The sequence below is a fragment of the Streptomyces humidus genome (assembly GCF_014649655.1).
GTDB classification, from domain to species: domain Bacteria; phylum Actinomycetota; class Actinomycetes; order Streptomycetales; family Streptomycetaceae; genus Streptomyces; species Streptomyces humidus.
Genome location: NZ_BMTL01000008.1, coordinates 56,661 through 114,331 on the forward strand (window position 1 = coordinate 56,661; position 57,671 = coordinate 114,331).

A 57,671-nucleotide genomic window follows, 5' to 3' on the forward strand; every position below is an offset into this window, starting at 1 on the left:
CATTACCGTCACGCCGTCGCGCCGCCGCCGGCCGAGTCGGTGCGCCGGTCATGCGGGCAGCGCGAAGTCGACGACGTGGAGCGCCGAGGGGGTCGTCCCGCTCGACTTCTCCTGGTACATGAACGAGAGCACGTTGTCCGCCCCGACCCTCGTCTCGTCGACGACGACCTCGCCGAACGCGTTGAGGCCGCCGCCGTCGAAGAGCACCGTCCAGTCGGTGTGGCCGGAGGCCTTGGAGGCGCCGGCGATGCGGCCGAACGGAAAGATCGCGTAGGCGTTGTCGTACTTGTCGAGCACGAGCTTGGTGCGCTGGCTGGAGCCGAGGGCGACGGGGATCTCGGTCTTCTGCCAGCTGCCCGAGGCGTTCTTGCGCAGGTGGAAGGCGCGGCCGCTTGCGGTGCGGTCGGCGACGTAGTTCGTGGTGCACTGGCCGAAGCGGCCGGGGACGTAGCTGATGATCGCGTGCGGCCGGCCGGCGGAGTCGGTGGCCTGGCTCTCCTGGTTCATCAGGGAGTGGTCCGGATCGAGCGCGTCCACGACGAGCCCGCCGTCGGTGACGGCGACCTTGTCGGAGCCTCCCGTGGCGCCGACGGCGGCGCCCGCGTCGTTGCGCCAGGTCCGGCCGCGGTCGTCGGAGTAGACGTAGCCGGTGTCGTGGTTGCTGATGCCGCCGCCGGAGCACATCACCGCGCCGTTCTGCTCGCGCCAGGTGAAGAGGGAGTGCAGCCGGCCGGCGCCGTCGTAGTCGATGCCGTGCAGGTACATGTTGCGGGCGGTGGAGGAGCCGTGCCGGCTGGTGTAGGTCCCGGTGGAGGACGACCACTCGCCGAGGTTCGTCCACGTCGAACCGTCGTACTCGGCCAGGGCGTTGCGCCCGTTGCCGGAGACGCCGGCGCGGTAGCTGAGCTGGAGCCTGCCCTCGGGCGTGGACACGAACTGCGGGTAGGTGAACTGGGGGGTGAGCGCGAGGCCGTCGAGGGTGGTCTGGACGGCGCCGAAGACGGAGGAGGTCCAGGCGGTGGCCGCCGGGTCGTCCAGGAGCCCGGCGACCGACTTCACGTAGAAGAAGCCGTCGCTGTGGGAGTCCATGTTCAGGTGGAGGCGGCCGTCGCTGCGGGAGACGCCCATGGAGATGACGTTGTGGGAGTCGCTGGACTTGAGCCGGTGCGGGAGGGTGACCGTGGGCCAGGTGGTGTCGCCGAGGACGCGGCGGGCGACGACCGCGTTCCCGGTGGAGGTGTACCAGGTGGCGTACTGGTGGCCGTTGTAGGTCAACAGCCCGTTCTTCTGGAACGAGTTGTTGTTGACCAGCCCGTCGTAGGACACGAAGAACACGGCCTGCGCGTCGAGTCGGCTGGTGCCCTTCCGGGTGACGGAGGGGCCGGGTGTCGCGGCTCGTGCGACGCCCGGCGCCGCCATGGCGGCCAGCGCGGCGGACGCGAGCACGGTACGTCTTCTCATCGTTTGCGGCTCCTGCGGTGGTCAGGCGAGGTGGAAGACCTCGGTGAGGGGTTTCATCGCTTCATCGGGCCGGGCGCCGTCCGTCGACTCGAAGAACGGCGCCATCTCCGCCTGCCAGCGGGCGTTGACGTCGGTGGCCTCCATGCCCGCCCGGGCGGCCGCGAAGTCCTCGGTCTCCAGGTAGCCGACGAGCAGTCCGTCCTCGCGCAGGAAGAGCGAGTAGTTGTGCCAGCCGGTGGCCGAGAGAGCTTCGAGCATTTCCGGCCACACGGCGGCATGCCGCTCGCGGTACTCGTCGAGGCGGTCCGCCCGGACCTTGAGCAGAAAGCAGACACGCTGCATCAACAGCCCCCTGGGGGATCAGAAGTTGAACTGGTCGATGTTCTTGGCGTCGAACACGGTCGGCTTGCCGAGGCTGATCACGCCGTCCTTGCCGATGGTGTACGTGGTGCCGCCGGCCTTGAAGGTCTCGCCCTCCTTGCCGCTGATCTGGCCCGAGACGAGCGCCACCGCGGTCTGCGCGGCGAGCGCGCCGAGCTTCGCCGGGTCCCACAGCTCGAAGGCGTCGACGGTGCCGTTCTTGACGTAGGTGCGCATGTCGTTGGGGGTGCCCAGGCCGGTCAGCTTGACCTTGCCCTTGTACTTGGAGCCCGACAGGTACTGGGCGGCCGCCTTGATGCCGACGGTGGTCGGGGAGATGATCCCCTTCAGGTTCGGGTACTGCTGGAGCAGGCCCTGCGTCTGCTGGAAGGACTGCTGGGCGTCGTCGTTGCCGTAGGCGACCTTGACGAGCTTGACGTCCTTGTACTTCGGGTCGGCCAGCTCCTTCTTCATGAAGTCGATCCAGACGTTCTGGTTCGTCGCGGTCTGCGCGGCCGACAGGATCGCGATCTCGCCCTTGTAGCCGATCTGTTCGGCGAGCAGCTGGACCTCGGTGCGGCCGAGGTCCTCGGCGGAGGCCTGGGAGACGAAGGCGTTGCGGCAGCCGGGGTTGGTGTCGGAGTCGTAGGTGACGACCTTGATCTTGTTGCTCATGGCCTGCTTCAGCGCGGTGCACAGCGCCCCCGGGTCCTGCGCGGACACGGCGATCCCGTCGACCCGCTGCTGGGTGAGGGTGTTGACGTACGACACCTGCCCGGAGGTGTCCGTCGCGCTGGACGGGCCGACCTCCTTGTAGCTGGATCCCAGCTCCTTCAGGGCCGTCTCGCCGCCCTTGTCGGCGGAGGTGAAGTAGGGGTTGTTGACCTGCTTGGGCAGGAAGCCGACGGTCAGGCCCTTCTTGGTGGCCGCGTTCGGGTCGGCCTTGCCGGCGGAGGCGGCCGCGCCGGTGCTCTCGTTCTTCACGTCCTCCTTGGTGGTGCCGCCGCAGGCGGTGGCGGCGAGGGCGAGCGAGGAGACGGCGACGAGGGCCGTGCAGGCACGGCGGAGCGATGACTTGCGCATGATGGTGTGGGTCCTTTACGAGGCTGGGCGGAGCGGGTTACGACGTCGGTGTCGAGGCGGCTGCATTGCGGCCCGCCCTCGCGACGGAGATCTGCCGTGCGACCCGGGGGCCGAGCACGGAGACGACGAGCAGGACGCCGGTGACGACGATCTGCGACTGGGCGGAGACGTCCTGGAGGCTCATCACGTTCTGCGCGGCGCCGAGCAGGAAGACTCCCGCGACCGCGCCGCCGAGCGTGCCCTTGCCCCCGTCGAAGTCGATGCCGCCGAGAAGGACGGCCGCGATGACGGAGAGTTCGAGGCCGGTGGCGTTGTCGTAGCGGGCGCTGGCGTAGTGCAGCGCCCAGAAGACGCCGGTGAGGGAGGCCATCAGGCCGGTCACCGTGAACAGGATCAGCTTGTGCCGCTTGACCCGGATGCCGGCGAACCGGGCGGCCTCCTCGCCGGCGCCGATCGCGAACAGCGAGCGTCCGAACGGCGTGGCGTGCAGGACCACCACCGCGATCGCGAGCAGCACGACGAAGGGCAGGAAGGCCTGCGGGAGGAAGGTGTCCCCGAGCCGGCCGGCCGCGAAGTCCAGGTACTGGGTGGGGAAGTCGGTGACGGCGTCGGAGCCGAGGACGATCTGTGCGATGCCCCGGTAGGCGGCCAGGGTGCCGATGGTGACGGCGAGGGAGGGCAGCCCGAGGCGGGTCACCAGCTGGCCGTTGACGAGCCCGCAGACCACGCCGAGCAGCAGGCAGACCGGGATGATCGCCTCGATCGTCATGCCCTGGTTCCACAGGGCGCCCATCACCGCGCCGGACAGTCCGGCCGTGGAGGCGACCGACAGGTCGATCTCGCCGGAGACGACCAGGAGGGTCATCGGCAGCGCGACCAGGGCGATCGGCAGGGTGTTGCCGATCAGGAAGGACAGGTTCAGCGCGTTGCCGAAGCCGTCCACGAAGGTGAAGGAGAACAGCAGCAGGACGATCAGGAGGGCGCCGACGACCCCGTCCCACCTGAGGGCGGGCCGGCGGCTCTCGCGGGTGAGCGGCTCAGGCATCGTGAGCGTCTCCCTTCCTGACGGTGGTCCGCGCGGAGCTCTGCGCGGCCTGGACGGGGGTCTGCGCGGCGGCGGTCCTGGCCGCGGCCGACTTCCTCTTCAGCGCGGACGCCACGCGCACGGCCACGATCCGGTCGACCGCGATGGCCAGCAGGAGCAGGACGCCGTTGATGGCGAGCCCCCAGACGGAGCTGACGCCGAGGGCGGGCAGGACGCTGTTGATGGAGGTGAGCAGCAGCGCGCCGAGGGCCGCGCCGTAGACGCTGCCGGAGCCGCCGGTGAACACCACGCCGCCGACCACGACCGCGCTGACGACGGTCAGTTCGTAGCCGTTGCCCGTGCTGGAGTCGACGTTGCCGAACCGGGCGAGGTACATGGCTCCCGCGAGGCCGGCGAGGCCGCCGCAGAAGGTGTAGGCGGCGAGGATCCGCTTGCGGACCGGGATGCCGGCCAGACGGGCGGCCTCGGGGTTGGAGCCGAGTGCGTACAGCTCGCGCCCGCTGCCGTAGTGCTTGAGGTAGTAGGCGGTGGCGACGAGGACGACGAGCGCGATCAGCGCGAGCCAGGGGACGGCCGAGACTCCGCCGGAGCCGAAGTCCACGAACGAGCCGGGCAGGTCGGCCGCGGTGATCTGCCGGGAGCCGACCCAGATGGAGTCGACGCCGCGGATGATGTACAGGGTGCCGAGGGTGACGACGAGGGCGGGCACCTGGCCGAGGCTGACCAGCAGGCCGTTGAGGAGCCCGAAACCGACGCCCAGCAGGACGGCCAGCACGATCGCGATCACCGGGTCGCCGCCGCCGTGCAGGTACGTGCCGGCGGCGAAGGCACTGATGCCGAGGGTGGAGCCGACCGACAGGTCGACGTTGCGGGTGATGACGACCAGCGACTGGCCGGTGGCGACCAGCACCAGGATGGTCCCGTTGAGCAGGAGGTCCTTGACGCCCTGCTCGGACAGGAACTCGCTGTTGCCGGCCTGCGTGACGGCGATCATCACCAGGAAGACGGCCAGGATGGCGAGTTCGCGCATCTTGAACACGCGGTCGACGAGCCGGGCGCCGCCGCCCCGGGGCGCCTCGGCGACGGGGGCCTGTTCGGGAGTGGTCACCGTCATGCGGCGGCCCTCCCCGTGGCTGCGGCCATCACGCTCTCCTCGGTGGCTTCGGTGCGGGCGATCTCGGCGGTGAGCCGGCCCTCGTGCATCACCAGCACGCGGTCGGCCATGCCGAGGATCTCGGGCAGGTCGGAGGAGATCATCAGGACGGCGACCCCGTCGGCGGCCAGCTCGGACAGCAGCCGGTGCACCTCGGCCTTGGTGCCGACGTCGATGCCGCGGGTCGGCTCGTCGACGATCAGCACCTTGGGGCCGGTGGCCAGCCACTTGGCGAGGACGACTTTCTGCTGGTTGCCGCCCGAGAGCGTGTTGACGGTGTCGGCGATCCGGGCGTACTTCACCTGGAGCCTGACCGCCCAGTCGAGGGCGCGGCTGCGCTCGGCGCCGCGGTCCATCAGACCGGCCTTCACGGTGGTGCGCAGGCCGGTGAGGCCGATGTTGCGTTCGATGGACATGTCCATCACCAGACCCTGGGCGCGCCGGTCCTCGGGCACCAGGGCGAGGCCGGCGGTCATCGCGGTGGAGGGCGCGCCGTTGGTGAGCGGGCGGCCGTCCACGACGACCTCGCCGGCGTCCCAGCGGTCGATGCCGAAGACCGCGCGGGCGACCTCGGTGCGGCCGGCGCCCACGAGTCCGGCGAGGCCCACGATCTCACCGCGGCGGACCTCGAAGGAGACGTCGGTGAAGACGCCCTCGCGGGTCAGCCGGCGGACGCTGAGGGCGACCTCGCCGGGCGTGACGTCCTGCTTGGGGTAGAGCTCGTCGAGGTCGCGGCCGACCATCCGGCGGACCAGGTCGTCCTCGGTCATGCCGTCGACCGGCTCGCTGGCGATCCACGCGCCGTCGCGCAGGGTGGTCACCCGACCGCAGATCTCGAAGATCTCCTCCAGCCGGTGGGAGATGAACAGGACCGCCGCTCCCTGTTCGCGCAGGGTGCGCACCACGCCGAAGAGGCGGGCGACCTCGCTGCCGGTGAGGGCCGCGGTCGGCTCGTCCATGATCAGGACACGGGCGTCGAAGGAGAGCGCCTTGGCGATCTCGACGATCTGCTGGTCGGCGATGGACAGTCCGCGCGCCGGCCGGTCGGGGTCGAGGTCGACGCCGAGGCGCTTCATCAGGGCGACGGTGGCCGCGCGGGTGGCCTTGTGGTCGATGCGGCCGAGGGCGCGTCGGGGCCGGCGGCCCATGAAGATGTTCTCGGCGATCGACAGGTCGGGGAAGAGCGTGGGCTCCTGGTAGATCACGGCGATGCCGGCGTCGCGGGCGTCGCCGGGGCCGTGGAAGACGACGGGCTCGCCGTCGAGCAGCACCCGGCCGGCGTCCGGTCGGTGCACCCCCGCGAGGGTTTTGATCAGGGTCGACTTGCCCGCGCCGTTCTCGCCGGCGAGGGCGTGGACCTCGCCGGGGAACAGCTCCAGGGAGACGCCCCGCAGGGCGCGTACGGCGCCGAAGGACTTGGCTACGTCCTTCAGCGCCAGCACCGGGGCAGGTCCCGTGTCGGACGGGTGGGTCATGGGTGGCTCCTCGACGACGTCCGCGGACCGACGCCCCGGGGGGGCCGTCACGACGACGTGAAAGGTTTCAACTGGATTGCCGGGACGTTAGGCATCGCGGGCTTGTCACGTCAATGGGTCCGTGTCGAAAATCTTTCGATAGTCGTAGGTCACGCGGCGGTCACGGAAGGCGAGCCAGGCCCGGGGGCTTGACACTCCCCCGACGGGCTCATAGCTTCCCGTTCTGAATCGTTTCATCAGCAGCAGGTCCGGAAGCGTCCTCGGAAGGCTCTGGCAGCCGCTGCGGATGTACTTCCGGACCGATGTCACAGGAGCCCGAAGTGACCGACCTCGCAGCGGTGAAGGCCGCGCTGAAGACCCAGGCCGTCGAGACACCGTCGTGGGCGTACGGGAACTCGGGGACCCGGTTCAAGGTGTTCGCCCAGCAGGGCGTCCCCCGTACCCCGCAGGAGAAGCTGGAGGACGCCGCACAGGTGCACGCGTTCACCGGCGTGGCGCCGACCGTCGCGCTGCACATCCCGTGGGACGAAGTGGAGGACTACTCCGCACTTGCGAAACATGCCGAGGACCGGGGCGTGAAGCTGGGGGCCATCAACTCCAACACGTTCCAGGACGACGCCTACCGACTCGGCAGCATCTGCCACCCGGAGGCGGCGGTACGGCGCAAGGCCGTCGATCACCTGCTTGCCTGCGTCGACATCATGGACGCGACGGGCTCGGCCGATCTGAAGCTGTGGTTCGCGGACGGGACCAACTATCCCGGCCAGGACGACCTGCGCGCACGGCAGGACCGGCTGGCCGAGGGGCTGGCCGAGGTGTACGCGCGGCTCGGCGACGGGCAGCGGATGCTGCTGGAGTACAAGTTCTTCGAGCCGGCCTTCTACTCGACGGACGTGCCGGACTGGGGGACGGCGTACGCGCACTGTCTGAAGCTGGGCCCGAAGGCGCAGGTCGTGGTCGACACGGGGCACCACGCGCCCGGGACCAACATCGAGTTCATCGTCGCCACGCTGCTGCGCGAGAACAGGCTCGGCGGGTTCGACTTCAACTCGCGCTTCTACGCCGACGACGACCTCATGGTCGGCGCCGCCGACCCCTTCCAGCTGTTCCGCATCATGTACGAGGTCGTGCGCGGGGGCGGGCTCACCTCCGACGTGGCGTTCATGCTCGACCAGTGCCACAACATCGAGGCGAAGATCCCGGCCATCATCCGGTCCGTGATGAACGTGCAGGAGGCGACGGCCAAGGCACTGCTCGTCGACCGGTCGGCGCTGGCCGCCGCGCAGGCGTCCGGGGATGTGCTGGAGGCCAACGCCGTGCTGATGGACGCGTACAACACGGACGTGCGGCCGCTGCTGCGGGAGGTGCGGGAGGAGATGGGGATCGCCCCGGACCCGATCGCCGCGTACAAGGCGTCCGGATGGGCCGAGAAGATCGTCGCCTCGCGGGTCGGAGGGGAGCAGGCCGGGTGGGGGGCGTGAGCGTCCGCCCTCGCCCGCGCGTCCCGGACTGCGGGCCCGCCGTGGCCGGTCGCGCCCACGCGGCGGAGCCGCATGCAGACACCACCCCGCGTCCCTGACGGGCGCGCTCCGTCACCCGTGTTCCAGAAGTGAGGAATCCGCATGTCCACGCACCCCGAAGCCGCCGCTCTCCTGGCCCGCTCGCACCGGCTCGGCGCCGATCCCCGCAACACCAACTACGCCGGCGGGAACGCGTCGGCCAAGGGCTCCGACACCGATCCCGTGACCGGCGGCGACGTCGAGCTGATGTGGGTGAAGGGCTCGGGCGGCGATCTCGGCACGCTCACCGAGGCCGGGCTCGCCGTGCTCAGGCTGGACCGGCTGCGCGGGCTCGTCGACGTCTACCCCGGCGTCGAGCGCGAGGACGAGATGGTCGCCGCGTTCGACTACTGCCTGCACGGCAAGGGCGGGGCGGCTCCGTCCATCGACACCGCCATGCACGGACTCGTCGACGCCGCCCACGTCGACCACCTGCACCCGGACTCCGGGATCGCGCTCGCCTGTGCGGCGGACGGGGAGAAGCTGACCTCCGAGTGCTTCGGGGACGCGGTGGCGTGGGTGCCGTGGCGGCGGCCCGGCTTCCAGCTCGGCCTGGACATCGCCGCCATCAAGGAGGCGAACCCGCGGGCGATCGGTGTGGTGCTGGGCGGGCACGGCATCACCGCCTGGGGCGACACCGCCGAGGAGTGCGAGCGCAACTCGCTGCACATCATCCGCACCGCCGAGACGTTCCTCGCGGAGAAGGGGAAGGCCGAGCCCTTCGGGCCGGTCCTCGCCGGGTACGAGGCGCTGCCCGAGGAGGAGCGCCGGCGACGGGCCGCGGCGCTCGCCCCGCACGTGCGGGCGATCGCCTCGCAGGACCGGCCGCAGGTCGGGCACTTCACCGACTCCGAGACCGTGCTGGACTTCCTGGCGCGGGCCGAACACCCGCGGCTCGCCGCGCTCGGCACCTCCTGCCCGGACCACTTCCTGCGCACCAAGGTGCGGCCGCTCGTCCTGGACCTGCCGCCCACCGCCGCACCGCAGGACGTCCTCGCCCGGCTGGCGGAGCTGCACGCCGCCTACCGCGAGGAGTACGCCGCCTACTACGCGCGGCACGCCGAGCCCGGCTCACCCGCGATGCGCGGCGCCGACCCGGCGATCGTGCTGGTGCCGGGCGTGGGCATGTTCTCCTTCGGCAAGGACAAGCAGACCGCCAGGGTCGCCGGCGAGTTCTACGTCAACGCGGTCAACGTGATGCGGGGCGCCGAGTCGGTGTCGTCGTACGCGCCGATCGAGGAGTCCGAGAAGTTCCGCATCGAGTACTGGGCCCTGGAGGAGGCCAAGCTGCGGCGGATGCCGAAGCCGAAGGCCCTGGCCACCCGGGTGGCCCTGGTGACGGGCGGCGGCAGCGGGATCGGCAGGGCGATCGCGCACCGGCTGTCCGCCGAGGGCGCCTGCGTCGTCGTCGCCGATCTGAACGCCGGGAACGCGGCCGCCGTCGCCGAGGAGCTGGGCGGGGCCGACAAGGCCGTCGCCGTCACCGTCGACGTGACGTCCGAGGAGCAGATCGCCCGCGCCTTCGAGGCCGCCGTGCTCGCCTTCGGCGGGGTCGACCTGGTGGTCAACAACGCCGGCATCTCCATCTCCAAGCCGCTGCTGGAGACCTCGGCCGGGGACTGGGACCTGCAGCACGACATCATGGCCCGCGGCTCCTTCCTCGTGTCGCGCGAGGCGGCCCGGGTGATGATCGCGCAGAAGCTGGGTGGCGACATCGTCTACATCGCCTCGAAGAACGCCGTCTTCGCCGGTCCGAACAACATCGCCTACTCCGCCACCAAGGCCGACCAGGCCCACCAGGTGCGGCTGCTCGCCGCCGAGCTGGGCGAGCACGGCATCCGCGTCAACGGGGTCAACCCCGACGGCGTGGTGCGCGGGTCCGGCATCTTCGCGGGCGGCTGGGGCGCCCAGCGCGCGGCCGTCTACGGAGTGGAGGAGGACAAGCTGGGCGAGTTCTACGCCCAGCGGACCATCCTCAAGCGCGAGGTGCTGCCCGAGCACGTGGCGAACGCCGTGTTCGCGCTGACCGGCGGCGAGCTCACCCACACCACCGGACTGCACGTCCCCGTCGACGCGGGTGTGGCGGCCGCGTTCCTCCGGTGACGGCCGTGAAGGCGTACGCGGCCGTCGACCTCGGCGCGTCCAGCGGGCGCGTCATGGTCGGCCGGGTCGGCCCGGACACCCTGGAGCTGACCGAGGCGCACCGCTTCCCCAACCGGCCGGTGCTGGTGCCCGAGGGCCTGCGCTGGGATGTGCTGTCCCTGTACGCGGGCGTGCTGGACGGGCTGCGCGCGGCCGGCCCGGTGGACTCCGTCGGCATCGACAGCTGGGCCGTCGACTACGGCCTGCTGGACGCCGACGGGGAACTGCTGGGCAACCCGGTGCACTACCGGGACGCGCGTACCGAGGGCGTCGCCGAGAAGGTGTGGGCCACCGTGCCGGCGGCCGAGCTGTACGCGGCGACGGGCCTGCAGTACGCGCCCTTCAACACCCTGTACCAGCTGACGGCGGCGGCCGGCACGGCTCGACTTGCCCAGGCGCGACGGCTGTTGCTCATCCCCGACCTGCTGTCCTACTGGCTGACGGGCGAGCAGGGCACGGAGCTGACCAACGCCTCGACGACCCAGCTGATCGACCCGCGCACCGGGGACTGGCGCCACGACGTCGCCGCGCGGCTCGGCATCGACCTGGAGCTGTTCGCTCCGCTGCGGCGGCCCGGCGACCCTGCGGGGCTGCTGCGGCCCCAGGTGCTGGCGGAGACGGGGCTGACCGGCCCGGTGCCGGTGACCGCGGTGGGCTCGCACGACACCGCGTCCGCCGTGGCAGCCGTCCCGGCCGTGGGCGAGCGCTTCGCCTACATCTGCACCGGCACCTGGTCGCTGGCCGGACTGGAACTGACGGCGCCCGTGCTCACCGAGGACAGTCGCGCCGCCAACTTCACCAACGAGCTGGGGCTGGACGGCACCGTCCGCTACCTCCGCAACATCATGGGGCTGTGGCTGCTCCAGGAGTGCGTGCGGGCCTGGGGCGAGCCGGACCTGGACGCACTGCTGCGGGACGCGGCCGCCGCGCCCGCGCTGCGGTCGGTCGTCGACGCGGGCGACGCCGCCTTCCTCGCGCCCGGCCGGATGCCGGAGCGGATCGCCGAGGCGTGCCGGGCGTCGGGGCAGCCGGTTCCGCGCACGCCCGGTGAGATCACCCGCTGCATCCTCGACTCCCTGGCCCTCGCCCACCGGCGGGCGATCGCCGACGCCCAGCGCCTGGCGGACCGGCCCGTCGACGTCGTGCACATCGTCGGCGGCGGCACCCGCAACGCGCTGCTGTGCCGGCTGACCGCCGACGCCTGCGGGCTGCCGGTGGTGGCCGGTCCGACGGAGGCCGCGGCTCTCGGCAACGTGCTCGTCCAGGCGCGGGCCCACGGACTGGTCGGCGACCGCGCCGGCATGCGCCGGCTGCTCGCCCGTACGCAGCCGCTGACGCGCTACGAGCCACAGGGAGACGCCGAGCGGTGGCGGGAGGCGGAGGCCCGGCTCGCCCTGCGCTGAGCCGGGGTCTCCCCCGGAGCGCCGGGCCGGACTACTCTTCACTCATCCGATGACCTACCTCAAGGAGCCGCGATGCGTGTCGCTCTGTTCCTGACCTGTGTCAACGACACGCTCTATCCGGACACCGGCCGCGCTGTGGTGAAACTGCTGACCAGGCTGGGCGTAGAGGTCGACTTCCCGATGGCGCAGACCTGCTGCGGCCAGGCGCATTACAACACCGGTTACCGCCATGAGGCAGAACCGCTGGCTCGGCATTTCTCCGATGTCTTCGGAGAGTACGAGGCGATCGTGACGCCGTCCGGGTCGTGCGGGGCGATGGTGCGGGAGCTGTATCCGCGGATGGGTGAGCGCGCCCGGGCCGAAGGGCGCGGCGACGCGTTGGCCGCCACTCTGGCCCCGGTGGTCCCGAAGACCTACGAACTCACCGAGTTCCTGGTGGACGTGCTCGGAGTGACCGACGTCGGCGCGTACTACCCTCACACGGTGACCTACCACCCGACGTGTCACGGGCTGCGCGGGCTGGGGCTCGGGGACCGGCCCCGGCGGCTGCTCCAGGCCGTCGAGGGCCTGGAGCTGGTCGAACTGCCGGGGGCCGACGAGTGCTGCGGCTTCGGCGGCACCTTCGCCCTGAAGAACGCGGACGTCTCGGCGGCGATGGGAACCGACAAGGTGCGCAACGCCGAGGCGACGGGAGCGGAGGTGCTGTGCGCGGCCGACAACTCCTGTCTGATGCACATCGGAGGAACCATGACCCGGCTGCGGACCGGCATGCGGCCGGTGCACCTGGCGGAGATCCTCGCGAGCACGGAACGGGAGCCGGCGCTGTGAGCGGGACGTTCGTCGGGATGCCGGCGTTTCCGGAGGCCGCGCGCGAGGCGGTCGCCGATCCCACCCTGCGCGGCAATCTGCGGCACGCCACGCACACCATCCGCGCCAAGCGCGCGGCGGCGGTGGCCGAGGTGTCCGACTGGGCCGAACTGCGGGAGGCCGGCAAGCGGATCAAGGATCATACGCTCCGTCATCTCGACCGCTACCTGGTGCAGTTGGAGGAGGCGGTCACGGCGGCCGGCGGCACGGTCCACTGGGCGGCCGACGCGGAGGAGGCCAACCGGATCGTGACCCGTCTGGTCAAGGAGACCGGCGAGTCGGAGGTCGTCAAGGTCAAGTCCATGGCGACGCAGGAGATCGGGCTCAACGAGGCGCTGGAGGCCGAGGGCATCCGGGCCTACGAGACCGATCTCGCCGAGCTGATCGTCCAGTTGGGCAAGGACCGTCCCTCTCACATCCTGGTCCCGGCCATCCACCGCAACCGGGGCGAGATCCGGGACATCTTCCGTGCGGAGATGGGCGAGTGGGGCCGCCCGGCCCCGGAGGGCCTCACCGACACGCCCGCCGAGCTCGCCGAGGCGGCCCGGCTCCATCTGCGCGAGAAGTTCCTGCGGGCGAAGGTCGGGATCTCCGGCGCGAACTTCATGGTCGCCGAGACCGGCACCCTGGTGGTCGTCGAGTCCGAGGGCAACGGCCGCATGTGTCTCACCCTGCCGCAGACGCTGATCTCCGTCGTCGGCATCGAGAAGATCGTGCCCACCTGGCGCGACCTCGAGGTCTTCCTCCAGACGCTGCCGCGCTCCTCGACGGCCGAGCGCATGAACCCGTACACGTCGACATGGACCGGCACCAGGGACGGCCGCGCCGGGGAAGGCGACGGCCCGCGCGCCTTCCACCTGGTGCTGCTGGACAACGGACGCACCGACACCCTCGCCGACGAGGTCGGCCGCCAGGCACTGCGCTGCATCCGTTGCTCGGCCTGTCTGAACGTCTGCCCCGTGTACGAGCGGGCCGGCGGCCACGCCTACGGCTCGGTGTACCCGGGCCCGATCGGCGCGATCCTCAGCCCCCAGCTCCGGGGCACCGGGAGCGAGATCGACGCCTCGCTGCCGTACGCCTCCTCGCTGTGCGGCGCCTGCTACGAGGTGTGTCCGGTCGCGATCGACATCCCGGAGGTGCTGGTGCACCTGCGGGAACGCGTCGTCGAGGGCGGCACGGTCACCCGGGAGGGCAACAAGGTGGTGCTGAAGCCCGCCAGGGGTCACGCCGCCGAACGGGCGGCGATGCGGGCGGCACGCTGGGCGTTCGCCCGTCCCGGCGCCCTGCGCGCCGGGCAGCGGCTGGCGTCGCGCACGCGCGCACTGCACCCGCGGACCCTGCCCGGCCCCGGCCGGGCGTGGAGCGCCGCGCGTGATCTGCCCGCGGTGCCCGCGGAGCCGTTCCGCGACTGGTGGCGGCGTACGAACGGCGGCAACGCCGAGGAGGGGACGACGAAGTGAGCAGCAGGGAACTGATCCTGGGCCGGGTGCGGCGGGCGCTGGCCGACGTGCCACCGGACGACACTCCGTACGAGGACGCCGTGGCGCGCGGCTATCTGCGCGAGCACGGCGAGCGCGGCGTCGAGGAGACGGTGGAGCTGCTGGCGGAGAACCTGGCGGACTACCGGGCGATCGTGCACCGGTGCGGCGAAGACGAACTGCCCTCCCTGCTCGCCCGGTTGCTGGCGGAGCGGAAGGCTTCGACCGTGCTCGTGCCGTCCGGGCTGGAGGAGTCCTGGCTGGCCGGGACGGACGTCGCGCGGGTGGCGGACCGGGCGGAGAGCGGCCCGCACGAACTCGACGCGGTGGACAGCGTGGTCACGGCGTGCGCGGTGGCCGTCGCCGAGACCGGAACGATCGTGCTGGACGGCGGGCCCGACCAGGGCCGGCGCCGGATCACCCTGATTCCGGATCACCACATCTGCGTGGTGCGCGTGCCCGGCCAGGTGGTGTCCTCCGTGCCGCAGGCACTCGAACGACTCGATCCCGGACGTCCGTTGACGTGGATCTCCGGCCCTTCGGCGACCAGCGACATCGAATTGGACCGGGTGGAGGGGGTGCACGGTCCGCGCACCCTGGAGGTGATTCTGGTCGGCTGAACCACCCCTTCCGGCGCCCCGGACGCGGGCTTCAGTAGGATTTCTTGATCCCCGGCTGTGGGGCGCGGACGGCTGGATCCGTAGAAGGGGCCTCGGCGGGAGATCGTCGACGGCAAGTGCATCACCAATGTCGACACCAGCAGCCCCGGCGCCGATCCCGGCCCGGTCGTCATCGCCTCTCACGACCAGCGCGTCAACTCCGTACGCTCAGCCTCGCTGAGTACCAGTTCTGACTTGTGGCGGCGGCTCGTCCGCCAGTCCCACCATCCGCCGGTCAGCGAACAGTGAGCGTACTTGCGTACCGTCTCCGTGGATACCCTGAAGTCCGCTGGCACACGCGCGTTCGATGCGCCTTCCGCGCAGGCCGCAACGATCCGGGCCCACTTCCGCCACACGAGCTGGGACGTGCCACACAAGGCCGCCGTACCTCACGTGTGATGAACTGTGGCCCGGTTTCGAGACGTTGATCTCGTCTCGAACAAGAGAGTGGGAGGGACCGTGAGCCTCGGTGGGGGGACGTGGCAGCGACTGACCGCCGTGGTGCTCGTCATGGCGGTGGCGGCCGGGTGTACGGGGCACGGCCAAGGCGCGGGCGGCGGAAACGACGAAGACCTGCTGCGGAACCACGACTGGACGCAGATGCCGGGCACCACCGCGCGGAACGACATCCTGCGGGTCAGCGCATTGGATCGGCACATCGTGGAGCAGGACTCCTCCGGCGGCCAGCCCAACCCCCCGCTGAACCTGGCCGGCCCGCATCTTAGGTCTGATGGCGACTTCACCGTCACCGCGCGCATGTCCGGTGTGGGTGACGATGACGGCGACTCATGGCTGCGGCTGTACGGACGTGTACCGGTCATCTACGACGAGTGGCGGCAGGAGCGGCCCTCACTCCGCGTCGGCGTGACCGCTGACGGACAAGTGAAGGTACAGATATGGGACGGCGAGGGCGATGAGCCGGCCACCTCCAAGGATTTCGACTGCGGCTGCTTCGGGACGGTGACACTCGCCGTGTCGAGCATCGGTGACACCTTCCGCGTGAAAGCCGACGGGCGGCGGCTGGGAACCGTGCAGGACCCGGGGGTGTTCGCCGAGGGCACTGTCTGGTTCGGTCTGGAGGCGGACGCGGGCGAAGACGAGCGCCGCGAGGGATGGCGTCTGACGCAGCTGACCGCGCGGGCAGAGAGCGGTGACTCGCTCCGCGTGATCAAGGCGCCGCAGCTACGCCAGGAGCAGTCCGACGACTCGCTGCGTGCGCGGGCCGCAGACGTGGGGCGGCCGTTCGACGTCGGCGCCGCCCTGGCCGAGAACCCGCTGCTCACCGACTCACGCTACCGGGCGCTCGCGGGAAGCCAGTTCTCCACGCTCACTCCGGAGAACGCGTTCAAGCCACAGTTCCTGCACCCACGCCGGGGCGTCTACGACTTCCGCGACGCGGACCTACTCGTACGCTTCGCCCGCGCAAACGACATGAAGGTGCACGCGCACACCCTCGTCTGGCACGAGGCTCTGCCCAACTGGATGCGGGAGAACGACGACCCCGAGGAGGTGCGCCGGACCATGCTCCGGCACATCGCCATGGTCGCCGGGCACTTCAGGGGAAAGGTCGCGGAATGGGATGTGGTCAACGAGCCCATGTCCGACGACGAGAAGAGCTACACCAACGGGGATCATGGTCTGCGCTCCGAGCAGAGCCCGTGGTTCGAGGCCATGGGCGAGGAGTACATCGACGAGGCGTTCAGGGCCGCCCACCGGGCCGATCCGAAGGCACGACTGTTCCTCAACGAGTACGGGGTCGAGGAGGAAGGCGAGCGGTGGGACGCCCTTTACGATCTGGTCAAGCGGCTCAAGGAGCGCGGCGTACCGATCGACGGCGTGGGTTTCCAGAACCATGAGTACGCACCCGGCGACCGCATCGACCCGGAGACCTTCCGCAGCCATGTGCGGGATCTGGCGGAGCTCGGGGTTCAGGCGCGGGTGTCGGAGATGGACGTCCCCATAGGTGAGGACGAGGAGGACGGGCAGCACACCCAGGCTGATGAGATGGCGGGCAAGCTGCGGGTCTGCCTGGAGGAGCCGAATTGCACATCGTTCTCCACATGGGGATTCACCGACCGGTACGGTTCCACCGCCGACACCAAGATCTATCCTCCGCGCACGGCCGATTCCCTGCCGTGGGACGCGGCCCTGCGGCCGAAGCTGGCGTACGAGCGCTTGCTCGAGGCCTTTGACGAGGCGTGAGAAATCAAGGTGCGATCTCTCGGTTTGGTGTCGATGGCAGCGAGAGTCAAAGAGCGTCTTGTTGGGCCAGGGGCGTTTGATGAGGCGGCGAAGTCGAGTAGGTCACGGTCGCTCGAGAGGGTGGCACGTGGCACCACGCTCACCTGATGACGACCTCGGGCGATTCACACCGCCCAGCCGACTCCCTCGCAGGCAAGGGAGTGGACCCCTTGCACTGACCCCCACCCTCAGGAACACCACTGGCCACACACCTGGGTTTCTGGTGGCCACCAGCCTGGACACCCAGCGGCCGCCCACCTGGGCATCTCAATGGCCTTTGACAATCAAGTTTGAGCGGTGTTCGGACGTCTTTTGAGCAGCTCAGGCAGTAGCCAGTGAGGCGTGGATCCGACTGACAGCACGCAGGACCTCGTCTCGGTTCTTCGCTCGCTTGATCCATGCCGGGAGGCGGGCCACCAAAGTCATCTTCTGTCCGCTGTCATACCAGGGCGCCCGCTCTCGCAGCGACGCTTGGACGAAACGGCGGATCAGGTCGAGATGTTCCAGGTTATAGGCCCACAACCACCCATACCGGGTTTCGACTTGGAGCCACAACGGGATACCGAAGTACGGATCCCTCGCCGGTTGAGCTGTTCCACGGGAGAGCGTGACGAGACGACGGCTCCACACCCGTGACAGCCCGCAGCCTCGGCAGAGCAGGCGTCGCGGCCCGAACAGCATCCGACCGTCGGGATCGGAGTCTTCGGACGCTGGAACGACACGAGCCGCCTTCCCGCAACTGGGGCACCGCACCATGATCGAGCCGATGAAGTCGTACTCGCTGCTGCACGGATCCCCGGAACCGACCAGACACCAAGGCACATTTGGCGAGTATGCAACTGTTTCGCGGACCAGTGCGTCCCGATTCTGCCGATCACTCCCACACCCGCCAGCCGGCCCGACAGGAGCCGGACGGAGGTTGACGAACAAGCTCAGCGGTGCACGGGGACGGCGCGGGGCCGGACCGAGGGGCGGGCCGGGGGCACGGACGAGCGGGGACGGGCCCGGGGATGCTTCAGGAGTAGGCCATCGGGCAGCCGTGGCGCAGGGAGTACTGGGCGGCCCGCAGATACACGGCCGCGTAGAAGGCGGTGTCCAGGTCCTCGGCCCATGGGCCGGGCCGGGCCGCCGCGACCTCGCGCCCCTCTCCGTCCAGGAACCACTGGGTCAGTGCCAGATTGCCGGTCGCCGGTATCACGTCCAGGGGCAGGCCGAGGACGGCGGCCAGCCGCTCCGCGATCGCGAGGACCTGCGGCGCCCCGGCGACCAGCGTCTCGTCGGCGTACGCCGTGCCGATCGGCAGCTCGATCTCGCGGTCGAGGAAGAGCGGCACCAGGACGGTCCACCCGCAGAGGGTCTCCTCCTCGGCCCGGGTCAGCCGGGCCCGGCACAGTGCGGCGAAGCCCTCCATGGACGGGCTCATCTTCTCCTCGAACCAGCCGCTCCCGGAGCCCGAGGGCTCTCCCGGCAGGTACGGCGGCTGTCCGCGCCGCCGCAACTCCTCGTTCAGCGCGGCGGCGGTCTTTCCGTGCCCGCCCTCGTGCTGCCCGAGCCAATCCCGAGCGTCCACACTCACCAGATACACACCCATGATCCGAAACGTACCTCGCACCACTGACATTGATACGCGCGGCGGCTCCCCGACCTGATGCCGAAGTGGGTGAACACGTGGGTCGACAAGTGGATGGACATGCGCTTGGACGGTGCGGACCAGCGCCGGTCTCCGACCACTGCTTCCGTCACGGCGTCTGCTTACGTCACGGCCTCGCGCGCCGCGGCGGGAGCAACCCGGCGGCCGGACGACCCGCGCGACCGGCCGGCCGCCGCGCTCGGCGGGTACGGGAGCACACCGGGCGCGGCTGGCCGGTAGTCGCACAGGACCTCGAACTGCCGCATCCTCGGACGCTGTCGGCGTGCCCGTGCCGGACGACGTCCGCGCCCGGGGAGGCGTATCCGGCCTCGCCGGGCGGCTGCGTGCTCGTAGCCCTACTCGGCCTTGCCGTAGTCCTTCGCCATGGCCCCGGCGAAGTCGTACACCACGCACTGCTCGTCGCCCACCACCCAGGCGTCGTGGCCGGGCGGGATCACGAAGACGTCGCCCGGGCCCACTTCGGCCTCGCCGCCCTCGTCCATGGTGACGTGCATGCGTCCGGAGACGACATAGCCGTTGTGGTGGATCATGCAGGTGTCGGTGCCCGCGATCGACGCGAGCGACTCGGTCCACCGCCAGCCGGGCTCGAAGGTCGCCACGGCGAAGTCGAGCCCCGTCATATGGACGGCCTCGATGTGGCCACGGGGGAAATCGCGACGCTCGTCCGGCTTGTCGAGCGTCTTCACTTCCATCATGACGCTCCTCCCTTCCGGCCGCGCTCGACCACGGCCGGGGCCGGTCTCCCCGGCAGACCTGGACGTCACCGGTGTGAGCCGCGCCCCTACGCCTCCATCGTCCACCTGTCCACCGCAGGCCGCCATCCGGGCGACACCGGCATCAGCCGGCGCCGCCGCACAACTCGGCGAAACGGGCGGCGTCGATGTTGCCGCCGGACACGATCACGCCGATCCGGCGGCCGGGAGCCTCGACCCGGCCCGCGAGCAGAGCGGCCAGACCGGTGGCGCCGCTGGGCTCCATGACGACCTTCAGACGCTCGAACGCGAACCGCATGGCCGAGCGGATCTCGTCGTCCGAGACGAGGGCGATCTCGTCCACGAGCCGCTGGTTCACCGAGAAGGTCAGCTCTCCGGGGGTGTGCAGGGCCTGGCCGTCGGCGATGGTCCGCGGCACCGGGATCTCGATGCGCCGGCCCGCCTCCAGCGAACGCTTCGTGTCGTCCCCGGCCTCCGGTTCGACGCCGACGACGCGGACGCGCGGCCGCGTTCCCTTGACCGCGGTCGCGCTTCCGGCGATGAGCCCGCCGCCGCCGACCGGCGCCAGCAGGGCGTCCAACTCCCCCGCCTCCTCCAGGAGTTCCAGCGCGGCGGTGCCCTGTCCCGCCATGACGTGCGGGTGCTCGTAGGGCGGGATCAGCGCCAGGCCCCGGTCGGCGGCCAGCCCCCCGGCGAGGGCCGCCCGGTCGCCGCTGTAGCGGTCGTACGTCACGATCTCGGCGCCGTAGGCCTCCGTCGCCGCCCGCTTGGAGCGCGGTGCGTCCTCGGGCATGACGATCACGGCAGAGGCGCCGAGTTCGCGCGCGGCCAGCGCGACGGCCTGGGCGTGGTTGCCGGAGGAGTACGCGACGACGCCCCGGGCGAGCTGTTCGGGGGCCAGCCGGGAAACCGCGTTGTAGGCGCCGCGGAATTTGAAGGCGCCCACGCGCTGGAAGTTCTCGCACTTCAGCAGGACCTCGGCGCCGACGATCCGGTCGAGGGTCCGGGAACGGAGGACGGGCGTGCGATGCGCGACGCCCTGGAGGCGGACCGCCGCGTCGCGCACGTCGTCGAGAGTGATCGGCAGGGGGGTGGTCGTCACGGGTGTGCTCCCTCGGGGGTGCCGTCGGAGCCGTCGGCGTCACGCGCGGCTCGGGAACGGGACAGGTAGTTGTAGGCGGAGGCGCGCGAGATGCCGAGGCGGGCGGCGATCTGCTCGACGGCGCGGCGTACGGCGAACACACCGCGTTCGTCCAGACCGCGGAAGAGCGCGAGCCGGCGGGGGCCGTCGAGTCCGGCCCACGTCTGGTCCTGGCGCGCGAGATGGGCGTCGAGAAGCGCGTCGACGACGGAGTCGATGTCGTCGCCGAAGGTGGTCACCGGCGGGTCGGGCCGCGCTCCCGCAGTCCCCGCGAGCACGGCCAGCAGGCCCTGCACCCGGTCCACCTCCGTGACGTCCACGTTGACGCACAGCGCGCCGAACACCGCGCCGGCGGAGTCGCGCAGCACCATCGTGGACGACTTCACCAGCTTGCCGGCGCCGGTGCGGGTGACGTAGTTCAGCTCGTCGACGGCGTCGTCGCCGCGGGCGAGGACCCGCATGCCGATCTCGCTCATGGCGCCGCCGACCGTCCTCCCCGTCACCGATCCGGCGACGGCGGCCACGGACCGCTCCGGTCGCCGGTAGTCGTGCAGGACCACCTCGCACACCGGTCCGAAGGTCGCCGCGATCCCCTCGACGACGGGAGCCAGCGCTCCCAGGATCGCGTCCCGCTCGGATTCCCGGGCTCGGCTCGCCTCTGTGGCTTCCATGGAACGATATTAGACCACGAGTCCAGCGCTTGGACGCTCAGTCCACCCATGTCCGGGTGCCCGAATGCGGTGCCCGGTCGCGGTGCGCCGATGCCGGCGCGGCCGTTCGCTGTCGCGGCTCCGACCGTGCGGTTCCGGCCGTGCGGTTCCGGCCTCGGGGGTGGGACCGACGGGGAAGTGTGGATCAATGGGTGGTGCCGTCAATTGCCTTTTCCCTAGGATGGGTTGACGACCGCGCCAGTCCGTGGCACGGCCGGGATCTGGGGGAAGAGATGCAGTCTGGCAAGCAGCTGTCCACGTCGATCGACGCCTCGGTTCCGACAGCCGCGCGCATGTACGACCACTACCTGGGCGGCAAGGACAACTACGCGGCCGACCGTGCCGCCTGCGAGGAACTCGACAAGGTCGTCCCGAGCACGCGCGCCCTCGCGCTGAACAACCGGCGCTTCCTGCAGCGGGCCGTGCGCACCCTGAGCCAGGAGTACGGCATCCGGCAGTTCCTCGACCACGGCTCCGGCCTGCCCACCCAGGACAACGTGCACCAGGTCGCACAGCGCATCGCCCCGGACACGCACGTCGTCTACGTGGACAACGACCCCATGGTCCTCGTGCACGGCCGGGCCCTGCTGGAGCAGGACGAGCGGACCGCCGTCATCCACGCCGACATGCGGGACACGGAGACCATCCTCGCCCATCAGGACACCCAGCGCCTGATCGACTTCTCCCAGCCGGTGGCCGTGCTGTTCAACTCGGTGTTCCACTGCATCCCCGACAGCGACTCCGACGGGCCGCAGGCATTGGTCCGCCGGGTGACCGAACACCTGGCCCCCGGCAGCTTCGTGCTGATGTGTCAGCTCGTCAGTGAGGACCCGGCGGTCAGGGACTTCGTCACGGACTTCATGGACAAGGCCACCCAGGGCCACTGGGGGCGGGTACGCCAGGAGAAGGACGTCGCCGCACTGTTCGACGGCCTGGAAATCATCGAACCGGGACTGGTCGAGGTCTCCACCTGGCGTCCCGACACCGAGGTCGCACCCCGTCAACTCACCAAGGAATGGATCGAGTTCGGCGGTATAGGCCGCCTGAACTAGCCCGTCCGGGCCGTTCCGTCCGGGCCGGCGTCACGCGGCCGCAGCATCTTCCCTCCCGGCCGCAGTACCTTCCCGGCCGTCGCATCGTCGCGGCAGGAGCGCCGGGCCACCCGGGACGTCGTCGGCGGGGCCACCCCGCGCCGGGCGCCGCCGCGCCGTCAGGAGTAGCGCTGCCGCGCGGTCGCCTCCAGCAGCGCCACCGAGTCACGCGGGTTGAGCGCCTCGTCGGCCAGCCGGTCCAGCGCCACCCGGTACTCCTCCGTCTCGTCCTGGTCCTCCAGGAAGGTGGCGCTGCGGATCTGCTCCAGATACACGACATCGGGCAGGTCGACGCCGCCGAAACGGAGATAGGTGACCGGTATGGCCGGCGCCGAGGCGTGCGTGACGTCCAACGGCACCACCTGGACCGTCACATGGGGCAGAGCGGCCAGCTCCACGAGGTGGGTGAGCTGCTCGCGCATCACCTCGCGATCGCCCAGCACCCTCAGCAGCACCGACTCGTCGAGGATGGCCCAGACCTGCGGGGCGTCCGGCCGGCGCACCAGTTGGGTGCGCCGGGCACGCAGCTCCACCCTGCGCTCCACCTCCCGTGACGTCGCCGACGGGAGCCCGCGCTCCACGACGGCACGCGCGTACGCGGGAGTCTGCAGCAGGCCGGGCACGTACTGGATCTCGAAGGTGCGGATCGCCGTGGCCGCCTCCTGCAGCCCGACCAGCCGGTCGAACCACTCGGGCATCAACCGCTTGTCGTAGCGCTGCCACCACCCGGGCTGGCCCGCCTGCCGCAGCAGCTGGATCAGTACGGAGGACTCGTGGTCGCCGGCGCCGTACAGCGACAGCAGGGCGCGCACATCGCCCTCGACGGGAGGCTTTCGCCCCTTGCCCGCTTCGATGCGCGACAGCTTCGCCGGGCTGAACCCGAGGGCACGCGCGGCCTGCTCCTGCGCGTAGCCGGCATCCTCCCGGATGCCCGCCAGCTGCACCCCGACCAGCATTTTCAGCAAGGTCGGAGCGGGCTCGGCCCGGTTCAGATACGGTTCGAGGCGGGACACTCGAGGTGACTCGGCGGACATCCTGACTCCCCGTGGACCGGCAGACGACAGACCGCATTATCGCATCCGAACCCCTCCGGCCGCACGTACCAAGGGAATTGGGGTTCCGTGGAGCGCCTTCGCGCCCCGCCGGACACCTTCACGATCCGGTGCACCCCTCGTACCCCCTCGACGCCGCGCGTCCGTCCGCGTCCGTCGCGTCCCTCGCCTCCGCCGAGCCCGCTCCCGGACTCTCACGTCGCCTTCGCGTGAACCTCACACCAGGTGATCGAACTCCCCGCCCTTCGCCCCTGCCACGAAAGCGGCCACCTCGGCCGGCGTGTACACCAGCGCCGGGCCGTCCGGGTCACGGGAGTTGCGCAGCGCGACGCCTCCGCCCTCGAGGGCCGCGACCTCGACACAGTTGCCCTCGGCATTGCTGTGACTGCTCTTCAGCCAGCGGACGCCCAGCGAGCTCGCCCGCACTCCGTTCGGCACTGACGGCATTGCACCCTCCTCGCTTCGTACGCGCAATTTCCCGTGAAATTGCACGAGGACCCCTTCAGCGTGGATAATAGCCATGCCGTCAACCGCACTTCTGGCCCACCGTCCTGACGTCGTCTCAGGGAGATGCCCCGTGCCATCACCTGCGCAGTTCCGGAGCCACGAGTCCGTCGCCGTCCGCGACTCGCCCAGAACCGCCGCCCTGAACCTCTCGGGCAGCCGGCAAGAGTTCGCCCAGGCGAGGGACTTCACCCACCGCACCCTCGGCCACTGGTCCCTGGACCACTGCAGCGACGACGCGGTCACCGTCGTCACGGAACTGGCAGCCAACGCGGTGCTGCACGCACTCCCCCACACCCCGGCGGACGAGTTCGGCGTACGGCTCAGGCTCACCCTGCGCCGCTCCCACCTGGTGTGCGCCGTCACCGACCCGAGCGACAGCCTGCCCGTCTACCCGCGCGCCGAGGACGCCCTCCTGGAGCACGGCCGTGGACTGCACATCGTCGAGGCCCTCTCCGAGCACTGGGGGTGGACCCGCCGCTGCCCGGTGGGCAAGACCGTCTGGGCCATGCTGCCGACCCGGCACCTGCCCTGATCCCCGACCACACCAGACACCGGACATGACTGCCACGAAGAGAACCGCACCGCTCGCGGACCTGGCACACGTGCCATGGCCCGAGATCAAGGACTCCACCGGATCCGCCGCGGCCATCCCCTTCCTGCTCGCCACGCTGGCGCGGGGGGACACCGACAGCGCCGACTCGGCCCTGAGGCAACTCCGGCGGAGGATCTGTCAGTTCGGTTTCGTCGTGGAGGAGGCGACGGCGGCGACGGTGCCCTTCCTCTGGGAACTCGTCCGGCTCCCCGAGGTCACCTGCCGCGCGGACATCCTGCGCCTGCTCAAGAGCATCGCCGACGCCCGGCAGTGGGAGACCACGGCCGTCGCGTACCCCAAACTGCTGCACCATCCCGACAACTACGTGGCGTGGGAGCGCGCGGCCCGCCACGCCGTCCGCGCCCAGCGCGACGTCCTGCGCCAGCTGCTGGCCGAACCGGACACCGAGATACAGCGGGCGACCACGGAACTCGCCGCCGCGCTGACCGACCGGCCGCAGGGCTGAGCGCCCTCCCGGCCGACTCACCCCTCGTCCGCCGGACCGACCGCGGATCCGGGCGCCTGCCGACCACGGGCCGTCTCCCTCGTCCCGCGCACCTCCGCACGGGCGCTAGGTTGGCAGCATGAGCAACCTTGATGGCTCGCCCGTGCCGAGTGTGTGCGGCGGCCGTGGATTCGTCGTCGCCGAACCCGTCCGCGAGCTGCTGAGCCCTCGCCATCTGAAACTCGGCGGGTCGACGGAGGTGCGCCGGCTGCTGCCCAATCTCGGCCGGCGCATGATCGGCGCCTGGGCCTTCGTCGACCACTACGGCCCCGACGACATCGCCGACGAACCCGGCATGCAGGTCCCGCCGCATCCCCACATGGGCCTGCAGACCGTCAGCTGGCTGCACGAGGGCGAGGTGCTGCACCGCGACTCCACCGGCAGCCTGCAGACCATCCGGCCCCGGGAACTCGGCCTGATGACCTCGGGGCGCGCCATCAGCCACTCCGAGGAGAGTCCGCGGGCGCACGCCCGTCTCCTCCACGGCGCCCAGCTCTGGGTGGCGCTGCCGGACGCGCACCGGCACACCGAACCCCGTTTCGAGCACCACGCCGAACTGCCCACGGTCACCGCGCCCGGCCTCACGGCCACGGTGCTCCTCGGCGACCTCGACGGCTCCACGTCACCCGGATCGGCCTACACCCCCATCGTGGGCGCCGACCTCGCCCTCGTCCAGGGCGCCGACGTCCGGCTGCCGCTGCTGCCCGACTTCGAGTACGGCGTCCTGTCGATGTCGGGCGAGGTGCACGTGGACGGCGTCCCCGTCCTCCCCGGCTCCATGCTCTACCTCGGCTGCGGCCGCACCGAACTGCCCCTGCGGGCCGCATCGGACGCGGGCCTGATGCTGCTCGGCGGCGAGCCGTTCGAGGAGGAGCTCGTCATGTGGTGGAACTTCGTCGGCCGCACCCAGGCCGAGATCGAACAGGCCCGCGAGGACTGGATGAACGGCACACGTTTCGGCGAGGTGATCGGGTACGACGGGGGTCCCCTGCCCGCGCCGGAGCTGCCGCCGGTGCCGCTGAAACCACGCGGAAGAGTGCGCTGACCTGCGGAAGTGTCGCGCTCCTCGTCCAGGGGTCACTTCTGCCCGGGTCAAGGACGCCAACTCGGTGGCCTGGCGCCGTGCGCGGATCCCTGCGCTGAACGGATTCGGCAACGCTCGCCCTGTGGCCCTTGTCCAGTCAGTACGGCGCGGCTCGCTCGTCGCGAGCGGTCCCGGGGCACGCCCACCAGAGGATTCCCGGCCTTGAACATCGCCCTGGTGCATCACTCTGCCCTGAAGGCGCTGCGGGCGCCGGGCGATGATGACAGGCGCCGGGGCGCGGCCCGCGGGTCTGCCGGCGTAGGGCGGTGGTCGTGGCGGAGCCGCTGCTGAATCCGGTGCCGATCGGGCCGGCCTGGCGGCCCCAGGGGCACCGCTCAAGCAGGACGATGTATCCACCGCATCGACCACCGCACCGAGCAGCCCATGGTCGAGCCCGCGCTCGGCGCACCACGGTCGTGGGCGGGGACTCGCGGGCTCGGTCGAGCAGCCCTGCGAGACTGCCGCCGCCCCGCGTTCGTGCGCTGCTGGGACGTCCGGCCGGGTGTGCGGTCAGCCTCCCTGGCCGGCGCTGCCCACTGGGCCGACCATCATGATCCAGTCGAGGGCAAGGCCCGCCGCCCGGTACGGGGCCGTGTTCGCCGCAGCCCTCATGGCCCTGACCGGGTGCTCCTCCGGCGCCTCGGGGCTGCCGCGCAGCGCGTCCGCAGCGGCCGCGTCGGCCTCCCTCCCGTCCCCGCCACCGCTCACGTGGAGCACGTGCGGGAAGAACCTCGAATGCGCCACGATCAAGGTGCCGCAGGAATACACCGAGTTGAATCGCAGCCGGTCGTCACCCGCGTACCGCCCGCCCCACGCATCGCCGGGCCGAGGTCATGACGAGTGCGCGCGGCCAGAGCGTCGGACCCCACAGGTGTGATTTGCGTCACGTTGCGATGCTCTCCGGGTCTTCGCCCACAGAGCCCCGGGGCCGGAATCCGGGCCCCTGGGCGCCCTATTCGACGAACGCGGTGACGTTCTGCCCGCGGTGAATCTTCGATTCATCAGAAACCCCGCACTCGGCCCGCGGTCACGAAAGCGATCGTCGACTCGTGGGGAGCGCCGCGCGAAGGAGCACGGCGGACGCCGCCGAGGACACGATCTTCATTCCTTGAGAGCGCTCTTGCTTTTTGGTTCACCGAATTCCGGCGTGAGACCTCACCCCACCGCTGCGAATCGAACTCTTCGGCCCACCGCCTGCTGCACATGGGGCGTGCGGTGCTGCTGAGACAGCGTCAAAGCGCGTTGTTTTCCATCGAATTCGGGGCAACACTTGGAATCCGCACGGAGCCGCTCCACCCTCCCGAATCCTCGGAAAGGTCGACGGCGCGTGGGGTAAGGAGGTGAGGACACATGGGCATGAAGATGACGATGACCACCCGCTGCACGGTGGCTGTGCGTTGGCAGCACCTGCGAGTAGTCATCATCGTCGTGGTCATCGCGATCCTGAGTTTGCCGACTCACGGACCCGGCGACTCGTCACTGCTCGACACGCTCCTGCCGCGTGTCTGAGCCGCACTAACTGACCTTCAAGCGGGGGCGGTTGCCGGAAGTCCGGCGGCCGCCCCTTCCCCATGGAAAGATTAGCGCACAATCACGCCGCGTTGAAGGGGAATCCCGCCCTGGCACCCTTCTCTGTCCGCAACTGTCCGGCAAGAGGCATTTCGCGGCGCGGGAAGGGTTCGAATCGAAGACCGAGCGGCGGAAACGGAACAGCAACGCCGATCATGTCCATGAATCCGCTTGCGACGCGACACGCGTGATCAGACCGAGAGAACACGACGAAAGCCTGCCTCCTCGTACTCACCCGCCGGAATGACGCGGACGCCCTGTGCTTCGACCCACGCATGAAAGCGGTACGGGTCCTCGGCGACGCCGACACACCAGACCGCACGCCGGCCGCGGAGAGCGAGCACGGCGACCGTGGCCAGTGACAGCTCCAGACATGCGGCCCGCCCCGGGTAGCACTCGGCGGCGCTGCGCACGACCGCCAGAGCGTCCGCCGCCTCTCGCGAGGTCGCTTCCCTCCCGCACCGCCACCGGGCGGCCCGGTCCACCGTGTGGACGAGAACGCCGAACGGCAGCCGGATCAGCAACAGGGCCACCATGAGGCCGAGCAGTCCGGCAGCCGTCGCCGCGGCGCTGCGGCGCTCCCCGGCACGCCCCTGACACACCGGAACAGCAGCCATCATCCTCATGGCCGCCGTCGGGAGCTGACCGGGCGCGTGAGGTGGGCTGCCGCCTGCCGCCGCCGGTGTGCGGGCGGCCCGTGCGACGCCCGCCGCCTTCGGCGTCTCCGCATGCGGCGTCTCCGCGCGCCGCTCCGTGTCCGGGGTCTCCGCGTGCGGTTCCGTGTCCGGGGTCTCCGCGTGCGGTTCCGCGTCCGGGGTGTCCCGCACGGGCTCCGGTCCTTCAGCGGTGAGAAGACCGCGCCCGATCAGGTCGTCGGCGAGCCTGCGGGCGTCCTCGCGGATCTGGTCGTGCTGGGGTGCGGGATAGCGGCTGGTCAGCAGGTTCACCGCGGACTCGAAGTCCTGACCGCGCCGCCATTCCCGCCACAGCGTTCGCGCCACGGAGTTCATCGCGAAGCAACGGCCGGAGCGGGCGTCCAGCAGGACGCTCCCGCCGTGCGACGCCACGCTCTCATGGACATGGTCGGGCACGTTGAGGCGTGTCATGTCAGCTCCTTTCCGTCGCCGTGAGACGCCAGCCAGATGTCGGCGCCCAGCAGGCGGTCGAGCGCCGGAAAAGGAGCCGGTAGTCCGGCGACCGCACGGTCGAGCGAGGCGATCACCCGCGACGGCTCGATCACGCCCAGGTCGGCCAGCGGTGAACGGGAAAGTCGTACGCGGATCTCGTCGGCCGACAGCCGGACGCCACGGTAGTTCTCCGCGGAGTAGTCCCCTTTGGTTCTTCTCCGCAACACGTCGTCAGGCACCAGGCCGGTCAGTCCGGCGGCCAGGAGGGGCTTGACGACGAAGGGGTCCGTCCTGTGCGCCGGCGGCAGCCTCAAACAGGCTCGTACGACCTCGCCGTCCAGGAAAGGCGCGTGCGGCCAGGTACCGAACACACGCGCCGTCTCGATGAGTCGGTTCTGGACGGCGGCCGAGTTGCGCAGTTCGCAGAGGACGGCGCGTGCCCCGGGCGTCTTCGACGGCGCGGACCCGGAGTCGGAGCACCGGGAACGCTCTCGGGCGAGTTCGGCGAGCCGGCGGCGCATGCCGGTGGTCAGCCATGCCGCCTCCGGACCGGGCGGAGGCCACCAGGCGACGGCGTCCAGCCACTGTGTCGTATGCCGCGGGGGCTCTTCCAGCAGGAGTGCCAGTTCGTCGAACGCCTTCCGCTTCGGTGTGCGGGCCAGGCGCAGGGCTCGCGACACCGTGCTCGCGGGAGAGACCTTGCGCATCCGGGCCAGAGCGCGCCCGTCCCGGACGAGTCTGCGCACTCCGGCGACAGCGGGAAGGTCGGCGAGACAGGAGGGCGGCGCCGCCAGGAGGGCGTCGCCTCCTTCCCCGGTCAGGTGGATCCCACGGCCGCCGGCCGCGATGTGGGACAGCCGCAGCCGCAGCCGCGCGCCGATCACCGCTCCTGGATCGGGCTGGTCCGCGGGGAGTTGCTCGCCCATGTCGCGGTAGGGCAGTGAAGCCTCGTCGCCCCGGGTCACGTTCAGCCGGAGGCCCGGGATCATCGCAGCGTAGGCAAGGGCGTGTTCGAGATCGCCGGCCGGCGCCTCGGGGTGGTGGTAGACGTAGGCGTCCAGCGGCTCCGAGGACGTACGTGCGGCCAGGGCGGCCAGCGACGTCGAGTCCATGCCCCCGCTGAAGTCCGAGGTGACCCGGGCGGAACCGCCCGTGCGCAGGGACATGGCGCTCGTCAGTGCCGACCTCAGGCGTTCGGCGCTCTCCGCGAACCCCGCGCCGCTGTCGGCGTCCAGGCGTTCGTACGTCCAGTGCTCGAGGGCTCCTGAGGGCTCGATCCGCAGGGCCTGTCCGCCGCCGAGTTGCTGGACGCCGGCCAACGCGGTTCGTCCTGCGGTGAGTTCGGGAACCGAGGGACACACGATGTGCGCCGCCAGGGTGGTCGGGTCGGCGGCTCCGCCGGTCCCCGCCAGGAGGGCCGCGGCCGTCGCCCGTGTGGCGATCACGGTGCGGTCGCCGGACTGCGCGTAGTACAGGGGGAATTGCCCCGCCGGGTCGGTGTAGGCGGTGAACGCTCCGTCGTCCCGCACCGTCATGAGCAGATACGCGCCGGGCCACCGCGTCAGCCGTTCCCAGTGCCCGTCCCCGGCCGAGCGCGCCAGGTCCTGACGCATCGTCGTGGCGCTCGCGAGGCACTGGCCGACCGTGACCAGGCGTGCCCGCGCGCATTCGACGGTGCGCACCTCACCCGGGTGCCAGTGGCCCCAGGTCCACAGGAACCGTTCGGCGGGCCACACCCTGACGGCATCCCCGGGGGGAGCGGGGCGGGCGGGCGGGAGCACTCCCGCGACGGTGGGGCCACGGGGGAGGAGGGAGGCAGAGCCTGGACCGCGGTTCTCCGTGAGAGGAGTGGATGCACCAGAGGTGAACATGACGACGGTTCCGCGCCATCACCAGTAGTACTGGGCGTTGGCGTCGGCGCTGCCGTTCGGCGAACTCCCGAGTGTCACTTCGCGGAGGTGACCCAGGTCGACGAGCACGGGAGACACGTAGGCCGTGGTCGACGACCGGACCGGCGACGACGGCGCACCCGTCATGGCCGTGTGCTCCGCATCCGCGGAATCGTCACACGGAAATACAGCGACAGGCTCATGGGTCATGGTGTCCGCCTAAGGTCGAACGGGGGAATACCCCGAGAAAGACAAGTGCGCGAGTGGCGTATGTGACTCGGATCTCGAATGAAGTGTAGCCGTGGCCGCTCTGCGCCATGCACCGAATCAATCGAACCGGACGGCGGGACACACCCTGCTGGCCTGCCTGTTTACCCGCGGCCTTCTGACAATTCGAAGACCGGCGCGGTCTCGGTGGCGTGCGTCCGCGCATCCGCCGTTCCATTCGATGAACAATGACCGCTCATTCGAAGAGAAGCCGGGGCGGATCGAAAGTTCTCCTTTCACTTCGAAGAGCCGGCCGGTGGTCTGCCGTGCCCGGGCGTCTCCCGCACGATGTGACTGTCGCACGGCCGTCCGTCCGCCCGTTCCCCAGGACCGCCCCGCCGAACGCGCGAAACCCTACGTCTGCGGGTTTCCCGCGCTCTCCTGTCCGCGCAGCCCCAGGACCAGGGCCCCTTGCGCTTCGGCCCGGGTCCCCAGCTCGCTGAGCGTGAGCGCGAACTCGGAGCCCTCGGCGACCGCGCCAGGCAGCGCGAAACGGTGCAGCGACTCGTTGCAGCCCTCCAGCAGAAGCCGGGATTCGGCGAGCTGCCCGCCGACGACGACGAGATCGGGGTTGAGCATGTTGCACAGTTGGGCGAGCGCATGGCCGAGGCGGCGGCCCGCGTCGTGGATCACCCGCATACAGACCGCGTCCTGCTCATGGGCTGCCCGAAGGACCTGTTCCAGCGTCTCGGGCCCCGCCGCGCTGCCCCGGGCACGCGCGGCGCGGACCTGGGCGATCAGCGCATCGGCGCCGATCACCGTCTCCAGACAGCCCCTCCCGCCGCACTGGCACACCGTTCCCTCCGGGTCGACGGTGAGGTGTCCGATCTCCCCCGCCATGCCACCGTGGCCGCGCAGCACGCTGTTGTGCACGATGATGCCGGCCCCGACCCCGGTCGACGCCTTCACGTAGACCACCGTCTCGGCGTTCTCGCGCGTGCCGTAGGTCTGTTCCGCCAGCGCACCGAGATTGGCGTCGTTGTCGATGACGGCGCGTACCCCCAGCCATGCGCCCAGGTCCCCCGCCGGGTCGTCGCCCGGCCGCCACGGCGGCAGGATCGGCGGGGTGAACTCGGCGGTGCGGGGATTGATCATTCTTGGCACGGCGATACCGAGGGACAGCACGTCGGTCCGCCGCCGGCCTGTCGCCTCGATCGCTTCCTCGATCATCTCCTTGACCTCGGGAAGCGCCCTGTGCCAGCCCCTGCTGACGCCTTCCCCGCTCACCGTCGCGCTCACCTGGTCGAATTCCTTGTCGAGCCTGCGGGCGACCACGGTGATGTGGTTGAACCCGAGGTGGACGCCTACGCCCACGTCATCGACAGGAACCAGAGTGACCTTGCCGCCGCGGCTCTTCCCCTCCGCCTTGGCTTCCGGCACGAGACCGGCCGTGGCCAGCTCCCGCACCGCGGTCGACACGGTGGCCTGGGAAAGCATCGTGCGCCGCGCGATGTCGACCTGAGTGCCCGCCTTGATCGCAACGGCGAGCAGTACCTTCTTGCGGTTGACGCCCCGTGTGGGCGTCACCTCCGGCAGCCGGCCTAAAAGATCCCGCACGCCCGCCATTGACGCCCCCCAGCCGATGTCGGTGCTTCAACTCTTCACTCCCTGAGGGGAAAAGATACCAGGGCGCTCTTCGATTCGAACGCGGCAGGACTTCGATCGATGTCGCGAGCACCGGGGGAGCAAGGCGTCCAGCATACGAAATCGATCAACCTGCACATCATATTTTGGCTGAAAATCACAATCACGCGTCAATACGGAAAGCTATTTCGCAACAAGTGATCAGCACTCATCCGAACCGATCAAGCGGGAAGGTTCAGTTGCCAGGAGACGCCGAACCGGTCGTTGACCCAGCCGAACCGGGGACTGAAACCGTAGTCTCCCAGCGGCATGAGCACGGTGCCCCGCTCCGCGAGAGCCGCGTAGAGGCGGTTCAACTCGGCTTCGTCCTGGCATTGCACGAAGAGCGAGACGGCGGGAGTGAAGGTGAAGTCGTGCTTCACCGGGCTGTCGATGCACATGAACTGAACTCCGGCGAGCGAGAAGGTCGCATGCTGCACGCTCCCCTCCTTGCCGGGCCCCTCGGCGCCATAGCGGGTGATGCCGACGACCTCGGCGCCGTCGAAGAGCGAGACGTAGAAGGACATCGCCTCCTCGGCGATCCCGTCGAACATCAGGAACGGAGTGACCTTCTGGGACGAAACGATCTCCACAGCCACGGCCTCCTTCGGCGTTTTCAGGCAGTCGGCGAGTGATCAGGTTAGCGCCGCACCTCCGCGAGTCCGCCGAGGCAGGCCGCCCGGCCGGCAGCGCGGCGAGGCTCTGTCGGGGGTGTGCCGGGGGTGTGCCGGGCGATGCCATGAGCCTTGACGCGGCTCCGGGCCACCTCGTGGGGCAGGACTGACGCCCTGCCCCACGAGGTGGGTGTGCCCGGCGCCGAAGGCGATCCGCCGGACGGACCGCGGCGCTCTCAGGCGGCCCGGTACGCCTCGGCGAGCTTCTGGACGGCCGCTCCGTAACGTCCGGTGAGAGAGAGGTGGTCGGCGTCCGCGAACGGTTTCGCGATCGCCGCCGTCAGGTGCGGACCCGCCTTCTGCTGGACGATCAGCCGGGCCCTGTCCACGAGCGCGCGGCCCGCCCGGTCGGCCCCGGCCCGTTCGGCCGCACCTGCCGCAACGCCGAGCGCCCGCAGAGCGGTCGCGCCGCCCGTGGGCGCCTTGGCCAGGGTCGTCAGGCCCCAGCCGTAGGGGAACTGCGGGTCGTACGCCGTGTCGCCGACGTTGATCGGCAGCTGGGTCTCGGACCTGGGCCAGGTGACCGGGAGCCGGCCGGTGAAGGGCCGCTTCCCGTAGAGGACGTCGGCGACGCCGTCCCCCTCCGTGCCCGGCAGCCAGGAGGCCACCAGGGCGTCGATCGCGCCGAGCCGGTCGCCGATCAGCTGGGGGCGTCCTGAGACGATCAGCACCGCGCACTTCATGGCCGCGCACACCTTGTCGACGGCAGCCCGGTCGGCGGCCGACAGCTCGAGGGAGTGCCCGTTGCCGACGTCCCCCACTCCTTCGGCATAGGGGGTCTCGCCGACGACGACCACGCCGACGTCGTGGCCTGCCATGGGCGCGGAGGCGTCCTTGGAGTAGGTGACGTCGCCGTCCTTGCGCATCGCGTCGAGGATCGTGGTGCCCCGGGTGTGGGCGCCGGAGGCGCCCTGCCAGGTGACGGTCCAGCCGCCGGTCTGGTTGCCGAGGTCGTCGGCGTTGGACCCGGCGACGTAGACCTTCTGCGACGTCCTCAGCGGGAGCACCCCACCGCTGTTCTTCAGGAGCACCTGCGACTCGGCGGCCGCCCGGCGGGCGACGGCCCGGTGTGCGGCGCCGCCGATCTTCGAGGCGTTGCGCGTCTGCGCGTACGGGTGCTCGAACAGGCCCAGCCGGAACTTCTGCGTGAGGATGCGGGAGACGGCGTCGTCGATCCGCTGCCGGCTCACCCGCCCGGCGTTCACCTCGCCCGTCAGGGCCGCGGTGAAGTCCTTGTAGCCGTAGGGCACCATCATCATGTCGACGCCCGCGTCGACCGCCGTGCGGACCTGGGACGGGTAGTCGCCGGACAGCTGGTCGAGGGCGTTCCAGTCGCTGATGACGAACCCGTCGAAGCCCATACGTCCCTTGAGCACGCCGTTGATCATGTCCGCGCGGGCGTGCATCTTCACCGGGCCCCGTCCGTCGCCGAGGACGTCGAGCGAGGAGTACGACGGCATGACGGTGCCGACGCCCCGGTCCACGGCGGTCCGGAACGGCTCCAGGTGGACGGCCTCCAGCTGCTGCCGGGTGACCTTGGTGACGCCCTGGTCGATGGTGTACGTGCCCGTCGTGGACGAGCCGTACTCGGTGCCGCCGTCGCCGACGAAGTGCTTGGCGGTGGCGAGGACCTTGTCGTCGTCCTTCAACTGCCTTCCGTCGGCGCTGCCCTGGAGGCCCTGGACGACGGTCTCCATCGACCGGACGAGCGCCGGGTCCTCGCCGAAGGACTCGTAGGAGCGGCCCCAGCGTTCGTCGCGGGAGACGCAGAGGCAGGGGGCGAAGTCCCAGGGGACGCCGGTGGCACGGACCTCACTGGCCGTCACTGCCGCCGTCTGCTCGGCGAGTCGGGGGTCGCGAGTCGCGCCGATGCCGATGTTGTGCGGCATGATCGTGGCGCCGGCCAGGTTGTTGTGGCCGTGCACGGCGTCCACGCCGTAGATCAGCGGGATCTGCCACCGCGTGGCCCGCGCCCGGAGCTGGAATCCGTCGGTCATCCTGGCCCAGGCCGCGGGGGTGTTGGGCGTGGGCGTGGAGCCGCCGCCGGAGAGCAGCGAGCCGAGTTCGTACGTGGCGACGTCGGCCCCCTCCCCCACCGCGCCGCGCTCGGCCTGCGTCATCTGCCCGGCCTTCTCCTCGAGGGACATGCGGGACACGAGGTCGGCGACCCGCTTGCGCACCGGCAGCCTGCTGTCCAGATAGGGCAGTCCGTGGGCGTCGAGGACGACCTGCGGCGTCTCTGCGGGGGCCTTGGCTCCGGTGACCGTGAGCTTGAGCGGGACGGTCTCGGCGGGCTCGGGCGACTTGTCGCGGAGAGTGTGGACCCTGAGGGTCCGCGTCGTGCCGGAGGCCGTCCCGGCCGGGAAGGTGAGCGTCCCGGTGACCGGTGTGTAGTCCTTGCCCGGTTCGGCGGTGCCGCCGGTGGTCTCGTAGGCGACGGTCACCGGTTCGTCGAGGGGGGCGGAGCCGGTGGTGACGACGGTGACCGAGACGGTGGCCGCACCGCCCTCCTTGACCGGGTAGACGGCGGCGTCGGTCGTCACGTTCGCCCGCAGCGCCTGGTCGGCCCTGCCGTACAGCTCGACGTCGTCCATCGCGAAGCGGCCCCTGACGCCGACGGGGAGCGTGAGCGCGTACCCCCACATCCGGGTGAGTCCGAGGACGTGATCGATGCCGCCGACGGGCTGGTAGTCCGTGCGGTACGCGAAGCCGGTGAAGGGGAGTTCGACCTGCTTCCAGCCGGTGAAGTCGTCGGTGAAGGACGTCGTCCACAGCTCGGAAGCCTCGCCGTTCGCGCCGCCGTCCTTGATCTCGAAGGGGATCTTCCTGCCGGTGCCCCGGCCATCCCACCACAGGCGGACGCCCTGGTGGGCGGACCAGTCGTGGGCGGGCAGATCGGCGGCGAAGTCATGGGTGAAGCCGCCGTAGCCGCTGATGTCGTAGTCGCCGGTGAGCACCTTCTCGCCCTCGGGGGCGTCGGCGCGGGCGGTCAGCTGCAGGGCGGGGGGATCGTCGCTGTCGCCGCCCCAGGCGAAGATGCCCTCGGCCGGCTGGGAGGCGAAGGGGACCTCGCCCTCGAAGCGGTCGACGGGTACCGGCACGGGGTCGTCGGCGGCCTGGGACGCCGTCGGCGACAGCACGGCGGCGAGCAGGACGGCGGAGAGGAGCAGAGCGGTTCTCGGCATGGACCTTCCCTCGGCTCTCAGGGGTCACTCGGCACTTATCTCACGCCGTGAGTCAACTGACGGCCCGCACACCCGTCAAGACGTCCGGCACAGCGGCGAACGCCGCCCCGGCGTCACGGACGACTCCCGGCAGGCGTCAGGGACGGGGCTCGAGCACTTCCGCGGTGCCGGTGTCGGTGTCGTAGCTGCGCAGAGTGGTGAGCCGGACCGACAGCGGCGGCGCCGGCAGCAGCCGGGGGATCCGCCGGCCGGCGAAGGCTCCGGCCTGCCGGCTCCGGCCGAGGGTGACGTGCGGGCTCCAACGCCCGGGCTCGTGGAAGGGGTTGAGGGTGGCGGGCGGGCTGTCCGAGGCGACCGCCTCCCACACCCGGCGGTGCAGGCCCGCCAGCGCGGGGTCGAGGTCCAGCGCCCAGGCCAGCACCGAGGTGGGCCGCTCGAAGCGGATCACGCCGGTGAACCGCACCGGCAGCGGCAGGGCGGCCGCCACGTCGGCGAGCTCCCAGCGCATGGGGGCGGTCAGCTCCCCGCATGCGGCAAGGGTGAGGTGCGGGCTGTTGGTCGGTGAGCGGTGGCGCGCCTGGCTGGGCAGCCCCGCGTCCGCGAGCCGCCGCCAGGCCTCCCGGACGGCCAGGTCAGCCGTCTCGTCCAGCAGGAGTTCGACCGTGCGCACCACCGCAGCCTACCGGCGGCCGGGCGCGACGCGGCCGCCGGCCGGGCCGTGCGTCGCACCGCCGGTGGCCGGGGGCGGCGCGACGGTTCGGGTCCCGCCCCGGCTGTCGGGCCGGGGCCCTCGCGGCAGGGGCGCCGCCGAGCGAGCGCTCAGTGTCCCGACAGGGATTCGGCGGGCAACTGCGCCCCGGTGGAACCCGGTTGCCCCACCCGGCGCTCCGGCTCGGGGATGTCCTCGGGTCCCAGCCGCTGCAGGTCGTCGAGCCCGGGCGAGGCCATCGCGCCGAGGCGGCGGGCCTGGCTGGTGGTCATCGTCTGGAGCAGCTGACGGGCGGTGCGGGCGTTGCCGAAGGAACGGTCGCGGGGAAGGGCGGCGAAGTGCCCCCGCAGAGCGTCGACGGTCTCGGGACCGCAGACGTAGCCCGCGTCGGCCGCCTGGGCGCGCACGATGGTCACGAGTTCCTCCGTGGTGTAGTCCTCGAACTGCACATGGCGGGAGAAACGCGAGCTCAGGCCGGGGTTGGAGGCGAGGAAACGGTCCATCTCCGCGGTGTAGCCGGCGACGATGACCACCACGTCCTCGCGGTGGTCCTCCATGAGCTTGAGCAGCGTGTCGACCGCTTCCCGGCCGAAGTCGGAGGGCGCGTTCGCGGGCGTCAACGTGTACGCCTCGTCGATGAACAGCACTCCTCCCAGGGCCCGTTCGAAAGCCTCACGGGTCAACTGGGCGGTGTGGCCGACGTACCGGCCCACCAGGTCCGCACGGGCCACTTCGACGAGCTGTCCGCGCGGCAGGACGCCCAGGGAGTGCAGCAGGTCCGCGTACAGCCGCGCCACGGTGGTCTTGCCGGTTCCGGGCGGACCCGCGAAGACCAGGTGGTGGCTGAGACTGGGCGCCGGCAGCCCGACGGCCTTCCGCTGCCGGGCCGCCGCCAGCACGCTCACCAGATCGCCGACCTCCTGCTTGACCGCGCGCAGGCCGACCATGGCATCCAGCCCCGCGAGCAGCACGGCCGGATCCTTGGCCGGGTCCCGGTCCTGAGCGGACTCGTCCGCACAGACGTCCGCGGGGAGCAGCAGCGCCAGATCGCTCTCGGCGGGATCCACCATCGCCGCGAGCCGGACGGCCTGGCGGTCGATCATCTCCTCGAACACCCTGCGGGCCGCACGGCCGTTGCCGAACGACGCGTCGCGGGGCATGCGCTCGTAGAAGCGGGTGAGCGCTTCCCGGGTGCTCGGATGCAGCTCGTACCTGTGGGCCGCGCACATGTTCTCCGTGATGGTGACCATGTCCTCGTCGGAGTAGTCGGTGAACTCGATGCTGCGGGTGAACCGGGAGGCCAGACCGGCGTTCGCGGCGAGGAACGCCTCCATGTCCGCCGTGTACCCGGCGACCACGACGACCACGTCGTCGCGGTGGTCCTCCATCAGCTTCACCAGGGTGTCGATGGCCTCGCGTCCGAAGTCCGCGCCGGACCCCTTGCTGTCGGACAGCAGGGTGTAGGCCTCGTCCACGAAGAGGACGCCGCCCAGGGCCTCCTTGAACGCCTCGGTGGTCTTGATGGCCGTACCGCCGATCACCTGTGCCACCAGGTCGGCACGCGAGACCTCGACCAGGTGACCGGAGCGCAGCACACCGAGCGAGGCGAGGATGCCGCCGTAGAGCCGGGCCACGGTGGTCTTGCCCGTGCCCGGCGGGCCGGCGAAGACGAGATGGCGGCTCATCGGGGGGACCGGCATGCCCAGCTTCGCCCTCTTCTGCGCCAGCTGGTTGAGGTGGACCAGTGTGGAGACCTGCTGTTTGACGGCCTCCAGGCCGACCAGCGACTCGAGCTCCGCCATGGGGCCGGAGGCGGGCGCGCCCCGGGGTGCACCGCCCGGCGCCTGCCCGGCGGGGGCGCCCGCCGTCTCCTGGCCGCCCGGGGCGACGACCTCAGCGCCCCAGGCGTCCGGGGTGGCGTTGCCGACGCTGGAGAGGTCTTCTACGGACATCCGCTCGCTGACGCGGGTCTGGCGCAGTCCGGAGCCGCGGTTGTCGCGAAGGGTGCAGCCGGTCACGGAGACCGCCTCCGCGCTGTCCACTCTGATGCCGTCGCCGAGGCTGCCGGACGACTCGCACTGTCCGATGACGGCGCGGGCTCCCGCCGACACCTGGACGCCGTGCCCTCCGGAGCCGGTGATCCGGCAGCGTGCGGCGGCCAGTTCGGCGCCGTCGGAGACGACGATGCCGGATGCGGCGCTGCCCTCGACGGCGGTGTCCCGGACGGTCGCGCGGCCGCCGGGCGATACGGTCACCCCCGCTTCGCCCGATCCGTGCAGCCGGCTGTCGCCGACGTAGAGGCTGCCTCCCTCGGTGATCAGCACCGCGGAGCCGCGGGCGCCCTCGATGAGGCAGTCCTCGAGCCTGCCTCGCCCGCCGTCGCCCGCCTCGACGCCGGCGCCGCCGGGCGACGAGATCCGGGCCCGGCGCAGCAGGGGGTTGGCGCCCGACCTCACGGACACGGCGACGCCCGCCGCGTCTGCCACCTCCAGCCGGTCGAACTCGGGTGCGGAGTCCTCGGTGAGCAGGACCGCGCCCCCGCTGTCGGCGCAGTCGCGCACCACGGGCCGGTCGAACGCCGGCGTCGCGCCACCGCTCACCTGGATCGCGGGGCCGCCCGAGGACAGGAACTCGCACTCCTCGAAGGTCCCCCGCGACCGTTCGTCGACGACGAGCCCGGCGGCGGTGGTGCGGACGGTACGGCAGCGGCGGACGGCGGGGTCGCTGCCCGCGGACACCACGATGCCCGCCTCCGACGTGCCGGTGACCGTGACCTCCTCCAGGACGGCGCGCGCCCCGGAGGTGACGTACACGCCGGTCGAGACGTCCCGCACGGCGGTGCGCAGCACCGAGGTGGAGCTGAGTCCCTCCAGGGCGATGCCGGGCTTGTCGGTGGTGGAGATCTCGCAGTCCTCGACCGACCCCCGCGCCTCGCCGTTGGCGAGCACGCCGTTGCCTCGCGCGTCCCGCAGCCGGCAGCCCCGCACGGTGGCCCGGGAGCGCTCGCCGAGGACGATCGCCGAGGAGCCCAGATGCTCGATCTGGCAGTCCTCCACGATGCTTCCGCCGGTCGCGATGTCCACCACTCCGGCGCCCGCCGGATTGGTGACGCGGCAGCCCCGCATGGCCAACGAGCCCGACAGCCGGGCCAGTACGGCGGCCCAGCCGGAGCCGACCACCGTGCAGCGCTCCATGGCGACCTGGCCTCGTGGCGCGTCGACCACCGGGACGTCGTCCTCGCCGCCGCGTATGAGCAGGCCGGTGAGCATGACCTCCTCGGCCATGAGGGTCACCGCGCTTCCGTGGCGCGGGCATATCTCGACGCTGTCCCGTTCGCCCTCGGCGACGATCGTCACCCTGGTCCGGATGGTGAGGTTCTCGGCGTAGCGTCCGGGGGCCACGCTGATCACGGCTCCCATGCGCGCCTGCGCCAGGGCCTCGCCGATCGTTCGGTGACCGTCCGGGCGTTCCGGGCAGACCATGAGCACCTGCCGTGACACTGTCCAACCTCTCTGAGCCACGTACGCGCGTGCGCGGACGATACGGCACCGACAACCGTGGTTCAGCCGTCCGGGCCGACGGCGGCAAATGGGTGACTGGATCGTAGACAGAGGGATGTGCGCAAGAACTGACCGCGCCGAGCTCCGGAACTCCCAGGCCCGCCCAGGGCTCAGTGCCTGCCGTATCCCGCCTGCTCGGCCGCGATCCCCTCGAAGGCCTCGTCCTGGGCCCTCTCGACGTGCCTGCCGCTTCCGGCGGTGTTGTCGACGACGGAGACGATGGCCTGGGTCACCTGTTGTCCCGAGCTGAGGGTCTGCCGGTAGCTCTTCCTGATGTTCGGTCCCACCTGCTTGGCGTAGTCGTCGTCCTCGCCCGCCCAGCCGGTGAGCATCGGCTTGTAGTGCGCGAGGTCGTTGACCAGGGCGTTGGCGTGTTCCGCGATGTCCGCCAGGATCTGGGCGCCCCTGCGGGTCAGGTAAGGGTTGGCTTCGAATGAGCTCGCCATGGGGTTGTCCTCCGTCTTCCTCGGTCGTCGGGTGTCGGATCGTCGGGCCGTCCGGTCGTCGGTCGTCCCCGGGTCTCCGCGGCCGGAACCGGGGCGGTCCGGTCCGCCGCCGGGCCTGTCGTTCGGGCCCCGCTGCTGCGGGGTGGTCCGGGCGTCAGGCCCTCAGGGCGAGTCCTCCAGGATCTCGTCGCGCGGTGTGCCGCCCGTCTTCTTGCGCGCCGCCGACGCGTTCTCCTCGTCGGTGGAGCCGAACAGCCGGTCCCACTCGATCTCCGTTCCGGGGATTCCGGTGAGCTGCGGCAGGCCCTCCGAGATCGGCCGGTAGGTGTCGACGACCTGACGGGACATCCGGGCGCGCGCCTGCCCGATCGTCTCCACCAGGACAGCGGCGAGCTGGGCGGGCGGCATCGACCGGTACTTGCCGTCGTGGAACTTCACGGCCAGCAGATCGCCCTGGGCGCCGACGGTGACCTCGACCGAGCGGTCCTTGGACGTCACGGTGACGGACGCCCGGCGCAGTCTCTGTTCGGCGTCGGCTACCGCGGCCCTGGTGGACTCCAGGGCTTCCATGGCCTTGGCCAGGCGCTCCTCGACGGGTTCCATCGGTCTCTCCTCGCGTGCTCGGGCTGTCGGTGGCTCGGGGGCCGGCTCGGCCGTGTCAGTCGTCGCGGCCCAGGACGGCCGGCGCGGCGGCCTCGTCGGTTCCCCAGACCTCCTCGTCCTCGGACAGCCAGGTGGTGCGCGTGCGGTCCTCGCTCTGCGTGGACTGGCCGCCCGGTCCCGCGCCGGCGCCCGGGGGTATGAACGGCATCCCGGAACTGGTGGTCGCCCGCGCCGCGGCCTGTTCGGCGGTCGTGGCGGCCCTGGCCCCGGTGGCGCGCCCGGTGCCGTTGACCGCGGGATCGGTGTCCGCGTAGCCGGAGCGGACGCGGTCGGCCGCGGTCATCTCCCCGCTGAGACCGCCCATGCGGGAAGCGGCGGCGAGGGCCCCTGGATTGAGACCGGGCGTCCCCATGGGACCGTCGCCGGCCATGACGCCGCCGAGGGCGCCGGAGAGCGAGGAGGTGTAGGGGACGTCGTCGTAGAGGAAGTCGCCGTCGTACGCCGAGCCGGCCGACGAGTTCGACAGGGACCCGGTGACGGAGCCCGCGCCGTTCAGGGCGTTGTCGAGAGCGCCGTTCAGGCCGGTGCCGGAGGTGGTCGTCGTCACCGGGAGGTTCGGGGACGGCGAGGCGGTGTCGATGCCGCCGGTGGCCGGCGCGTCCACGGTGTAGCCGCCGTTCGGGCTGAGCGTGGTGACCAGGCCGTCCGGGTACTTGGTGGTGATGCTTCCGTCGGCGTTGAGGGTGGTCTGGCTGCCGTCGGGGTTGGTGACGGTCTGTCCCGGCTTCAGGTCCAGGTGGTTGAGGTCGCCGTTGGCGCTCTGGACGGTGTAGGACCCGTCGGGGTCGAGGGTGATCTCGCTGCCGTCCGGATACGTGGTGCTGACGGATCCGTCCGCGTTCTGCACGGCCGTACTGCCGTCGGCGTTGACCAGGGTGCTGCGGCCGTCCGGATCGACGGTGAGGGTGCTGCCGTCCGGGTACTTCGTGACCTCGGTGCCGTCCGGCCGGGTGGTCGTCGTGCTGCCGTCGGCGTTGCTGACGGTGATGCTGCCGTCGGCGTTGACGGCCGTGTTGCCCGATCCCGACGAACCGATGCTGTTGAGGGCGTTGTTGAGGAGGGACGTGTAGGCGGGTGACACGCCGAGCCCGGTGTCGCCGCCCGCTCCGCCGCCGGCTCCGTCGCCCGTCAGGCCGTCCGCGCCGATGCCCGCGTTGAGGTCGCCGCCGACGCCGATGCCGTCGAGCCCGCCGTTGAGGCCGCTGTTGCCCGAACTCCCGCCGCCGAGCAGGTCGTTCAGGGCGTCGTTGGCGGACGAGCCCATGCCTTCGGGCCCGTTGCCGGTGGCGCCGGCCAGGTCGTTGAGGGCGTTGTTGATGGAACCGCCCTGCTGGTTGAACAGGTTCGCCAGCGTGTTGGGGTCGAAGGTCGGGTTGCCGTGCTGGTCGGTGCCGGTGTTGCCCGTGGTGGTGAGCGTGGCGGGAGGGGCTTCCTCGAATCCGTAGGCGGGGTCCCAGTCGGTGTTCATCAGCTGGGACCAGGTGGCGCTCAGGGTCGTCCGCGCGGTGTCGGCGACCGGGTCCAGGTGGGCGGTGATGCCCGCGGTCCAGCGGGCCACGCCCTCCTGGGCGACCTTCGCCCAGTTGGCCGGGTCGGTGAGGTTGCCGTATGCCGGAACGTTCTCCTTGAACCCCGCCTCGAGGTCGTAGACGTACTCCGTGCCGCCGTTCTGGCCGCCGTAGACGTTGGTGCGGGTGATCACTTTTCCGGCGTTGTTCTGGTCCAGCCAGTGCTTGAGCTCGGTGAGGACGTCGCGCATCACGTCCTCCGGGTTCCAGTGCCCCGCGGGCGTGTTGGCGGAGCCGTCCGGGGTCTTTCCGGTGACGTTGCCGAACTGGTCGCCGTGCCACTTGTCCCAGGCGTCCTTGAGCGTCTTGACGGCCGTGCTCAGGGCCTGCTCGGCCAGGATCAGGCCGTTCCCCTGGAAGGTCTTGCTGACGTAGCCGTCCACCTTGCTCGCGCTCTGGGTGCTGAAGCCCCTGGGCGCCAACTGCTCCTCGTAGTGCTTGTACTGCTTGCGCAGGGTGTCGAGGAGGTTGAGGAAGACACCGGCGGCGTTGCCCTGCCAGGCCGCGTTGTCGCGTCCCATCGAGTTGACCCAGCCGTCGAGGCGGGTCTGGTGCTCCTCGAAGAAGAGCTTGGCGCGGTCGAGCGACCTGGCGCGGTGGGAGAAGGTGCCCAGATCGACGGAGTCGGTCTCCGCGACGCTCAGGCCGTCGAAGGAGAAGCCGCCGGTCTTCCAGGGAGACGCCTGGAGCTGGCCGAGGGCGGATCCGACGCCGTTGGCGTACTTGTGGAAGTTGGTCCCGGTCGTCCCGCTGCCCGACTGCCAGGCGTAACTGATGTTCGCGATGTAGAGGTGCAGGGCCTTCGCGTTCTTCATCGGGCCCGCGTCACCGGTGCCGGCGAAGAACAGCACGTAGTTCCCGCCCCGCGCGGCCAGTCGCTGGGCCACCGCCGTCGCGTCGGTCTTTCCGGCGTTGGAGATCGTCACCTTCAGCCAGGGCATCTCGGCGGCGGCGTCGGCGCTGCCGCCGTTGCTGTTGGCACTGCCCTTGAGGTCACTGGTGACGGACTCCCTGGCGGGGACCTTCCAGCCGGTCATCAGGTAGACCGTCTGCTCCCATTTGCCGGGTGTGGCGGCTGTGTCTGGCATGGTGGTCGGGGCTCCGGTGGGTGCGGGGGATCAGGAGGTGACGGCTCTGCCGCCGATGTCCCGGCCGACGTCGGCCATGGACGAGATGAACCGGTCCGCGCTCACGGCCTGGAGCGACGAGCCAGAGGTGTTGAGCAGGGTGGTCACGGTGTCCCTGAGGTCACGGTCCATGTCCTGGAACAGCTTCTTCTGCTTGACGAAGACCCGGTCGATGTTCTTGGCCAGCGCCACCAGGTTGGTGCGCAGGGCATCACCGTGCACCGTGCCGGCGGTACCCATGGGACCGAGGGCGAGCTGCTGGTCGGGGGTGGCGCTGAGCGCGGAGTGAATGGTGAACAGCGACTGGACCGGCGGCGTGTCGGCCGTGTCGTTGCGGATCTTCGTGAGGTCGCCGGTGAACGCCGTCAGTTCGTGGTCGGCGAACGAGGTCAGCTGGCCGGCGTCGAGGTGCGTGAGATCTGCCATGCTTCGTCTCCCTTCCTGGTCTCTCGGGTCTTTCTCGTCTCGCTGGTCTGTCTGGTCTGTCTGGTCTCGCTGAATTCCTGGCCCGGTCGCCCACAGCCGGGGGCCGGGCAGGACGGGGCCCGGACCGCACCGCCGACGGCCGTGGGCGACACGGCGGCGGTGCGGCCGGGCCCCCGGGTCACGAGAGCTCGCTCCACATCTGCGTGAGGCTGTTCTCGGTCTGCCGGTAGTTGTTGGAGACCTCGCCGAGCAGGGTGGCGTGGGACGTCAGCAACTGCTCCATGGCGATGACCGCGTTGTTCCAGTCGTTCTGGGCGGTGGAGTAGGCCTGGGCGTCGCTGCCCTGCCAGGTGGTCTTGAGCTCGTTCAGCTCGGCTTCCAGGTTGTCCAGCGTGGTCTCGATGGCCCGGGTCTGCTGGATCAGGTCCTCCACGCCCTGGTCGACGTGGTTGTACTCGACGTGAATGACACCGTCGGCAGGCATGGCAACTCCTCGTGTCGTGGATCGTGTCCGGGTCAGCCGATGAGCTGGGTGAAGGCGGAGTCCGCCGCGCCCTGCGAGGAACGCAGCATGTCGGTGTTCGCCGTCTGGGTGGACGTGTGCTGCTGCAGGGTCACGTTGAGGTGGTTGATCAGGCCCTGCAGCTTGTTGAGGATGAGCTGCGCGTGCTGGTCCCACTGCTGGAGCAGCCGCTGGAACTCGGCGCCGTCCTCGGACGCCGCGCTGTAACTGGTGGCCAGGGCGCCCGCGGTGGTGTCCACGTCGGTCTTGCACCGCTGGATGGCCGAGTGGGCGGTGTTGAGCGCGTTGACGCCGAGGAGCGTCGACGACCTCGATGACTGCTGGAGCGGTGTGCTCACGGAATGCCTCGTTCCCTTGGGAGTTGTCGGATGCTGACGGTGTGGATGGCGTGCGGGCTGTTCGGCGGGCTCGGCGGCCGGGGAGGGTCAGTGCTCCTCGAGGGCCGCGGCGCCGGCCGGTTTCCCCGGCTTCCCCGGCTTCCCCGAGGTCCCCTGCCCTGCCCTGCCGTGCCGTCCGAGCAGCCGCCGGGCGGTGTGGTGCGCACGGCTGTGGCGCCGGAGGCGGCGCCGGGATCCAGGTCGGGGCCGGTCGGGAGCATCCGCAGCAGGGGGGCGGGCAGGGCCGACGGCTCCGTCCCCCCGTAGCCGAGGGCCGCGACGGCGCCGCCGGACGGCACGCGGTACTTCACTCCCGCGTCCGTCACCAGGTACGTGGTGTCCCCCAGCACCGCTCCGCCGGCGCCGAGGGCGCGCACCACCGCTCCGGCTCCCGGCCGCACGGCGATGGCGTCAACGGGGGCGCAGGCGGCCTGCACCCCGTCGGGAGCGACGGCGGGCGAGGCGTGCAGGGCGGAGACGACGGCGACGCTCGTCACCGGGCCGCGCCGGGCCGGCCGCACGCTCACGCACAGGTCCTCCCCCTGTGCGGGCTCCACCAGCCGGGGCGGACCGGAGGGCCACAGCGAGGCGTCGGCATCCTCGCCCGCGGCGGGCGCGAGGTGGGCGTCGAGCGTGTCGGTGGCCAGTGCCTCCGGCTGGGGCGGCTTGCCGCCGTAACCGTCCTCGCGGGTGCGGGGGTCGCCCAGCACGAGCGCCGCCCGGGTGGCGTCGAGAGGGCGCAGGCCCTCCCGGGTCAGCAGGTAGTACCGCCGCGGACCGTCGGGGACCTGCACGGTGAACACCTGGCCGACGCGCGTGGCACGGCCGTCCAGCGTGGGGCCCGCCGTACCGCGTCCGGGCACGTCGACGGGGGCCAGCTCGGGGCCCAGAGGGAGCCCGTTGAGGAACTCGGCCGAGACCTCGCGGGCCTTCGTGTCGCCGTAACCGAGGGCGCGTTCGGCGCCGTGCCCGGTGTCGAGCGGCAGACGGCGGCCGTGCCAGACGAGGAACCGCTCGGCGCCGGCGGAGACCAGCAGGGCCTGGCCGGAGGTCAGTCCGTCCCCTGCCGGCGGCTCGGAGCCGACGACCAGCGCGGTGGTGACCGACTCCTTGCCGCCCTTGGGCGCGTACAGGCCGGAACACACCAGCCAGGGACCCGAGTTGACGTCCGAGGCGAGGGGCAGGTCGTCCGGGGCGCCGGGGATGCCGACCGGGACTCCGCGCGGCGTGCCGTCGAGGGAGGCGGCGGACACCATCCGGGTGGCGAGGTCGGAACCGCCGATCAGGCGGGCCGAGGCGTAGTTGCGGATGGGGTGCAGGACGCCGTCCTGGTAGATGTACCGGGTCCCGGTGTCCTTGCGGACGATCACGGCGTCGGCGCTCTTCCAGGAATCGTCGCCGCCGGGCGAGAGCACCCCGAACAGGACGCAGCCCGCCGTGCCCAGCGCCCCCAGCAACAGCCCCCAGGCGGCGCCGCGGCTGGTGCGGCCCATCGGGCTCTCCGCCGCGTCCGGGTCGGTGAGCAGCATGCCGGAGGTGAGACGGCTCATCATGAAGACGTGCGCCTCGACCTGGTCGCGTTTGGACTGCACCGGCCCCTCCCTTCCTTCTCGTCTGTGGTTCTGTCGTTCGTGGCGCTGTCGTTCGTGGCGCTGTCGTCATCGCTCGGCGCGGTACGGCGCCCCGGTCCTTCGCAGATCAGCCGAGGACGCCGCGCATCCGGCCGTAGACGCCGAGCACCCACAGCACCAGCGGCAGCAGGGCGATCGCCGCCGCCGAGTGCAGCAGCTCCGCGGCCCTCCCCCAGTGCGGCACGAGGCGGCGGCCCGGCAGGGCCCAGCACAGGACGGCGAGAGCGGCCGCCAGGCCGGACAGCAGCACGACGAGCAGCAGTCGCTTGCCGGCGCCGGAGCCCGCGGCGAGGGACACGACCAGAACGGCCGCGCCCCACAGGCCGGGCAGCAGCACCGCCACACGCTGGAGGGCGTTGCCGATGCCCCGGCTGTGCAGGGTGAGGAGCAGGGCGAGGACGGCGGTGGTGACGCGGGCGGGGGTGTCGTGCTCCCGGCCCAGCGCGGTGAGAGCGCCGGCGCAGATCACGCCCACCGCCCCGTACAGCGCGGTCATCCAGCCCTCGGCCCGGACCGTGCGGGTGACGAGGCGCTCGCCGGGTTCGGGGTCGATCCCCTGCTGGAGTTCCTCCGCGTTGGTGGGCAGGGGCGGCATCCGCAGGCCCGCCAGCCAGAAGGAGACTCCGGGCACGGCGGCGCCGAGCAGGGTCGCGACGACCGCGACGAGAGCGGCGGCGTGCGGGGCCGGCAGGTCGGCGAGGGCCATGAGGAGTCCGGCCAGCCATGCGGCGACCGCCACCACGGCGGAGGCCAGGAAGAAGCGGGCGGGCCCGGAGATGACGATCAGGGCGAGCCCGGCTCCGGCCGCCGACGCGGCCGCCGCGGACAGCAGTCGGCTGCCGGTCGCGGCGGCTCCCGAGCCGTCCTGCGCGCCCAGCACGGGCAGCAGCCAGCCGGCGGCGCCCAGGCACGGGCCGGCCATCACGGCGAGCGCGGTGGCGGTGCCGTTGTCGGCCATGGCACGGCTGGCGGCGGCCGCGCCGGCGAGCAGGAGCAGGCCGACCGTCGCGGCCGCCGCCGCCCGCAGGGCGACCGGGGCGCCGGGCAGCACCAGGATGACCAGGGCGGCGGCCACGGAGCACACCAGCAGGGTGCGCAGCAGCCAGCGGGTCGCGTCCTGGGACCACTGGTGAGGGCGCTCGCGCAAGGTCCCCGCCATGCCGTCGACCAGGTCGTCGAAGTGCGCCTCGGGCAGCGTCTCGACCCGCGGCCGCAGATAGAGGGTGTCGCCGTCGCGCAGGCCCAGTGCCTGGGCGGTGGACTCCAGGTCCAGCGGCGCGCCGCCGAGCCGCTGGAGCACCCAGCCGCCGTGTTCGAGTCCGGACTCCTCCAGCTCGTCGCCGGCGTATCCGATGACGACGGGCAGCAGGTCGGCGATCGGGACGTCCGACGGCACGGCGAGATCCACGGACCGCCCGGACGTCCGTATGTTCATGCGGCAGAGGCCGGCCGTCGCGTTGTCGCTCACGCTCCTGCCTTTCTTCTTCGAGGCCCGCGAGAAGGCGGGCCGGGGTTTCGCGGGAACGGGATGCGTCGCGGTCCGGCCCGGGGCCGGACGCGGATCGCCCGCCCCGGGCGTACCGGGGTGTCCGGAAGCGGGCGGCGTCGCCCGGGGATGCGGGGGACGCCTGAACGGGCAGGGGCCGAAGAGCAACGCCGTGTCCTGGTCGCCGCCAGATCGTAGGCAGGCCTGTGTGAGGGAAAACTGACCGCAGGCACAGGAACAGGCACAGGCACAGGTGGCTTTGTGGGTGGGAGCGGGTTCTGGCTCAGCTTCTGTGACGCGGCCACGCTGAGTGACGGCTCGTCGTCTCCAGGCGGTACGGCAAGTCGCTACGCAAACGGGTACTACTCGCGTGAGCCAGCCGGCTGAGTTCCGGCTACTTCAGGAGCCGGAAACCGGGCTGTTGGGCCCACGCTCGGAGGAATTCCGCCGAGCCGTACGCGGCGGGCCACGGATCGGTCATCGTTGCGACGATGCCGGGAAGGCCGGCCACGATTGAAATCTGATCTTCTCGCAGTTCGGCGTTGGCGACACCACCGTTGACATCCTTGACGGCGGCGGTCAGCAGGGCCGTCACGAGGTGGTCGACAGGGCGGTTGCAGAACGCGATGACGCCGACCGCGTGGGTGGGGGTGAAACCAATGAGGGGTTCCTGGTCGACTTCGTCGGCGTGCTCGGCCTCGAAAATGGCCTCGTCGCCGATTCCAGGCCCCATGAGGGAGATCAGGACGGGCCGGCGTCCGTCTACGTCCCCGGCGTCCGTGATCCCGAGGTTCTCCGCGTGAATGTTCAGGTCGTACTTGCCGACCCGCTTCTCCTCAAACCGTGCCGAGGCGCCGAGCAGGAAGTCGCGGAGCCGCTGGATCGCCACGCGGGGGACGGCCTCCGCCAACTCGATCACCAACGCCGGTCCGCTCATGGCTCGGAGCCTAACGGGCTGCCCCGCGATTGATTTTGGGGTGTGCTGGCCTGGGGGTTCGGCTGGTGGGTGATTCAGCAGGCCATCGTGCGGACGTGCACGAGTTCGGTGCTGGGCTTGCGACGGGTGGTCCTGCGGGCGGCGCGGTCGGAGACGAGGGAGGCGACGGCGCGGTGGGTTTCGCCGTAAGTTTCGCGGCGTCCGGTGTACCGCTGGAGTGGGCGCCACTGGCGGTGTTCGGCGTTGGCGTGCTCGACGCAGATCCGGCGGGAGGACTGTCGACGCTTGGCCTCGCGCCAGCCGTACCGCTCGGTCAGCAGCCCGTCGTCATCGTCGAGTCCCTTGGGTTTCCTGGGCGGGGCCGAGACCTGGTCGGGGAACTCGTTGGCCAGGCCCAGGTAGCCGTCGTCGACCTCGGCCTTCACGTTTGGGTGTTGGCGGAACTGCTCGGCGATGCCCTCGGTGCGCACCGAGGTCTGGTCGTGCATCCGGCCCGGCCGTTCCGCCCCAGACCACAGAGTGCGTCCCTGGCCGTCGCTGACGGTGGTGGTCTTGATGGTGTTCTGCTTGCGCTTGCCCGAGACGAACGCGCGCCGGCCTGGCCTGCCCGCTTTCGGGCGTCGGACCTGGGTTTCCATCCCGTCGATCCGCAACGTGACCTGCTCGGCCTCGGCATAGGCGAACACGTCCTCCAAGGTGCGCAGCCGCACCTCGGGCCGGTCCGGGACGGCGAACCCGCGGCTCGCGAGCAGCGGACGGATCTCACCGATCGCACGGCCGATGGTGGACGAGCCCACCTCGTAGATCACGCCCAGGGCCTCGTGGGTGAGCCCGGTCCGCAGGTGCACCAGCATCACCAGCAGCCGATCGACGAAAACGAACTCGTACTTCGGCCCAGCCCCGGCTTCACGCTCGCGGGCACCGCCACGCCGGTCATGGCGCCCGGACTCACACCGGGCCTCCCAGCGCGGAGCGAGCTCAGTGGCCAACTCGCCCAGATGTTGGTCCGAGACGCCGCAGAAGGCAGGATGGGACATGGCCGCGCGGGCCTGATGGGTCATCACAATCCACACAACTCACGCGGCCATCCCCATGTCCCCACCCAAGACGAAGATCACTCGCGGGTCGGCCCATTACTTGGAGGCCATGGGAACCCGATTGAACAACCGGCCGGCGAGGTCGACCCCGGTGATCACACCGTTCTCGTCGCGGGTGAAGAAACCGCGTTGCCCCTTCAGGCCGCCGCCGGTGACGATGTATTCATCCGCGTCGCCGGGCAGCAGACCGAGATCGGCCGGCGGGAGATCCGGGGGCAGTTCGGTGTCCGCCGCCGCACGGATCTCCGGTTTGATCCCGCATGCGATCGTCAACCCGGCCCCATCCGTGGCGATGGTGAGCGCCATCATGTCGTTCGCGTAGCTCCCGACGACTTCCCCGGCCTGCTCCTCGTCGTAGGGAAGCGGCTCCGGGTCCCGGTCGACAACCCCGAGGTAGTGCTCGAGCGCCCACCGGACGGCGGCCTGGTTGAAGGCGAGGCCGCCGTCCGGGCCCGCGTTGGACAGCGAGACGACTGCGAAGTTGCGTTCGGGCACGATCAGCAGCTCAGCGAACTGGCCGTTGGCCGATCCACCGTGGCCGACGGTGCGAACGCCGTCCACGTCGCGCAGGAACCAGCAGATGCCGAAGGCGTCGCCGAGCGTGCTGCCCCGCAATTCGACAGTCTGCACTTGCATCTGCTGCAGGACCTCGGCGGGCAACACCTGGGCACCGTCCTGTGCGCGGCCGTCACCGAGATGGAACCGGGCCCAACGAAGCATGTCCGTCACCGAGGACGCGCAGCCCCCGCCGGGGTTGTTGCCGCGGCTGTCCTTCCACTGCCGCGCGACGGCCGGCGTCGCGTCCTCACCGACGTTGTGCCCCACCGCGAACCGCCGTGTGATGACGTCATTGGTGGCGAAGGAAGTGTGCGAAAGACCCAACGGCTCGAACAGAAGCGAGGCGATGGCCTGCTCATAGGTCAGACCCGTGACCATTTCTATGATCCGCCCAGCCAGGTTGTACCCCACCTGACTGTAGGAGGCCCGGGCACCAGGCGGCGCGATCAGCTCCGACTCGGACATCTTTGCCACATACGCGGCCAGGGCATCGTCTCCCTCGCCGGTGTCGACGCTCATCCTCCAGTCAAGGCCCGCAGTGTGGTTGAGCAGCTGCAACACGGTGATCTCCGCCGCGGCCCGCTCATCCGGGAGCACGAGCTCGGGAACATACCGGCGCACCGGCTTGTCCAGCTCGACCCGACCCTCCGCGACCAGGCGCATCAGCGCGGTCGCCGTAAAGGGCTTCGTGACCGAGCCCAACACGAACAGCGTGTCCTGATCGACGGGCAGCGGGTTCTCGACGCTCGTCACGCCGTGGAACCCGTAGACCTCCCGGCCGTCCACCCACACCCCGACGGCAACACCAGGCACCCCGAACTTCGTGGCCGTCGCCTCAACGAACTCCGACAGCGTGTCCTGCTCATCGCTCATGACAACCCCCTCATCAAGGCAGGGGAGGGGTTCCCCTGCCTCCAGCCATGATCCTTGCCTGTCCTCGGCGTTGACCGCTAGAAGATCTGGGAAGATGCGGGGCTGTTCCGGGCAGCCGGTCGGCCCGATGTGTCGCCCGCCTTGGCACCGGCCTGTCCGGCGCCACAGCTGCCGACCCGCCAGTCCAGCTGCTGAATCACCCACCAGCCGAACTCCCAGGCCGGCACACCCCAAGATCAATCGTGGGGCAGCCCGTAACCAGCCGGGACTGTCGCCCCCAACCGATTACTCATCGTGACTGCGTCACAGAAGCTGAGCCAGAACCTGAGAACCGACACCGCTCGGTGGCGGAGTCGGGGTCTTTCCTCTGTTGTGTGGTGACGCGGGGGTTGCTCTTCGGGATGTCCTCAGTGGTCTGTCGTCCTCACCGGTCGGCGTCCTGTCGCCGAAGGCCGTCGAGGATGACGTTCATCAGTGGCCGTGCCGTGGTTCTCCATTCATTCCGTTCCAGGCGGCTGAGGTAGGCGATGAGCAGGAGGACCCCGTGGGCGTCCACGTCCGTGCGGAGGGAACCGGCCGTTCTTCCGGCATCCAACAGGTGGGCGAGGGCGCCCTCGATGGGGTTGTGGCTGTCGGCGACGAGGTCCTGCCACGCCGTCGGCTCGAGCGCCGCCAGGACGCCGCGCTTGATCTCGGCGTAGTCGATCAATCGGTCGAGCCAGTGACGCAGGGCTTCCACGGGCTCGTGTTCTGCCAGCAGAGCGGGGGCGGCGGCGACGAGTTCTTCGACGTCGCGCCGGTAGACCTCGGCGAGGAGCGCTTCGCGGTTGGGGAAGTTCCGGTAGAGCGTCCCCTGTCCTACACCGGCGCGTTTGGCGATCTCGTTGAGGTGGACGTGGGGGGACTCGGCGAGGGCTGCGCGGGCGGCCTCCACGATGCGGGTCCGGTTCCGCGCCGCATCCGGACGGCGTGCTGGCGCGCTCATGGGCATCTCCTGAAGTTCCGCCATTACAAGTGGACACGTGTCCGGTAAGGTGAAACGCGCATCGGACACGTGTCCACTTTACTTGGAGGCAGCAGTGCTCTCTCTTCACGGCAAGACCGTCGCCATCACCGGAGCGAGTGGCGGCATCGGGGAAGCCACGGCCCGTCTGCTCGCCCGGCGGGGCGCCGCGGTCGTCCTCGCAGCCCGCCGGAGCGAGCGCATCGACGCCATAGCGCGGGACATCCGGGAGGAGGGGGGCCGTGCTGCCACGTGCGTCGTCGACGTCACCAAGGCCGAAGACCTCCAGCGCCTGGTCTCCGCCGCCATCGACCGGTACGGGCGTATCGATGTGCTGGTGAACAACGCCGGTATCGCCCCGATCAGCCCGCTGGCCGACCTCGACACCGAAGGCTGGTCGGCCATGATCGATGTCAACCTTCGCGGCATGCTCAACGGCGTCGCCGCCGCGCTGCCCGTCTTCCGCGAGCAAGGGGCGGGCCACCTGGTGAGCATCGTCTCGGTGGCCGGCCTGTACGGCGCGTCCCCCACGATGGCCGTCTACGCTGCGACCAAGAACGCGGTCCGCACCGTCCACGAGGGGCTGCGCAGGGAGTCCACCGACGGCGTGGTGCGCACGACAGCCATCTCGCCCGGATACATCCGCACCGATCTCGCCGACTCCATGACGGACCCACGCATCCGCGAGCAGACGCGCAAGCACATGGACGTGGCGGGCATCCCGCCGGCCGCGGTCGCCCGTGCGGTGGCCTTCGCCCTCGAGCAGCCCGACGACGTCGAGATCGGCGAGATCAACGTTCGTCCCACAGTCCAGGCATGACACTCGCCACCCCGCCTCTCCCCGAGCCTGCACTCGGACGGCCACACGAGAGCAGCACCGTCACCGCCGCGACGCGCGGGCATTTTTCACGCACTCGCGGGCCCCTAGGATCCCGGGTGAGGTTCGTGGAGGTGCTCCCGACCGCCAGCAGCAGACCACCGTGGCATCCGCGCGTCGCATCCCGGACGCGTGGCCGCCCCGGCCCGCCGGGCAGAGAGCCGGGGCGACGGGGCCCGGTGCGGCGTCCGCCGTCGGTCGACGGTGGTGCGTGGAGGGAGGGACCCCGAACCCGCCGCACCCACCGAAGGAGCGCCGTCGCGTTGTCCGTTGAACTCTTCCGCAGGCCGGCCCGCCGTCGCGGCCCCGACATGCCGCAGGGCGAGCTGGCGCTCCAGGAGCCACCGACCCTTCCGGAGGCGCAGGCCGACACCTCCGCCATCTGGACCTTCCTGCCGATGGGCATGATGTCCGCGTCGATGCTGGTCATGTTCCTGCGGCCGGGCGAGAACTCCGTCCTGAGCTACATAGCCATGGGCATGATGATGCTGTCCATGGTGGCCATGCTGGTCGGCCAGGTGATGCGCGGCCGAGGGGAGCGCAAACGCCGGGCGAAGGGCGAACGGCGTGACTACCTGCGGTATCTGGCTCAGGTGCGCAGGAAGGTCCGGCGGGCCGTGGTGGAACAGCAGGAGGCGCTGGCCTGGCGCCATCCCGACCCGGCCGTGCTGTGGTCGATGGTGCGCACCAGCAGGCTCTGGGAACGCCGGCCGGCCGACGACGACTTCGCCGAGGTGCGGATCGCCGTGGGCGATCAGCGGCTCGGCGTGCGTCTCAGCCCCGTGTCCACGAAACCCGTCGAGGACCTCGAACCGTTGAGCGCGCACGCCCTGCGGCGTTTCATCCGCGCCTATTCGACCGTTCCCGACCAGCCCGTCGCCATCTATCTGCGGGCCTGGTCGAAGGTGCTGGCCCGCGGCGACGCCCCCCGGATCAGGGCGGCCGCCCGCGCCGTGGTCGCCCAGCTCGCCACCTTCCACTCCCCGGAGGACCTGTGGGTGGCCCTGTGCGTGTCCGACGAGCGGCGAACCGACTGGGAGTGGCTCAAGTGGCTGCCGCACTCCCAGCACCGGCACGACCGTGACGGCGCCGGGCCGGCCCGTCTCGTCGCCCCCTCGGTCACCGAACTGGAGAACCTGCTCGGCGCCGAGTTCCAGGAGCGCCCCGCCTTCGACCCGGACGCGGTCGCGGGGCGCGAGGAGCCGTTCACCGTCATCGTCGTGGACGGCGGCCGGGTCCCGGCGGGGCACCGGCTGGACGGACAGGGCTTCCGCAACTGCGTCGTCGTGGACCTGGGCGGCTCGCTGACCTGGCGGCCGGGCCGGACGACCCTGCGACTGGACTTCGACGACGCCGAGTTGCGCCTGGTGCGCACCGACCGCAGCCGTCAGGAGCAGACCACCGTGCTCGGCCGTCCCGACCGGATGGGGCCGGCGGCGACCCGCTCGCTGGCCGCGCTGCTCGCACCGTACCGGCTGAGTCTGGCCACCGACAGCACGGAACCGCTCGCCTCGGACATCCAGCTGACCTCGCTGCTCGGCATCCCGGACCTGCACCGGCATGACCCGGCGGGTTACTGGGCCGGCCGGACCGGCGCCGCCGACCGGTTGCGGGTTCCCATCGCGATCGGCGCGGACGGCGCGCCCGTCGAACTCGACATCAAGGAATCCGCGCAGGGCGGCATGGGCCCGCACGGCATGCTCATCGGGGCGACCGGCTCCGGCAAGAGCGAGTTGCTGCGCACCCTCGTCCTGGGCCTGGCGCTGACCCACTCGTCCGAGACGCTGAACTTCGTGCTCGTCGACTTCAAGGGCGGCGCGACCTTCCTGGGCCTGGACGAACTGCCGCACACCTCCGCCGTGATCACCAACCTGGCGGACGAGGTCGCCCTCGTCTCCCGTATGCAGGACGCCCTGCACGGCGAGCTGATCCGCCGTCAGGAACTGCTGCGGGCGGCGGGAAACTTCACCTCCGCGCTGGAGTACGAGAAGGCACGCGCCTCGGGCGCTCCCCTGGAGCCGCTGCCGAGCCTGTTCGTCGTCGTGGACGAGTTCAGCGAACTGCTGGCCGCGCACGCCGAGTTCATGGAACTGTTCGTCATGATCGGCCGTCTCGGACGGTCCCTGGGCGTCCATCTGCTGCTGGCCTCCCAGCGCCTGGACGAGGGCAGGATGCACCAGCTGGAGAGCCACCTCTCCTACCGCATCGGTCTGCGCACCTTCTCGGCCATGGAGAGCCGCGGGGTGCTCGGCGTGCCCGACGCGTACCACCTCCCCTCGCAGCCGGGCAGCGGATACCTCAAGAGCGGCGTGGAGGCGCTCACCCGGTTCCGGGCCGCGTACGTCTCCGGCTCCTACCGACGGCGGCGCGGCGCCCTGGCCCTCGCCCAGGTGGCCGGACAGGTCGCCCCGTGGAGCGTGGGATGGGTCGCGCCGCGGCAGCTGCCCGAGTCGGAGGCACGGGCGCAGGCGGAGGCGGCCGCCGCGGAGGAGGCGACCGCGCGGAGTCTGCTCGCCACGGCCGTGGACCGGCTGAACGGCTCGGGTCCGGCGGCCCGCGAGGTGTGGCTGCCGCCTCTCGGTCTGCCGCCGACCCTGGACCAGTTGCTGCCGCCCACGGCGCCGGACGCCGAACGCGGTCTGACGATCACCGCGGGCGGGGCCGAGGCGTTGGTCCCGGGCGGCCTGCGCGTTCCGATCGGCATCGTCGACCGGCCCTTCGAGCAGCGCCGTGACCCCCTCGTGGTGGACCTTTCCGGGGCGGGCGGCCACGTGGCCATCGCGGGCGGCCCGCAGAGCGGCAAGTCGACCCTGGTACGCACCCTCATCACCGCCCTGGCCCTCACCCACACCCCGCGCGAAGTGCAGTTCTACTGCCTGGACTTCGGCGGCGGCAGCCTGACCGGCCTGGCGGGCCTGCCGCACGTCGGCGGTGTGGCGGCACACGTCGACGGCGAGCGGATCGGCCGGACCGTCGCGGCGGTCGCCTCGCTGCTGGCCGAGCGGGAGCGGTTCTTCCTGGAGAACGGCGTCGACTCCATGCCGACGTACCGCAAGCGGCGCGCGGCCGGCGAGTTCCCCGACGAGCCCTACGGCGACGTCTTCCTGGTCGTGGACGGCTGGGGCACCCTGCGGCAGGACTACCTCGACCACGTGTCCACCCTGTCCCAGTTCGCGCTGCGCGGCCTGAACTACGGCATCCATCTCATCGTCACCACCGCACGGTGGGTCGAACTCGCCGCCCAGGTCCGGGACCAGGTGGGCACCCGGCTGGAGCTGAAGATGGGCGACCCGATGGAGTCGGTGATCGACATCCGGCGGGCCCGCTCGGTCCCCCGTGTGCCCGGCCGGGGTCTGACGCCCGAGACGAAGCTGCACTTCCTCACCGCGCTGCCCCGTCTGGACGGCGTCCAGCGGCAGGACGACCTGGCCGAGGGTGTCGCCGAGGTCGTCGAGTCCGTCGCCGCGCACTGGACGCGGCCCCCGGCCCCGCCCGTGCGGATGC

48 protein-coding genes (1 of these 48 only partly in view) are annotated in these 57,671 nt (G+C 70.9%); 14 read left to right on the forward strand and 34 right to left on the reverse strand.

The window, feature by feature from the left end:
* Window positions 1-48: 48 nt before the first annotated feature.
* The 6 genes from IE239_RS11270 to IE239_RS11295 are packed head-to-tail and all read right to left on the reverse strand — an operon-like array spanning window position 49 to window position 6,577.
* Window positions 49-1,461, reverse strand: coding sequence for a BNR repeat-containing protein (locus IE239_RS11270; RefSeq protein WP_190149106.1), 1,413 nt, complete (start codon window positions 1,459-1,461; stop codon window positions 49-51).
* A 21-nt stretch (window positions 1,462-1,482) separates the two neighbouring features.
* Window positions 1,483-1,803 carry an L-rhamnose mutarotase gene (locus IE239_RS11275; protein ID WP_190149107.1) on the reverse strand — a complete coding sequence of 107 codons (321 nt, stop codon included), beginning with the start codon at window positions 1,801-1,803 and terminating at the stop codon, window positions 1,483-1,485.
* An 18-nt stretch (window positions 1,804-1,821) separates the two neighbouring features.
* Window positions 1,822-2,904 (reverse strand): rhamnose ABC transporter substrate-binding protein, encoded by a 1,083-nt coding sequence (gene rhaS, locus IE239_RS11280; protein WP_190149108.1) that lies wholly within the window; start codon window positions 2,902-2,904, stop codon window positions 1,822-1,824.
* A 37-nt stretch (window positions 2,905-2,941) separates the two neighbouring features.
* Window positions 2,942-3,949 (reverse strand): ABC transporter permease, encoded by a 1,008-nt coding sequence (locus tag IE239_RS11285; protein WP_190149109.1) that lies wholly within the window; start codon window positions 3,947-3,949, stop codon window positions 2,942-2,944.
* Window positions 3,942-5,063: an ABC transporter permease gene (locus tag IE239_RS11290; RefSeq protein WP_229878029.1), complete on the reverse strand. Its 1,122-nt coding sequence runs from the start codon at window positions 5,061-5,063 to the stop codon at window positions 3,942-3,944. The genes IE239_RS11285 and IE239_RS11290 overlap by 8 nt, the downstream gene beginning before the upstream one ends.
* Window positions 5,060-6,577, reverse strand: a complete 1,518-nt coding sequence (locus IE239_RS11295) for a sugar ABC transporter ATP-binding protein (protein ID WP_190149110.1) — start codon at window positions 6,575-6,577, stop codon at window positions 5,060-5,062. Before IE239_RS11295 ends, IE239_RS11290 begins: the two co-directional genes overlap by 4 nt.
* Before the next feature lie 320 nt (window positions 6,578-6,897).
* Between IE239_RS11295 and rhaI the strand changes: the two genes are divergently transcribed.
* The 7 genes from rhaI (at window position 6,898) to IE239_RS11330 (ending at window position 16,887) form a co-directional block, all read left to right on the forward strand.
* Window positions 6,898-8,058: an L-rhamnose isomerase gene (gene rhaI, locus IE239_RS11300; protein WP_190149111.1), complete on the forward strand. Its 1,161-nt coding sequence runs from the start codon at window positions 6,898-6,900 to the stop codon at window positions 8,056-8,058.
* Between the two features lie 141 nt (window positions 8,059-8,199).
* The gene (locus IE239_RS11305; RefSeq protein WP_190149112.1) at window positions 8,200-10,239 is read left to right on the forward strand and encodes a bifunctional aldolase/short-chain dehydrogenase; all 2,040 of its coding nucleotides are present in this window, start codon (window positions 8,200-8,202) and stop codon (window positions 10,237-10,239) included.
* A gap of 5 nt (window positions 10,240-10,244) precedes the next feature.
* Window positions 10,245-11,681, forward strand: a complete 1,437-nt coding sequence (locus tag IE239_RS11310) for a rhamnulokinase (RefSeq protein WP_190149302.1) — start codon at window positions 10,245-10,247, stop codon at window positions 11,679-11,681.
* A gap of 72 nt (window positions 11,682-11,753) precedes the next feature.
* Window positions 11,754-12,509, forward strand: coding sequence for a (Fe-S)-binding protein (locus IE239_RS11315; RefSeq protein ID WP_190149113.1), 756 nt, complete (start codon window positions 11,754-11,756; stop codon window positions 12,507-12,509).
* A complete protein-coding gene (locus tag IE239_RS11320) occupies window positions 12,506-14,008 on the forward strand; it encodes a LutB/LldF family L-lactate oxidation iron-sulfur protein (protein ID WP_190149114.1) in 1,503 nt (500 codons plus the stop codon). Before IE239_RS11315 ends, IE239_RS11320 begins: the two co-directional genes overlap by 4 nt.
* Window positions 14,005-14,646, forward strand: a complete 642-nt coding sequence (locus tag IE239_RS11325; protein ID WP_190149115.1) for a LutC/YkgG family protein — start codon at window positions 14,005-14,007, stop codon at window positions 14,644-14,646. The genes IE239_RS11320 and IE239_RS11325 overlap by 4 nt, the downstream gene beginning before the upstream one ends.
* A gap of 498 nt (window positions 14,647-15,144) precedes the next feature.
* Window positions 15,145-16,887, forward strand: coding sequence for an endo-1,4-beta-xylanase (locus tag IE239_RS11330; RefSeq protein ID WP_190149116.1), 1,743 nt, complete (start codon window positions 15,145-15,147; stop codon window positions 16,885-16,887).
* 360 nt (window positions 16,888-17,247) lie between these two features.
* On the opposite strand, the gene IE239_RS41995 is transcribed toward IE239_RS11330, so the two are convergent.
* From IE239_RS41995 to IE239_RS11350, 5 genes are all read right to left on the reverse strand, one after another.
* Window positions 17,248-17,682 (reverse strand): hypothetical protein, encoded by a 435-nt coding sequence (locus IE239_RS41995; protein ID WP_373308085.1) that lies wholly within the window; start codon window positions 17,680-17,682, stop codon window positions 17,248-17,250.
* 259 nt (window positions 17,683-17,941) lie between these two features.
* The gene (locus IE239_RS11335; protein ID WP_190149117.1) at window positions 17,942-18,517 is read right to left on the reverse strand and encodes a hypothetical protein; all 576 of its coding nucleotides are present in this window, start codon (window positions 18,515-18,517) and stop codon (window positions 17,942-17,944) included.
* 395 nt (window positions 18,518-18,912) lie between these two features.
* Window positions 18,913-19,272, reverse strand: a complete 360-nt coding sequence (locus IE239_RS11340) for a cupin domain-containing protein (protein ID WP_190149118.1) — start codon at window positions 19,270-19,272, stop codon at window positions 18,913-18,915.
* A gap of 142 nt (window positions 19,273-19,414) precedes the next feature.
* Window positions 19,415-20,392, reverse strand: coding sequence for a threo-3-hydroxy-L-aspartate ammonia-lyase (locus tag IE239_RS11345; protein ID WP_190149119.1), 978 nt, complete (start codon window positions 20,390-20,392; stop codon window positions 19,415-19,417).
* Entirely contained in the window at window positions 20,389-21,102 is a 714-nt protein-coding gene (locus IE239_RS11350) for a helix-turn-helix transcriptional regulator (protein ID WP_190149120.1), read from the reverse strand. The genes IE239_RS11345 and IE239_RS11350 overlap by 4 nt, the downstream gene beginning before the upstream one ends.
* A gap of 272 nt (window positions 21,103-21,374) precedes the next feature.
* Here IE239_RS11350 and IE239_RS11355 point away from each other — a divergent pair, with 272 nt between their 5' ends.
* The gene (locus IE239_RS11355) at window positions 21,375-22,193 is read left to right on the forward strand and encodes an SAM-dependent methyltransferase (protein ID WP_190149121.1); all 819 of its coding nucleotides are present in this window, start codon (window positions 21,375-21,377) and stop codon (window positions 22,191-22,193) included.
* A 158-nt stretch (window positions 22,194-22,351) separates the two neighbouring features.
* Here the strand turns inward: IE239_RS11355 and IE239_RS11360 are convergent, their stop codons facing one another.
* On the reverse strand, window positions 22,352-23,266 hold the full coding sequence (locus IE239_RS11360) for a helix-turn-helix domain-containing protein (protein ID WP_190149122.1): 915 nt from the start codon (window positions 23,264-23,266) through the stop codon (window positions 22,352-22,354).
* Between the two features lie 234 nt (window positions 23,267-23,500).
* Complete coding sequence (locus IE239_RS11365; protein WP_190149123.1) at window positions 23,501-23,731, reverse strand: DUF397 domain-containing protein; 231 nt, start codon at window positions 23,729-23,731, stop codon at window positions 23,501-23,503.
* 130 nt (window positions 23,732-23,861) lie between these two features.
* Between IE239_RS11365 and IE239_RS11370 the strand changes: the two genes are divergently transcribed.
* The 3 genes from IE239_RS11370 (at window position 23,862) to IE239_RS11380 (ending at window position 25,933) form a co-directional block, all read left to right on the forward strand.
* On the forward strand, window positions 23,862-24,323 hold the full coding sequence (locus IE239_RS11370; protein ID WP_229878031.1) for an ATP-binding protein: 462 nt from the start codon (window positions 23,862-23,864) through the stop codon (window positions 24,321-24,323).
* A gap of 25 nt (window positions 24,324-24,348) precedes the next feature.
* On the forward strand, window positions 24,349-24,849 hold the full coding sequence (locus IE239_RS11375; protein WP_190149125.1) for a hypothetical protein: 501 nt from the start codon (window positions 24,349-24,351) through the stop codon (window positions 24,847-24,849).
* A gap of 118 nt (window positions 24,850-24,967) precedes the next feature.
* A complete protein-coding gene (locus tag IE239_RS11380; RefSeq protein ID WP_190149126.1) occupies window positions 24,968-25,933 on the forward strand; it encodes a pirin family protein in 966 nt (321 codons plus the stop codon).
* 549 nt (window positions 25,934-26,482) lie between these two features.
* Here IE239_RS11380 and IE239_RS11385 read toward each other — a convergent pair.
* Window positions 26,483-26,716 (reverse strand): hypothetical protein, encoded by a 234-nt coding sequence (locus tag IE239_RS11385; protein WP_190149127.1) that lies wholly within the window; start codon window positions 26,714-26,716, stop codon window positions 26,483-26,485.
* A gap of 606 nt (window positions 26,717-27,322) precedes the next feature.
* On the opposite strand from IE239_RS11385, the gene IE239_RS11390 reads away from it, so the two are divergent.
* Window positions 27,323-27,481 carry a hypothetical protein gene (locus IE239_RS11390; RefSeq protein ID WP_190149128.1) on the forward strand — a complete coding sequence of 53 codons (159 nt, stop codon included), beginning with the start codon at window positions 27,323-27,325 and terminating at the stop codon, window positions 27,479-27,481.
* A 251-nt stretch (window positions 27,482-27,732) separates the two neighbouring features.
* Here IE239_RS11390 and IE239_RS11395 read toward each other — a convergent pair whose 3' ends face one another.
* The 20 genes from IE239_RS11395 to IE239_RS11490 all read right to left on the reverse strand — a co-directional run bounded on the left by IE239_RS11395 (window position 27,733) and on the right by IE239_RS11490 (window position 53,272).
* Window positions 27,733-28,647, reverse strand: a complete 915-nt coding sequence (locus IE239_RS11395) for a lasso peptide biosynthesis B2 protein (protein ID WP_190149129.1) — start codon at window positions 28,645-28,647, stop codon at window positions 27,733-27,735.
* The gene (locus tag IE239_RS11400; protein ID WP_268254506.1) at window positions 28,644-30,539 is read right to left on the reverse strand and encodes an albusnodin/ikarugamycin family macrolactam cyclase; all 1,896 of its coding nucleotides are present in this window, start codon (window positions 30,537-30,539) and stop codon (window positions 28,644-28,646) included. The genes IE239_RS11395 and IE239_RS11400 overlap by 4 nt, the downstream gene beginning before the upstream one ends.
* Window positions 30,540-30,557: 18 nt before the next feature.
* Window positions 30,558-30,704: a lasso RiPP family leader peptide-containing protein gene (locus IE239_RS11405; protein ID WP_190149131.1), complete on the reverse strand. Its 147-nt coding sequence runs from the start codon at window positions 30,702-30,704 to the stop codon at window positions 30,558-30,560.
* Between the two features lie 474 nt (window positions 30,705-31,178).
* A complete protein-coding gene (locus IE239_RS11410; RefSeq protein ID WP_190149132.1) occupies window positions 31,179-32,390 on the reverse strand; it encodes an ROK family transcriptional regulator in 1,212 nt (403 codons plus the stop codon).
* A 239-nt stretch (window positions 32,391-32,629) separates the two neighbouring features.
* Window positions 32,630-33,040: a VOC family protein gene (locus IE239_RS11415; RefSeq protein ID WP_190149133.1), complete on the reverse strand. Its 411-nt coding sequence runs from the start codon at window positions 33,038-33,040 to the stop codon at window positions 32,630-32,632.
* Window positions 33,041-33,297: 257 nt separating this feature from the next.
* Window positions 33,298-36,306, reverse strand: a complete 3,009-nt coding sequence (locus IE239_RS11420; protein WP_190149134.1) for a glycoside hydrolase family 3 protein — start codon at window positions 36,304-36,306, stop codon at window positions 33,298-33,300.
* 136 nt (window positions 36,307-36,442) lie between these two features.
* Complete coding sequence (locus IE239_RS11425) at window positions 36,443-36,976, reverse strand: 2'-5' RNA ligase family protein (protein ID WP_190149135.1); 534 nt, start codon at window positions 36,974-36,976, stop codon at window positions 36,443-36,445.
* A gap of 149 nt (window positions 36,977-37,125) precedes the next feature.
* Window positions 37,126-40,515 (reverse strand): right-handed parallel beta-helix repeat-containing protein, encoded by a 3,390-nt coding sequence (locus IE239_RS11430; RefSeq protein ID WP_190149136.1) that lies wholly within the window; start codon window positions 40,513-40,515, stop codon window positions 37,126-37,128.
* Between the two features lie 170 nt (window positions 40,516-40,685).
* The gene (locus tag IE239_RS11435; protein WP_190149137.1) at window positions 40,686-41,021 is read right to left on the reverse strand and encodes a hypothetical protein; all 336 of its coding nucleotides are present in this window, start codon (window positions 41,019-41,021) and stop codon (window positions 40,686-40,688) included.
* 162 nt (window positions 41,022-41,183) lie between these two features.
* On the reverse strand, window positions 41,184-41,624 hold the full coding sequence (locus IE239_RS11440) for a YbaB/EbfC family nucleoid-associated protein (protein ID WP_190149138.1): 441 nt from the start codon (window positions 41,622-41,624) through the stop codon (window positions 41,184-41,186).
* Window positions 41,625-41,679: 55 nt separating this feature from the next.
* Window positions 41,680-44,340, reverse strand: a complete 2,661-nt coding sequence (locus IE239_RS11445) for an AAWKG family protein (protein WP_190149139.1) — start codon at window positions 44,338-44,340, stop codon at window positions 41,680-41,682.
* 30 nt (window positions 44,341-44,370) lie between these two features.
* A complete protein-coding gene (locus IE239_RS11450; RefSeq protein WP_190149140.1) occupies window positions 44,371-44,805 on the reverse strand; it encodes a type VII secretion system-associated protein in 435 nt (144 codons plus the stop codon).
* Between the two features lie 178 nt (window positions 44,806-44,983).
* Window positions 44,984-45,289, reverse strand: a complete 306-nt coding sequence (locus IE239_RS11455; protein ID WP_190149141.1) for a WXG100 family type VII secretion target — start codon at window positions 45,287-45,289, stop codon at window positions 44,984-44,986.
* Window positions 45,290-45,321: 32 nt separating this feature from the next.
* Entirely contained in the window at window positions 45,322-45,666 is a 345-nt protein-coding gene (locus IE239_RS11460) for a hypothetical protein (RefSeq protein ID WP_190149142.1), read from the reverse strand.
* Window positions 45,663-47,297, reverse strand: coding sequence for a type VII secretion protein EccB (eccB, locus tag IE239_RS11465; RefSeq protein WP_190149143.1), 1,635 nt, complete (start codon window positions 47,295-47,297; stop codon window positions 45,663-45,665). The genes IE239_RS11460 and eccB overlap by 4 nt, the downstream gene beginning before the upstream one ends.
* A 106-nt stretch (window positions 47,298-47,403) precedes the next feature.
* Complete coding sequence (gene eccD / locus IE239_RS11470) at window positions 47,404-48,804, reverse strand: type VII secretion integral membrane protein EccD (RefSeq protein WP_190149144.1); 1,401 nt, start codon at window positions 48,802-48,804, stop codon at window positions 47,404-47,406.
* 412 nt (window positions 48,805-49,216) lie between these two features.
* Entirely contained in the window at window positions 49,217-49,759 is a 543-nt protein-coding gene (locus IE239_RS11475) for a DUF6368 family protein (protein ID WP_190149145.1), read from the reverse strand.
* Window positions 49,760-49,833: 74 nt separating this feature from the next.
* Complete coding sequence (locus IE239_RS11480; RefSeq protein WP_190149146.1) at window positions 49,834-50,820, reverse strand: transposase family protein; 987 nt, start codon at window positions 50,818-50,820, stop codon at window positions 49,834-49,836.
* A gap of 72 nt (window positions 50,821-50,892) precedes the next feature.
* Window positions 50,893-52,287, reverse strand: coding sequence for a serine hydrolase domain-containing protein (locus IE239_RS11485; RefSeq protein ID WP_190149147.1), 1,395 nt, complete (start codon window positions 52,285-52,287; stop codon window positions 50,893-50,895).
* Window positions 52,288-52,711: 424 nt separating this feature from the next.
* On the reverse strand, window positions 52,712-53,272 hold the full coding sequence (locus IE239_RS11490) for a TetR/AcrR family transcriptional regulator (protein ID WP_190149148.1): 561 nt from the start codon (window positions 53,270-53,272) through the stop codon (window positions 52,712-52,714).
* A gap of 94 nt (window positions 53,273-53,366) precedes the next feature.
* Between IE239_RS11490 and IE239_RS11495 the strand changes: the two genes are divergently transcribed.
* Both IE239_RS11495 and eccCa read left to right on the forward strand, forming a co-directional pair.
* Window positions 53,367-54,110, forward strand: coding sequence for an SDR family oxidoreductase (locus IE239_RS11495; RefSeq protein WP_190149149.1), 744 nt, complete (start codon window positions 53,367-53,369; stop codon window positions 54,108-54,110).
* A gap of 320 nt (window positions 54,111-54,430) precedes the next feature.
* Window positions 54,431-57,671, forward strand: partial view of a type VII secretion protein EccCa gene (gene eccCa, locus IE239_RS11500; protein WP_195826357.1) — the 5' portion only. The gene runs 740 nt beyond the window's last position; the window shows 3,241 of its 3,981 coding nt (coding positions 1-3,241); its start codon is at window positions 54,431-54,433; the stop codon falls past the right edge of the window.

Coding starts and splice junctions, on each gene's coding strand:
- IE239_RS11305 (WP_190149112.1), top strand. CDS start 8,200: ATGTCCACGCACCCCGAAGCCGCCGCTCTCCTGGCCCGCTCGCACCGG.
- IE239_RS11315 (WP_190149113.1), top strand. CDS start 11,754: ATGCGTGTCGCTCTGTTCCTGACCTGTGTCAACGACACGCTCTATCCG.
- IE239_RS11355 (WP_190149121.1), top strand. CDS start 21,375: ATGCAGTCTGGCAAGCAGCTGTCCACGTCGATCGACGCCTCGGTTCCG.
- IE239_RS11490 (WP_190149148.1), bottom strand. CDS start 53,272: ATGAGCGCGCCAGCACGCCGTCCGGATGCGGCGCGGAACCGGACCCGC.
- IE239_RS11420 (WP_190149134.1), bottom strand. CDS start 36,306: ATGCCGAGAACCGCTCTGCTCCTCTCCGCCGTCCTGCTCGCCGCCGTG.
- IE239_RS11295 (WP_190149110.1), bottom strand. CDS start 6,577: ATGACCCACCCGTCCGACACGGGACCTGCCCCGGTGCTGGCGCTGAAG.
- IE239_RS11395 (WP_190149129.1), bottom strand. CDS start 28,647: ATGACACGCCTCAACGTGCCCGACCATGTCCATGAGAGCGTGGCGTCG.
- rhaS (WP_190149108.1), bottom strand. CDS start 2,904: ATGCGCAAGTCATCGCTCCGCCGTGCCTGCACGGCCCTCGTCGCCGTC.
- IE239_RS11285 (WP_190149109.1), bottom strand. CDS start 3,949: ATGCCTGAGCCGCTCACCCGCGAGAGCCGCCGGCCCGCCCTCAGGTGG.
- IE239_RS11375 (WP_190149125.1), top strand. CDS start 24,349: ATGACTGCCACGAAGAGAACCGCACCGCTCGCGGACCTGGCACACGTG.
- IE239_RS11405 (WP_190149131.1), bottom strand. CDS start 30,704: ATGACGGGTGCGCCGTCGTCGCCGGTCCGGTCGTCGACCACGGCCTAC.
- IE239_RS41995 (WP_373308085.1), bottom strand. CDS start 17,682: ATGGTGCGGTGCCCCAGTTGCGGGAAGGCGGCTCGTGTCGTTCCAGCG.
- IE239_RS11275 (WP_190149107.1), bottom strand. CDS start 1,803: ATGCAGCGTGTCTGCTTTCTGCTCAAGGTCCGGGCGGACCGCCTCGAC.
- IE239_RS11335 (WP_190149117.1), bottom strand. CDS start 18,517: ATGGGTGTGTATCTGGTGAGTGTGGACGCTCGGGATTGGCTCGGGCAG.
- IE239_RS11440 (WP_190149138.1), bottom strand. CDS start 41,624: ATGGAACCCGTCGAGGAGCGCCTGGCCAAGGCCATGGAAGCCCTGGAG.
- IE239_RS11410 (WP_190149132.1), bottom strand. CDS start 32,390: ATGGCGGGCGTGCGGGATCTTTTAGGCCGGCTGCCGGAGGTGACGCCC.
- IE239_RS11390 (WP_190149128.1), top strand. CDS start 27,323: ATGGGCATGAAGATGACGATGACCACCCGCTGCACGGTGGCTGTGCGT.
- IE239_RS11450 (WP_190149140.1), bottom strand. CDS start 44,805: ATGGCAGATCTCACGCACCTCGACGCCGGCCAGCTGACCTCGTTCGCC.
- IE239_RS11340 (WP_190149118.1), bottom strand. CDS start 19,272: ATGATGGAAGTGAAGACGCTCGACAAGCCGGACGAGCGTCGCGATTTC.
- IE239_RS11400 (WP_268254506.1), bottom strand. CDS start 30,539: ATGTTCACCTCTGGTGCATCCACTCCTCTCACGGAGAACCGCGGTCCA.
- IE239_RS11380 (WP_190149126.1), top strand. CDS start 24,968: ATGAGCAACCTTGATGGCTCGCCCGTGCCGAGTGTGTGCGGCGGCCGT.
- IE239_RS11350 (WP_190149120.1), bottom strand. CDS start 21,102: ATGGAAGCCACAGAGGCGAGCCGAGCCCGGGAATCCGAGCGGGACGCG.
- IE239_RS11455 (WP_190149141.1), bottom strand. CDS start 45,289: ATGCCTGCCGACGGTGTCATTCACGTCGAGTACAACCACGTCGACCAG.
- IE239_RS11360 (WP_190149122.1), bottom strand. CDS start 23,266: ATGTCCGCCGAGTCACCTCGAGTGTCCCGCCTCGAACCGTATCTGAAC.
- IE239_RS11365 (WP_190149123.1), bottom strand. CDS start 23,731: ATGCCGTCAGTGCCGAACGGAGTGCGGGCGAGCTCGCTGGGCGTCCGC.
- IE239_RS11270 (WP_190149106.1), bottom strand. CDS start 1,461: ATGAGAAGACGTACCGTGCTCGCGTCCGCCGCGCTGGCCGCCATGGCG.
- IE239_RS11485 (WP_190149147.1), bottom strand. CDS start 52,287: ATGAGCGATGAGCAGGACACGCTGTCGGAGTTCGTTGAGGCGACGGCC.
- IE239_RS11475 (WP_190149145.1), bottom strand. CDS start 49,759: ATGAGCGGACCGGCGTTGGTGATCGAGTTGGCGGAGGCCGTCCCCCGC.
- IE239_RS11435 (WP_190149137.1), bottom strand. CDS start 41,021: ATGGCGAGCTCATTCGAAGCCAACCCTTACCTGACCCGCAGGGGCGCC.
- IE239_RS11290 (WP_229878029.1), bottom strand. CDS start 5,063: ATGACGGTGACCACTCCCGAACAGGCCCCCGTCGCCGAGGCGCCCCGG.
- IE239_RS11445 (WP_190149139.1), bottom strand. CDS start 44,340: ATGCCAGACACAGCCGCCACACCCGGCAAATGGGAGCAGACGGTCTAC.
- IE239_RS11480 (WP_190149146.1), bottom strand. CDS start 50,820: ATGACCCATCAGGCCCGCGCGGCCATGTCCCATCCTGCCTTCTGCGGC.